This window comes from Limnothrix sp. FACHB-1083, assembly GCF_014696485.1.
Lineage (GTDB): Bacteria > Cyanobacteriota > Cyanobacteriia > CACIAM-69d > CACIAM-69d > CACIAM-69d.
The window spans coordinates 1-57,671 of the sequence record NZ_JACJQD010000015.1 but is presented as its reverse complement, the minus strand read 5'-3'; the positions used below and the strand labels follow the sequence as shown (position 1 = coordinate 57,671).

The 57,671-nt window shown below is 55.1% G+C and carries 52 protein-coding genes and 1 tRNA gene (1 of these 53 running past the window's edge); 32 read left to right on the top strand and 21 right to left on the bottom strand.

The annotated features are described in order from the left end of the window. Positions 1-622, bottom strand: the 5' end (the start) of a protein-coding gene (locus tag H6F46_RS16680) for a ribonuclease R family protein (RefSeq protein ID WP_190355854.1). Its footprint begins 1,790 nt before the window's first position; 622 of the gene's 2,412 nt are visible here — the first part of the coding sequence; it begins with the start codon at positions 620-622; its stop codon lies beyond the left edge, outside the window. A gap of 491 nt (positions 623-1,113) precedes the next feature. On the opposite strand from H6F46_RS16680, the gene H6F46_RS19720 reads away from it, so the two are divergent. From H6F46_RS19720 to H6F46_RS16635, 8 genes are all read left to right on the top strand, one after another. After that, complete coding sequence (locus tag H6F46_RS19720; RefSeq protein WP_190355855.1) at positions 1,114-1,938, top strand: hypothetical protein; 825 nt, start codon at positions 1,114-1,116, stop codon at positions 1,936-1,938. A gap of 102 nt (positions 1,939-2,040) precedes the next feature. Beyond that, the gene (locus H6F46_RS16670) at positions 2,041-3,717 is read left to right on the top strand and encodes a glycosyltransferase family 39 protein (RefSeq protein ID WP_190355856.1); all 1,677 of its coding nucleotides are present in this window, start codon (positions 2,041-2,043) and stop codon (positions 3,715-3,717) included. A gap of 332 nt (positions 3,718-4,049) precedes the next feature. Next, on the top strand, positions 4,050-5,543 hold the full coding sequence (locus H6F46_RS16665; RefSeq protein ID WP_190355857.1) for a glycosyltransferase family 39 protein: 1,494 nt from the start codon (positions 4,050-4,052) through the stop codon (positions 5,541-5,543). A 200-nt stretch (positions 5,544-5,743) separates the two neighbouring features. Next, positions 5,744-6,208, top strand: coding sequence for a cupin domain-containing protein (locus H6F46_RS16655; protein WP_190355858.1), 465 nt, complete (start codon positions 5,744-5,746; stop codon positions 6,206-6,208). Positions 6,209-6,351: 143 nt separating this feature from the next. Beyond that, entirely contained in the window at positions 6,352-7,203 is an 852-nt protein-coding gene (gene ccmA, locus H6F46_RS16650; protein WP_190355889.1) for a heme ABC exporter ATP-binding protein CcmA, read from the top strand. Positions 7,204-7,219: 16 nt separating this feature from the next. Then, positions 7,220-8,083, top strand: coding sequence for a carbohydrate ABC transporter permease (locus H6F46_RS16645; RefSeq protein ID WP_190355859.1), 864 nt, complete (start codon positions 7,220-7,222; stop codon positions 8,081-8,083). Between the two features lie 223 nt (positions 8,084-8,306). Next, positions 8,307-9,209 (top strand): Tab2/Atab2 family RNA-binding protein, encoded by a 903-nt coding sequence (locus H6F46_RS16640; RefSeq protein ID WP_099531654.1) that lies wholly within the window; start codon positions 8,307-8,309, stop codon positions 9,207-9,209. Between the two features lie 699 nt (positions 9,210-9,908). Then, entirely contained in the window at positions 9,909-10,679 is a 771-nt protein-coding gene (locus tag H6F46_RS16635) for a response regulator transcription factor (protein WP_242028009.1), read from the top strand. Between the two features lie 308 nt (positions 10,680-10,987). Here H6F46_RS16635 and H6F46_RS16630 read toward each other — a convergent pair whose 3' ends face one another. Beyond that, positions 10,988-11,440 carry a hypothetical protein gene (locus H6F46_RS16630; protein ID WP_099531653.1) on the bottom strand — a complete coding sequence of 151 codons (453 nt, stop codon included), beginning with the start codon at positions 11,438-11,440 and terminating at the stop codon, positions 10,988-10,990. 559 nt (positions 11,441-11,999) lie between these two features. On the opposite strand from H6F46_RS16630, the gene cobS reads away from it, so the two are divergent. After that, a complete protein-coding gene (gene cobS / locus H6F46_RS16625) occupies positions 12,000-12,899 on the top strand; it encodes an adenosylcobinamide-GDP ribazoletransferase (RefSeq protein ID WP_190355860.1) in 900 nt (299 codons plus the stop codon). A 91-nt stretch (positions 12,900-12,990) separates the two neighbouring features. On the opposite strand, the gene H6F46_RS16620 is transcribed toward cobS, so the two are convergent. After that, a complete protein-coding gene (locus H6F46_RS16620; protein WP_190355861.1) occupies positions 12,991-13,410 on the bottom strand; it encodes a DUF4359 domain-containing protein in 420 nt (139 codons plus the stop codon). Between the two features lie 181 nt (positions 13,411-13,591). Here H6F46_RS16620 and H6F46_RS16615 point away from each other — a divergent pair. Beyond that, a tRNA-His gene (locus tag H6F46_RS16615) sits at positions 13,592-13,664 on the top strand. A 184-nt stretch (positions 13,665-13,848) separates the two neighbouring features. Here the strand turns inward: H6F46_RS16615 and H6F46_RS16610 are convergent. Both H6F46_RS16610 and H6F46_RS16600 read right to left on the bottom strand, forming a co-directional pair. After that, positions 13,849-14,985: an N-acetylmuramoyl-L-alanine amidase gene (locus tag H6F46_RS16610; protein ID WP_190405022.1), complete on the bottom strand. Its 1,137-nt coding sequence runs from the start codon at positions 14,983-14,985 to the stop codon at positions 13,849-13,851. Positions 14,986-15,530: 545 nt separating this feature from the next. Beyond that, the gene (locus H6F46_RS16600) at positions 15,531-15,674 is read right to left on the bottom strand and encodes a chlorophyll a/b-binding protein (protein WP_099531648.1); all 144 of its coding nucleotides are present in this window, start codon (positions 15,672-15,674) and stop codon (positions 15,531-15,533) included. A gap of 325 nt (positions 15,675-15,999) precedes the next feature. Between H6F46_RS16600 and H6F46_RS16595 the strand changes: the two genes are divergently transcribed. Further along, positions 16,000-16,821 (top strand): HEAT repeat domain-containing protein, encoded by an 822-nt coding sequence (locus H6F46_RS16595; RefSeq protein ID WP_190355864.1) that lies wholly within the window; start codon positions 16,000-16,002, stop codon positions 16,819-16,821. 58 nt (positions 16,822-16,879) lie between these two features. Here the strand turns inward: H6F46_RS16595 and H6F46_RS16590 are convergent, their stop codons facing one another. The 3 genes from H6F46_RS16590 to H6F46_RS16580 form a co-directional block, all read right to left on the bottom strand. Beyond that, on the bottom strand, positions 16,880-17,797 hold the full coding sequence (locus H6F46_RS16590) for a sulfite exporter TauE/SafE family protein (RefSeq protein WP_190355891.1): 918 nt from the start codon (positions 17,795-17,797) through the stop codon (positions 16,880-16,882). Positions 17,798-18,044: 247 nt separating this feature from the next. After that, positions 18,045-18,620 (bottom strand): rhodanese-like domain-containing protein, encoded by a 576-nt coding sequence (locus H6F46_RS16585; RefSeq protein ID WP_234406454.1) that lies wholly within the window; start codon positions 18,618-18,620, stop codon positions 18,045-18,047. Between the two features lie 144 nt (positions 18,621-18,764). Further along, positions 18,765-19,460 (bottom strand): MBL fold metallo-hydrolase, encoded by a 696-nt coding sequence (locus H6F46_RS16580; protein WP_190355865.1) that lies wholly within the window; start codon positions 19,458-19,460, stop codon positions 18,765-18,767. A gap of 454 nt (positions 19,461-19,914) precedes the next feature. On the opposite strand from H6F46_RS16580, the gene H6F46_RS16575 reads away from it, so the two are divergent. Both H6F46_RS16575 and H6F46_RS16570 read left to right on the top strand, forming a co-directional pair. Further along, positions 19,915-20,259, top strand: coding sequence for a metalloregulator ArsR/SmtB family transcription factor (locus H6F46_RS16575; protein WP_099531646.1), 345 nt, complete (start codon positions 19,915-19,917; stop codon positions 20,257-20,259). A 152-nt stretch (positions 20,260-20,411) separates the two neighbouring features. Next, complete coding sequence (locus tag H6F46_RS16570) at positions 20,412-21,104, top strand: HAD-IA family hydrolase (RefSeq protein WP_190355866.1); 693 nt, start codon at positions 20,412-20,414, stop codon at positions 21,102-21,104. 44 nt (positions 21,105-21,148) lie between these two features. On the opposite strand, the gene H6F46_RS16565 is transcribed toward H6F46_RS16570, so the two are convergent. After that, positions 21,149-21,730: a pyridoxamine 5'-phosphate oxidase family protein gene (locus tag H6F46_RS16565; protein WP_190355867.1), complete on the bottom strand. Its 582-nt coding sequence runs from the start codon at positions 21,728-21,730 to the stop codon at positions 21,149-21,151. A gap of 152 nt (positions 21,731-21,882) precedes the next feature. Here H6F46_RS16565 and H6F46_RS16560 point away from each other — a divergent pair, with 152 nt between their 5' ends. Continuing rightward, entirely contained in the window at positions 21,883-23,451 is a 1,569-nt protein-coding gene (locus H6F46_RS16560) for a DASH family cryptochrome (protein WP_190355868.1), read from the top strand. A 299-nt stretch (positions 23,452-23,750) separates the two neighbouring features. After that, a complete protein-coding gene (locus H6F46_RS16555) occupies positions 23,751-25,517 on the top strand; it encodes an alpha/beta hydrolase (RefSeq protein WP_190355869.1) in 1,767 nt (588 codons plus the stop codon). A 94-nt stretch (positions 25,518-25,611) separates the two neighbouring features. Here the strand turns inward: H6F46_RS16555 and psbN are convergent, their stop codons facing one another. Continuing rightward, entirely contained in the window at positions 25,612-25,752 is a 141-nt protein-coding gene (gene psbN, locus H6F46_RS16550; protein WP_099531641.1) for a photosystem II reaction center protein PsbN, read from the bottom strand. Positions 25,753-26,084: 332 nt separating this feature from the next. On the opposite strand from psbN, the gene psbH reads away from it, so the two are divergent. The 5 genes from psbH to sbcD all read left to right on the top strand — a co-directional run bounded on the left by psbH (position 26,085) and on the right by sbcD (position 30,158). Further along, positions 26,085-26,288: a photosystem II reaction center phosphoprotein PsbH gene (psbH, locus tag H6F46_RS16545; protein WP_099531676.1), complete on the top strand. Its 204-nt coding sequence runs from the start codon at positions 26,085-26,087 to the stop codon at positions 26,286-26,288. A 616-nt stretch (positions 26,289-26,904) separates the two neighbouring features. Then, positions 26,905-27,237 (top strand): TatA/E family twin arginine-targeting protein translocase, encoded by a 333-nt coding sequence (locus H6F46_RS16540; RefSeq protein ID WP_099531640.1) that lies wholly within the window; start codon positions 26,905-26,907, stop codon positions 27,235-27,237. A gap of 157 nt (positions 27,238-27,394) precedes the next feature. Further along, a complete protein-coding gene (gene pth, locus H6F46_RS16535; protein WP_099531639.1) occupies positions 27,395-28,096 on the top strand; it encodes an aminoacyl-tRNA hydrolase in 702 nt (233 codons plus the stop codon). 106 nt (positions 28,097-28,202) lie between these two features. Next, positions 28,203-28,472 carry a DUF3146 family protein gene (locus H6F46_RS16530; RefSeq protein WP_099531638.1) on the top strand — a complete coding sequence of 90 codons (270 nt, stop codon included), beginning with the start codon at positions 28,203-28,205 and terminating at the stop codon, positions 28,470-28,472. 228 nt (positions 28,473-28,700) lie between these two features. Next, positions 28,701-30,158 (top strand): exonuclease subunit SbcD, encoded by a 1,458-nt coding sequence (gene sbcD, locus H6F46_RS16525; protein WP_190355870.1) that lies wholly within the window; start codon positions 28,701-28,703, stop codon positions 30,156-30,158. Here the strand turns inward: sbcD and H6F46_RS16520 are convergent. Then, positions 30,155-30,652, bottom strand: a complete 498-nt coding sequence (locus H6F46_RS16520) for an HNH endonuclease (RefSeq protein WP_099531636.1) — start codon at positions 30,650-30,652, stop codon at positions 30,155-30,157. The two genes, sbcD and H6F46_RS16520, sit on opposite strands and share 4 nt — an antisense overlap. Before the next feature lie 118 nt (positions 30,653-30,770). Between H6F46_RS16520 and H6F46_RS16515 the strand changes: the two genes are divergently transcribed. From H6F46_RS16515 to H6F46_RS16495, 5 genes are all read left to right on the top strand, one after another. Further along, positions 30,771-31,466, top strand: a complete 696-nt coding sequence (locus tag H6F46_RS16515; protein WP_199291628.1) for a hypothetical protein — start codon at positions 30,771-30,773, stop codon at positions 31,464-31,466. A gap of 193 nt (positions 31,467-31,659) precedes the next feature. Next, complete coding sequence (gene psb29 / locus H6F46_RS16510; RefSeq protein WP_190355871.1) at positions 31,660-32,406, top strand: photosystem II biogenesis protein Psp29; 747 nt, start codon at positions 31,660-31,662, stop codon at positions 32,404-32,406. A 187-nt stretch (positions 32,407-32,593) separates the two neighbouring features. Next, a complete protein-coding gene (locus H6F46_RS16505) occupies positions 32,594-32,782 on the top strand; it encodes a hypothetical protein (protein ID WP_099531633.1) in 189 nt (62 codons plus the stop codon). Between the two features lie 121 nt (positions 32,783-32,903). Then, positions 32,904-33,728, top strand: a complete 825-nt coding sequence (locus H6F46_RS16500; protein WP_190355872.1) for a DUF3800 domain-containing protein — start codon at positions 32,904-32,906, stop codon at positions 33,726-33,728. 170 nt (positions 33,729-33,898) lie between these two features. After that, positions 33,899-34,777 carry a bifunctional 2-polyprenyl-6-hydroxyphenol methylase/3-demethylubiquinol 3-O-methyltransferase UbiG gene (locus tag H6F46_RS16495; protein ID WP_190355873.1) on the top strand — a complete coding sequence of 293 codons (879 nt, stop codon included), beginning with the start codon at positions 33,899-33,901 and terminating at the stop codon, positions 34,775-34,777. 57 nt (positions 34,778-34,834) lie between these two features. Here the strand turns inward: H6F46_RS16495 and H6F46_RS16490 are convergent, their stop codons facing one another. The 4 genes from H6F46_RS16490 to H6F46_RS16475 all read right to left on the bottom strand — a co-directional run bounded on the left by H6F46_RS16490 (position 34,835) and on the right by H6F46_RS16475 (position 39,357). Then, complete coding sequence (locus H6F46_RS16490; protein WP_190355874.1) at positions 34,835-35,473, bottom strand: response regulator transcription factor; 639 nt, start codon at positions 35,471-35,473, stop codon at positions 34,835-34,837. A 6-nt stretch (positions 35,474-35,479) separates the two neighbouring features. Next, positions 35,480-36,700 carry a sensor histidine kinase gene (locus H6F46_RS16485; RefSeq protein ID WP_190355875.1) on the bottom strand — a complete coding sequence of 407 codons (1,221 nt, stop codon included), beginning with the start codon at positions 36,698-36,700 and terminating at the stop codon, positions 35,480-35,482. A gap of 105 nt (positions 36,701-36,805) precedes the next feature. Then, positions 36,806-38,011 carry an ABC transporter permease gene (locus H6F46_RS16480; protein WP_190355876.1) on the bottom strand — a complete coding sequence of 402 codons (1,206 nt, stop codon included), beginning with the start codon at positions 38,009-38,011 and terminating at the stop codon, positions 36,806-36,808. Continuing rightward, entirely contained in the window at positions 38,011-39,357 is a 1,347-nt protein-coding gene (locus tag H6F46_RS16475; protein ID WP_190355877.1) for an efflux RND transporter periplasmic adaptor subunit, read from the bottom strand. Before H6F46_RS16475 ends, H6F46_RS16480 begins: the two co-directional genes overlap by 1 nt. 218 nt (positions 39,358-39,575) lie before the next feature. Between H6F46_RS16475 and fabD the strand changes: the two genes are divergently transcribed. From fabD to adhE, 5 genes are all read left to right on the top strand, one after another. Further along, positions 39,576-40,454, top strand: a complete 879-nt coding sequence (gene fabD / locus H6F46_RS16470) for an ACP S-malonyltransferase (protein WP_190355878.1) — start codon at positions 39,576-39,578, stop codon at positions 40,452-40,454. A 186-nt stretch (positions 40,455-40,640) separates the two neighbouring features. After that, positions 40,641-40,934: a type II toxin-antitoxin system RelE/ParE family toxin gene (locus H6F46_RS16465; RefSeq protein WP_190355879.1), complete on the top strand. Its 294-nt coding sequence runs from the start codon at positions 40,641-40,643 to the stop codon at positions 40,932-40,934. After that, positions 40,931-41,212 (top strand): hypothetical protein, encoded by a 282-nt coding sequence (locus H6F46_RS16460; RefSeq protein WP_190355880.1) that lies wholly within the window; start codon positions 40,931-40,933, stop codon positions 41,210-41,212. Before H6F46_RS16465 ends, H6F46_RS16460 begins: the two co-directional genes overlap by 4 nt. Positions 41,213-41,222: 10 nt before the next feature. After that, on the top strand, positions 41,223-41,570 hold the full coding sequence (locus H6F46_RS16455) for a hypothetical protein (RefSeq protein WP_190355881.1): 348 nt from the start codon (positions 41,223-41,225) through the stop codon (positions 41,568-41,570). A 180-nt stretch (positions 41,571-41,750) separates the two neighbouring features. After that, complete coding sequence (adhE, locus tag H6F46_RS16450; protein WP_190355882.1) at positions 41,751-44,384, top strand: bifunctional acetaldehyde-CoA/alcohol dehydrogenase; 2,634 nt, start codon at positions 41,751-41,753, stop codon at positions 44,382-44,384. A 184-nt stretch (positions 44,385-44,568) separates the two neighbouring features. On the opposite strand, the gene H6F46_RS16445 is transcribed toward adhE, so the two are convergent. The 3 genes from H6F46_RS16445 to H6F46_RS16435 all read right to left on the bottom strand — a co-directional run bounded on the left by H6F46_RS16445 (position 44,569) and on the right by H6F46_RS16435 (position 48,348). Then, positions 44,569-45,696: a hypothetical protein gene (locus H6F46_RS16445; RefSeq protein ID WP_190355883.1), complete on the bottom strand. Its 1,128-nt coding sequence runs from the start codon at positions 45,694-45,696 to the stop codon at positions 44,569-44,571. 168 nt (positions 45,697-45,864) lie between these two features. Then, complete coding sequence (locus tag H6F46_RS16440; RefSeq protein ID WP_206753595.1) at positions 45,865-47,736, bottom strand: sensor histidine kinase; 1,872 nt, start codon at positions 47,734-47,736, stop codon at positions 45,865-45,867. 447 nt (positions 47,737-48,183) lie between these two features. Next, positions 48,184-48,348, bottom strand: a complete 165-nt coding sequence (locus tag H6F46_RS16435) for a hypothetical protein (protein WP_190355885.1) — start codon at positions 48,346-48,348, stop codon at positions 48,184-48,186. Between the two features lie 89 nt (positions 48,349-48,437). Between H6F46_RS16435 and cysE the strand changes: the two genes are divergently transcribed. Beyond that, positions 48,438-49,289: a serine O-acetyltransferase gene (cysE, locus tag H6F46_RS16430; protein ID WP_190355886.1), complete on the top strand. Its 852-nt coding sequence runs from the start codon at positions 48,438-48,440 to the stop codon at positions 49,287-49,289. Between the two features lie 220 nt (positions 49,290-49,509). Here the strand turns inward: cysE and H6F46_RS16425 are convergent, their stop codons facing one another. Both H6F46_RS16425 and H6F46_RS16420 read right to left on the bottom strand, forming a co-directional pair. Beyond that, positions 49,510-54,102, bottom strand: coding sequence for a PAS domain S-box protein (locus H6F46_RS16425; protein WP_190355887.1), 4,593 nt, complete (start codon positions 54,100-54,102; stop codon positions 49,510-49,512). A gap of 719 nt (positions 54,103-54,821) precedes the next feature. After that, positions 54,822-56,081: a glycosyltransferase family 4 protein gene (locus tag H6F46_RS16420; RefSeq protein ID WP_190355893.1), complete on the bottom strand. Its 1,260-nt coding sequence runs from the start codon at positions 56,079-56,081 to the stop codon at positions 54,822-54,824. A gap of 34 nt (positions 56,082-56,115) precedes the next feature. Here H6F46_RS16420 and galE point away from each other — a divergent pair, with 34 nt between their 5' ends. Further along, positions 56,116-57,126, top strand: coding sequence for a UDP-glucose 4-epimerase GalE (gene galE, locus H6F46_RS16415; RefSeq protein WP_190355888.1), 1,011 nt, complete (start codon positions 56,116-56,118; stop codon positions 57,124-57,126). A gap of 136 nt (positions 57,127-57,262) precedes the next feature. Here galE and H6F46_RS16410 read toward each other — a convergent pair whose 3' ends face one another. Continuing rightward, positions 57,263-57,535: a DUF29 domain-containing protein gene (locus H6F46_RS16410; protein WP_199291626.1), complete on the bottom strand. Its 273-nt coding sequence runs from the start codon at positions 57,533-57,535 to the stop codon at positions 57,263-57,265. Positions 57,536-57,671 lie beyond the last annotated feature (136 nt).

Here is a 57,671-nt window from a genome sequence, read left to right as displayed (position 1 = left end):
CCGCATCGGCCCCCAACACCTTGATCACGCGGCCCAAGGGCGGCAACTGCCCGATCGGGTAACGGACAATTTCCACGCTCACCAGGTAGTTGACGATCGCGTCCAAGTCCACCCCGCTGGTGTCCAGTTCCACCCGGAACAGCAATCGATCGTCCAAAGGAGCTGCCCGAAAAATCCCGTCCTCGCCCTTTTCCACCCGGGCCAACAGGGACGAATTGGCCCGATCGAGCACCAGCTCCACATGGCCCTCGGGACTGCGCCGCCGACTGCGACCGCCGCCCTCTTTGATCACCTTCACCAAAACCCGATCGCCATTCCAGGCATGATTCAGGTGACATTCCCGCACATAGACATCTTCCGCGTCGTCGTCATCCTGAATGGCAAAGCAAAACCCCTTACTGGAGCAACGCAGCTTGGCCTCAAACATGCCCTCCTGTTCCAACCGGCGATAGCGACCGCGCTCCTTATTCAAAATCCCCAACTTTTCCAGTGCGTCCAGGGCAATCTGAAGCTGGCGATTGCCGCGTCCTTCGCGAGTGCCCAACTTTTGTTCAAGAACCTTTGGCGTGAGCGACTTTTCTGAGGTAAAGCTCGCGAGTAGGGAAGCGATCGAAAATTCCATGAAGCGCGTCAACCTCCGGGCACAGAGAATGGGATGGGGCGAATGAGGCGCGAGCGACAGCCATCACAGTGCTGCGAACAGCATTGTTGAATGCCATGAACATTAACCGTACTGACGACGATCCCTATGCCTCTGGAGCGTTGCTGGTCGGGGCCCGTCGCATCGATCGGGCGGGAAATCCACAAGCGTCACTCGAGCTAGGGCCGGAAGGGTTCCGCATTGGGTGCTGCAAGATCTTGAACCGGCAAGATCGAAGTTGCAGCGTTGTGGCATTGGGAGGGGGTGGTCGATGGGAACCCTCGTCCAAAGACACTCCAAACACCAAATCAATGCAGGAACACACTGGAGGGAGCGGCTGCGCTCGGGCCCATCTACGCTAGAGCGTGGCGTGCACCTTGTCAATCATTGACACGCGGGTTACCCTAGCCGCACGATCGCCGCCATCCCCCCGTTTGCTCAGCCCGCCCACCTAACCGAGATCGGTTTGTGCCATGTTTGCCGAATTCCGTGCCCGTTATCCCAACGGCAGCCTCACATCCGAAATCATTGAAGTGAATCAGGGAAAGTTTATTGTGCGGGCGGCCGTCACCCTGGAAGGCACGGTGTTGGCCACGGGGTTTGGCGCTTCGGAGCAACTGGAGGAAGCCGAAGATCGGGCCCGGTTGCGGGCCTTGGAAGCGGTAGGTTTGTTTTTGGAACCGGCCGATCGGGGGCAGGCCCAACTGATCAGCAGCACCCCCACTTATCAGCTTCCGGCCGCTCTGTCGGTGGTAACCCCGATTGCAGCCCCCATCTCGACCCCGATTCCGGCTCCCCTGGCCGCGCCGATGGTTGATGTGGTTAGTGACCGATTTGATGATCGATCGCCCGATCGATTTGATGGTCGATCGGGCATGGATCCAACCCTGGATCCAACCCTGGAATCCACATCGCCCGGCTACGAGGATCTCTACGAGGTTGAGCATGGGGCGAGCGACCCCTTGCCGACCATGGAACCAGAATGGCCCCCAGAGCCGGAACCAGAGCCAGCCCCGGCTCCTGCCCCCAAGCGATCGCGCCGTGCCGCCAGCCCGCCTGCGCCCACCCCTATCCCTGTGCCCACGCCGGCCCCTGCGCCCGCGCCCGCACCCACGGACTTATCCGACGCGATCGCCCAAACAGACGTGTTGATGAAGCGTTTGGGCTGGAACAAGCAACAGGGCGTGGAATATTTACAAATGGCCTTTGGTAAGCGCACCCGGGCCCAACTGACCGATCGGGAACTGTTGCAGTTCTTGCAGCACCTGCAAACCCTAGCCGACGACCCGGACTTTTAGCGCCCGACTGGCAAGGCTTGGGGCCCAAAGGCCATGAGCTATAACCAGAAAACTGGCGAGACATCGACAACGCCACGACCCAGAAACCACGACCCAGAAACCATGACCGATCGAGCAATGCGAGCACCACGTTGGTTGGTTTGGGGATCGATTGGGCTAATCACCATTGGCTGCCTGCTGCGATTTTCCGGTTTAGGCCAGTTCCTGCCTTGGTATGACGAACTGGCGACATTGCAGCACATCGCCGTCCAATCGGAATTGGATCTCACCCAACTGTGGCAGGGGCGCGAACAGGTTTTGGCCGACCTATGGCACAGCCTATCGACAAAACCCCAAAAGACCACCTGGGATATGGTCACATCCCTCGCCAATCACGATGCCCATCACCCGCCCCTGTATTACCTGTTTGTGCGCGTCTGGGCCGACTGGTTTGGCAACACGATCGTCAGCCTCCGCACCGCCACGGCGATCATGGGGGTGATCCTGCTGGCCAGTGTTTTTTGGCTCCTGCGGCAACTGAGCCAGCGTCCCAGCCTGCCTTGGGTGGGCACGGTGTTGGTGGCCCTGTCTCCCTTGCAAATTCTCTATGCCCAGGAGGCGAGGGAATATGTGATCTGGCTGATTTTTTTTGTGCTGTCCAGCGGATTTTTAGCCCGATCGCTGCGTCATTCCACTTGGCCCCACTGGTTGCTGTATGGAATTACCCTCACCCTGAATTGGTATAGCCATTTGCTGGGGGGATTCGTGCTGCTGGGCCATGGCCTTTGGGTTGGGGTTTGGCTGTGGCGATCGGGCGATCGGAACTGGCGACGGGCAATCCCTTGGGCGATCGCCGCCGTTGGCACCCTGCTGGCCATTTCTCCTTGGATTTGGGTGCTTTATCGAGTCCAAACCCAATCAGCCGCCTCCCTGGCCTGGCTCAGTCAGGCGGGCCCCCCAGGAATTCACCGTTGGGCAGCCCTGCGGGCCTTTGCCGCCACCCTGTGGGATAACCAACCGAATCTTTGGGCTTCCTTCCCGACGACGACCGATGTTCCCTGCCTGCTGGTGACCCTGTGGATGATTGTGGCCTTGGTGGGATGTTGGCGATCGGGAGAACCCTTGCTCAAGGGGTTTGTTCTCAGTGCAGTGGCCCCGTTCCTCTTGCTGGTCTGGCTGCCTGCGATTGTGATGGATCGAACGATGGCTTCCATCATTCGCTACCAGTTTCCCTTGCTCTTGGGAATGCAAGTGGTGTTGGCCAACTGGATTGTCACGACCTGCGAGCAAATTACCCCAAAGCCTGTCCAAGAATGGCCCCAGCCCCTATCGTTCTATTTATTCCGCTGGCGCTGGATGCCCCACTGTTTTGCGGCGCTGTTGGCGATTTTGCTACTGGTTGCTAACCTGAACGCCGCCAGAGCACGCTCCTGGCAATTGTCCTGGTGGAGCAAGGGGGGAACCGTTTCTGTCGAAATTGCCAAAGCCCTGAAAGAAATTGATCGCCCCCTGTTGGTGATGACCGATATCCCTGGGTATTCCCTTTCTGCTTTGGCCTTGAGCCACGCCAGCGATCGCTTGAAATCTCGCGGTGTTACCGTTTGGCTGGCTCCCAGTTTCCAAGGCTTGAACTGGCCCGATCGCCCCAACACCTTTTTGTTTAGTCCATCCCCCGATCTCCGCCAGGCGATCGAGCAGCGGGGTCAGCGGTTGACTCCCTTCGGAACTAGTTGGTGGAATTTGTGGCGATTGCAATCCGCCCCGCCCGATCGCCCCGCGCCCGATCGCCCCTCAACTTAGCCACTAGCCACCGCCGATCGCTTTTCTAGAGCGAACAACGCAGATTTCTTGTGTAGATCTTTCGCACTGAACTGATACGAATTGGTTCCATGCGTCATGGGCTATAACCAGGAAAATGGCGAAAAATTGACAAAAACATGGCTGATCCAAACGCACGAGCACCACGTTGGCTAGTTTGGGGGTCGATCGGACTAATCACCATTGGTTGCTTGCTGCGATTTTCTCATCTAGGACAGTTCCTCCCTTGGTACGACGAATTTTCGACCCTGCGGCATATTGCGAACCAGACGGATCCTGAACTCCTTCAACAATGGGGAGGCCGCGAGCAGGTCATGGCCGATCTCTGGCGCAGTCTTGCTGCAAAACCGGGCAAAACGGCTTGGGATACGGTTCAGTCTTTGGCTGCTGCCAATGCCCATCACCCACCCCTCTATTACTTGCTAGCCCGAGGTTGGGCCCACTGGTTTGGGAACAACATTGTCAGCCTCCGCACGGTGACGGCTCTGATCGGAGTTGCGTTGTTGCCCAGTGTGTTTTGGTTCTTACGCCAATTGAGCGATCGCCCCAGTTTGCCTTGGATTGGCACGGTGTTGGTGGCCCTGTCACCGCTACAAATTCTCTATGCCCAAGAGGCGCGAGAATATGCCATTTGGCTGGTTTTTGTGGTGCTTTCCAGTGGATTTTTAGCCCGATCGCTGCGTAATTCTGCGCAAAAGTCCACTGGAGTTCACTGGTTGCTGTATGGCATCACCCTCACCCTCAATTGGTACAGCCACTTGCTTGGGGGGTTGGTGTTGCTGGGCCATGGCCTTTGGGTTGGGGTTTGGTGGTGGCGATCGGGCGATCGGCATTGGCGACGGGTTATCCCTTGGGCGATCGCGGCGAGTGGAACCCTTTTGGCCATGTCCCCTTGGCTATGGACACTGTTTCAAGTGCGAGAGGGGGCTGTGATATCTCTGGACTGGTTGAATCAAACCTACCAACCCGGGATGCAGCGTTGGTCTGCCATGCGTGTGTTTGCGGCCACCCTGTGGGATAACCAGCCGAATATTTGGATCCCAGTTTCCAGGGTTGTGGATTCAATTCGACTAGGGGTCTTGGTGTTGTCTGTGGGGGCGCTGGTGCATTGTGGGCGATCGAGCGAACCAATGGTGAAGCGATTTGTCTTTAGCACCATTGCCCCGTTTTTCCTGTTGCTTTGGTTGCCAGCCATCGTGATGGATCGCGCCATGGCCACCATCATTCGCTATCAATTGCCGCTGATCATTGGTGTGCAAGTGGCCTTAGCCGATTGGATTGCCACGCTTTGCGATCGGATTCCCCCCGAGCCTGATCAGGCATTGCCCCAACCTCTGTGGTTCTATCTCCGCCGTTGGCGTTGGATGCCTCAACTTGTTGCGAGTAGCTTGGCGATTTTGTTGGTCGTGGCTAATTTGAATGCGGCAAAAGCCCGCTCCTGGCAATTATCCTGGTGGAACAAGGGTGGGCCGGGTTGGGTGGAAGTTGCCAAGGCCTTGAAAGAGGTCGATCGCCCGTTAATCGTGATGACAGCGGTTCCTGGCTATTCTTCCTCGGCCCTGTCTTTGAGTTATGCCAGCGATCGCCTGAAGGCTCGTAACATCACCTTTTGGTTAGCTCCCAGCATTCAAAACTTGAACTGGCCCGATCGCCCCAATACCTTTGTGCTCGTTCCCGGCAAGAAACTGCCTAAAGCGATCGAGAAGCGGGGTCAGCGGTTGGTTCCCTTTGGGGCCAGTTGGTGGAATCTGTGGCGTTTGGAATCCTCCACCCCCGATCGCCCCGCGCCCGATCGTCCCTCAACTTAGCCACTAGCCACTGTCGATCGCGCTGAATTTGCTGGACTGGTCTCGCTCAACCCGTTCACACTCAACCCGTTCACACTCAACCCGTTCACACTCAACCCGTTCACACTCAACCCGTTCAAACCGGCCGAGCCGGCTTCGGAACCATGGATCAATCAGGGATGCCCGTTACTGCCTCGATCGAGTCGTCACCATCGGCCCCTATGCCCGATCAACGCGATTCGGTGGCTCAGCCCACGCAACCGGAACCGGTCGATCAAGCCATTGACGGTGAAATTGTGACCGTTCGCCCCGACGCGGAAACCCTCACGCGCCAGCGATTGCCCTACTTTGTGGGCATTTCAGAAGCCACCGCAGGATCTCGAGGCATTTCCCTGAACCTGGTGATTATTCCGCCCGGGGGGGCAGCCGAACCCCACTTCCATCGGGACTATGAAACAGCGATTTATCTGCTCCAAGGACGGGTTGAAACTCGCTATGGCAAAGGGCTGAAACAATCGATCATCCACGAGGCGGGCGACTTTATTTTCATTCCCGCTGGCGTTCCCCACCAGCCCCACAACCTCAGCACCAGCGAACCGGCCCAGGCGTTGGTGGCCCGCAATGATCCCAACGAACAGGAAAACGTGGTGCTCTATGACCCGGCGGCGGATCAGGATACGGATTAATGGGCGTTAGTTGGCGCGTTAATTGGCGTTAATGGGAGCCGCCGCCTGTGGAATTTGGAAACCGTTGTTTAACCCAAACAGGTACAGTAGAAGCCAGTGTTACAAAGCTGTTACAGGCTGGGCAATTCACAGGCAAGAAAACAATGGGCGCGGCGGTTTCCCTGCAAAACGTACAAAAAATCTATGGCGATCGCCCCGTGGTGAACGATCTCAGCTTTGAGATTCAAGCGGGAGAAATGTTTGGGCTGCTGGGCCCCAACGGCGCGGGCAAGTCCACCACCATTCGGATGATCACCACCCTCACTCGCCCCACGGCTGGACAAATTCAGGTGGCTGGGTTTGATGTGGCTCGCCAAATGCAACAGGTGCGGCAACAAATTGGCGTGGTGTTGCAACAAACCAGCGTGGATGGCGATTTAACCGTTTGGGAAAATTTGGAATTCCACGGCCGGCTGCACCACATTCCCGCTAAAGAGCGCCAAGGGCGGATCGATCGCTGGTTGGACTATGTGGAACTGGGCGATCGCCGCGATAGTCTCGTGAAAACCCTGTCGGGCGGGATGAAGCGTCGGTTGCAAATTGCCCGCGCCCTGTTGCATGAGCCGGAAATTTTATTTTTGGATGAGCCAACGGTGGGGTTAGATCCGCAAACGCGCCGCCGACTGTGGGAAATTATTCGCGACCTCAATCGCGGTGGCATGACGATGCTGCTGACGACGCACTACATGGACGAAGTGGAGTATCTGTGCGATCGCATCGGCATCATGGACGCGGGCCAACTGATTGAGCTAGGAACGCTGCAAGATTTGCGCACCAAACATGGGGAAGGATTGGTCATGAAACAAACGGCCGATCGCTGGGATTACAAATTCTTCCCCACCCTTTTGGAAGCGAATCAATATCTAGATTCCCAGGCGGTAAAAACCGGGTTGATGGTGCGTCCATCGAACCTAGAGGATATCTTTGTGGAGCTGACAGGCCGCCAACTGGATTAACTGGGGGCAACCGCGCATGGAAATTGATCAAACCACTCACCAGACTTTCGGTTCCAAAGCATCTCCCTGGAAAACCCTGGCTCAATATGTGCTTTTGGGGGCGATCGCCCTGGTGATGTTGTTGCCCTTGCTCTGGCTGATGGGCACATCTTTGAAGTCGCCCACGGAAGATATTTTTTCCTTTCCGCCTCGGCTGATTCCCGCCGCGCCGACCTTGGAAAATTTTGTCAAAGCCTGGACGAGCGCCCCCTTTGCGCAATATTTGCTCAACAGCACCCTGGTGGCAGGGTTAACCGTGGCGTTGAACTTATTGATCTGTTCCTTGGCGGCCTATCCCTTGGCGCGGTTGTCGTTTAAGGGACGGGAATGGATTTTTAGCGCGATCGTGGCCACCATTGCCATTCCCTTCCAAATTGTGATGATTCCGCTCTATATTTTGGCGGTGAATTTAGGGCTACGAAATAGTTTTATTGGCTTAATTTTCCCGGCGATCGCCTCGGCCTTTGGCATTTTCTTGATGCGCCAGGCCTTCATGGGCGTGCCGAAGGATTTGGAAGAAGCGGCCCGAATTGATGGCTGTTCTGAGTTGGGAATTTGGTGGCATGTGATGTTGCCATCGGTGCGGCCGGCGCTGATTACCCTGGCAATTTTTGTGTTTATTGGGGCTTGGAGCGATTTTCTCTGGCCGCTGCTGATTTTGGATGACCCGAATTACTACACATTGCCGCTGGGGGTGGCGCGGTTGTCGGGCACGTTTTCCCTAGATTGGCGCTTGATTGCGGCGGGTTCGGTCATTTCGATCGCCCCAATTTTGGCTTTCTTTTTGGTGATGCAAAACTACATTGTGCCCAGCGAAACGGGCAGTGGCGTGAAGGGTTAGTCAACGGTTAGGGCTGTTGTCCTGGGTTCAGCCCATGCCGCAAGGGATGATTTCACCGGTTTTTGAGCGATCGCCCGTTTCAACGGAACGGTACAGTTGAGACGGTTTGGAATTTTGGTGTCCTGGGGTTTGGCATGGGGCCGATCGCCCGATCGCCCAGCTTCTGCCCGGGTCGCTGACCAACCGCAAGCCTCAACTTAGCCGTCCGGCAAATTTTTTAGCAATGGCCGTTATCTGGGAACTGGATTTTTACTCGCGTCCGATTTTAGATGCAGACCAAAAAAAGGTTTGGGAAATCTTGATTTGTGAGAGTCCCACTGACTCGCGGGCCGATTGGCAATCCCTGTTTCGCTACAGCAAATATTGCTCCAACAGCGAGGTCAATTCCGTGACCCTGATGCAGGCGATCGAAGAGGCGATCGTCAAAGCAGGCCAGGCCCCCAGCCGGATTCGTTTTTTCCGGCAGGCCATGAAGAACATGATCGTCAAAGCCTGCCAGGATGCGGAGTTGCCCTGTGCCCTCAGCCACCGCACCCACGCCATCAAGGATTGGATTGCCGATCGGCTCGAAACGGTCTATCCCCAAGAACCGGGCTACCAAGCCACTGCCCAAACGGCAGGCGTGTTTATGCCGCCACCGGCCGCCCAGCCCTTGCCCGATGCGCTGTTGGGGCAAAAGTGGGCCTTTGTTTCCCTGGAAGCGTCGGCCTTTGGCGAGCTGCATGAATGGGCGATCGACTTTGGTGAGGCGTTTCCCTTGTCCATGGTCAACCTAGCGCCCGATACGCCAATTCCCGGGTTGCTGATTTTTTCGCCTCGGGCCATGGCCATCTCCGCTTGGATGTCGGGTTTGGAAATGGGTTTTGTGCGGATTGAACAACAGGTGAAGCCTTCCAGCCTGTCGAGCGATCGAGAGGAATTTCCCGATCGGGTGATTTTGGAAACCGGCATTGGTGATGCTTGGGTGCTCTCAACCTTGCCCAATGCGGCCCAAAAAGCCGAGGGACAAACCTTTGAAGCCCAAAAGCAAGGGGCCCAAGGAGTGCATTTTCTGGCGGTGCAAACGAACCCCGATGAGGAGCGCTTTGCGGGCTTTTGGCTCATGCGCGATCGCCGCGACAGCTAAACCTCAAATGCTCAACCCCAAACGCTAAACCCCAAACGCTCAACTTCAAACTAAATCTCAAGCTCAACCTCAACAACGCAAGAATCCAAGGCAACTGGGAATCCGCCCAGCGCGATCGCCCCGCAGCCTTCCATCAAAACACGCTCAAAAAACACGCTCAAACCCCCCAAAAACTATCCGCTCCTACCCGAAACAACGGATAGGAGCGGTCTAGCGGGTTATCAACTTGAAACTCAACTGCCGGGTATTGCGAAAGCTTTAACCGCCCCGTCGAGTGACGTGACCCTTTTTGAAGAGGGAGGGCTTACCTAGGCAACCAGCCCGGTACACAGCCAGTATCCTCCAACTTGAAAACCCTGAGACATACTACTGCTACTACCCATGGGCATCACCTCCTGCTTTATTCAAAGGGCCTCAATCACCTTGAGCCAACTGCTAAAACTTGGACATTGCCCGAAGGCTGAATGCCCGCTGTTTCACGTTAAATGGCGGACTAGGCCTGATTGCCATTCAAGCTAGCACGTTTTTCAGGAAGGCAGCAACCTGGCAGAGCCGATTAACCTAGCAAGCGTTGGCCACTGGCCTTCTTCAGGCAGTGATTTTCAACTGGCAAGTATTAATCGAGCATTAACTGGCAAGTATTAATCGGCAAGTATTAATCGGCAAGTATCAACTGGCAAGCATTAACTGGCAACAACCATGGAACGCATCACCCCCATGCCCCCAACCAGCGATCCGAAGGCGGAAATTGCCACAATTTTGCTGGTGGACGATGAGCAAGCGTTGGCCGATCCGCTCAGTCGGCTTTTGACCCGCGAGGGCTACAGCGTTGATGTGGCCAGTGATGGGCAAGCGGGCTATCAACTGGCCAGCCAAAACACCTACGATTTGCTGATTTTGGATTGGATGTTGCCAGAAATCAGCGGGGTGGAAATTTGCCAACGCCTGCGCCAAATGGGTCAGGGTGTGCCGGTGTTGTTTTTGACGGCGAAGGACACGATCGACGATCGGGTGGCGGGGTTGGATGCCGGAGCCGATGACTACCTGGTGAAACCCTTTGAGTTGCGGGAGTTGCTGGCGCGGGTGCGGGCCCTGTTGCGACGGCCCCGAAGCACCCCGGACGAGGCCCCAGAAACCCCCACGGGAACCGATCGCCCCGGCCGATTGCAGTGGCAGGATCTCGGCCTCGATTGCGATAACCAGTTGGCCTATCGGGGAGATCGGCTCATTGAACTCTCTGACAAGGAAACCTGTCTATTGGAATACCTGATGCGCCATCCGGGGCAAGTGCTGACCCATGACCAGATCTATGGCCATTTGTGGCCCACGGGCGATCGCCCCAGCAGCAATGCCCTGGCGGCCCAAATTCGCCTGCTGCGACGCAAGATCGAAGCCGTGGGCGAACCCCCAGTGATTCACAGTGTCTATGGCAAGGGCTATCGATTCGGCCTCACGACCGGCGACCCCTAAAACCCAACCAGCCCATTTTGCGGCCAGCTCGTTACCAGTCCATTTTGTGGGCAGGCTACCAAGCCCGGGACAAAAGCCCCCCTCGTCCCGGGGATTGGTGCTCTGATTCAACAATTGAGCGGCTCAACTCGGAGACGTTGGTCGTGAAGCGATTGACGCTCCGAGGCCATGGCTCGCACACTAACTCAATCGGTCAGTGGGTTGGAGGCTCATCAATTATGAAGACATGATGAAGACGTAGTTCGAAAAAAATCGACAATCGGTGCAAAAGCGTTTACTGAAAGGCTGATCTTCTTGATGGATCAACCTTACAGATAAAAACGCTCTTCATCGTCATCAACCGCTTCAAAGTTTCGCAGCAAGACTCGATCGAAGACAGCATCAAGGGCCGCATCGTCAAAGTCCGTTGATCGCTGCTCTTGCAACGGATTCGATAGGGGATAGAGCTGTAGTTGTCTACGGTCTTGAACTAAATAGAAATAGGGTTCCAAATCCGTTGTTTGGCCAATTTCTAAATAGTCAAAGCTACAAACATTCAGGTAGAGCGTTCGGTTCGCAACCAACGTTGCCTGATGCTCATCGGCAAAGACATCAAGGACGAGACCTTCTCCGGTGCTCGTGGTTGTGCCGTCCTGGATATGCGTGTAGCGCACCCGATTCAGCCCAGCGAGCAGTTTTTGCATATCCTGCTTGTTGGCAATGATGCCACGATCGACAATGCAGGGAGCCGGTAATTGCGTTGTAGATGGACGTTTGTTCATGACAACCCAAGCTGAGGCGCACGCCTAAAGATATCTTGCTCGATCTTATCGGAAGGTCTTCACTTGTGCGCTGAGAAAATTACTGAAGTTGTTGGCTTGAGATTAACTCAGATCGAGAGCGATCGCCAACTGGCAAAAAATCAGGATGATTGAACCGATCGATGGGCCGATCTCAGCATTGCTCTCCCGCGAGAAGCAGCAGCAAAATTGATGCCCAAGAATGATGCCCCCCCAAAGAAATATGTGACCCGCACTGATCGAAAGCCCATCGAAAGCGATTGGAACCGATCGAACCCAATCTCAAACCAAATCGGAATGATGATTCATCCATTTCGACAGTTTCAATCAAAATGGAACCGTAGTTCTACGGAGAGAGAAAGGGGCAAAAACACTCAGTAATTTCCAGGGTAACAACTACCAACGGGCCCTTACCACTTACCGAGCGCGTAACCTGATGGACGAACCGGGGAAATGGCCCCACTCCCCAGCCTGACTGTCGATGGCTCAAAGTTGGCTCCCAGAGCCGCAGCGGAGTTGAAATGAATGGAGATTGCTCCCTATGACGGAACCCCGACGATCGGCTAAATCGGCAGCTAATTCTTCGTCTAACCCTGCGTCTAACCCTGTGCCCAAGTCTTCTTCTAAGCCATCACCGCCCCGATCGCCCCGTGACCCCTGGTGGCAGCCCTGGCGATCGGCAGGCTTGCACCTGCTGGCGGGGTTGGCGTTTTATACGGTGTTGCCTGTTCCCTGGCAAGGATCCTTGGACTTTCGGGGCATTGCTCGCCTTGCGCCGTTGATTGGGGCGTTTTTGGGGCTGTTGGTGGGGTTGGGAGATGGTGTGTTGGGCTGGGTTGGAGTACCAATTCTGACGCGCAGTGCGATCGCGGTGTTGGGGTGGCTGGCTTTGACGGGAGGGTTGCACCTCGATGGGGCGATCGACACGGCCGATGGGCTGGCGGTGCAAGATCCCCAACGCCGTTTAACCGTGATGGCCGACAGCACCACCGGAGCCTTTGGGGCCATGGCTGCGGCCGCAATTCTGTTGTTAAAAACGGTGGCCCTGGCGGATTTGGCGCAAGCCCGCTGGCTGGTGATTGCGGCGGTGGCGGCCTGGGCCCGCTGGGGGCAGGTGGTGGCCATTTTGTCTTATCCCTACCTACGACCCAGGGGGAAGGGGCGAATGCACAAGGATGCGATTCGATCGCCCTGGAATTTGTTGCCCGGTTGGGTGCTGGCCCTCAGTTTCAGTGCGCTGTATGGGGTGTTGTTTCCGGGCAGTTGGTTGCCAGCGGTGGGGTTGGCCTTGGGAGGCGGGGCGATCGCCCTGCTGACGGGTGCTTGGTTTAACCGGCAATTGGGCGGCCAAACGGGCGACACCTACGGGGCGATCGTGGAATGGACTGAAGCGCTGCTGCTGTGTTTGATGGCCACACTGCAACAGCCCCCCAATGGTTGATACCCAATGGGTGATAGATATCCAGCGACTGATGCCCAATGGCTAATGGTTCAAAGGTTCAATGGGTTCAAAGTTTGAATGATCGATGCGATCAAGGTTTGCGGGTTTCGGTGCGATAGGGCAAAATGCGCGTCCCGATCGCCAAGCTTTCAGCCTCGTAGCTGGGGAGCTTGTCGCCAAAGGGGGCAGGAACTAACTCCTGAAGGCTCAGCTCGGTGCGGTACAGACTGAAGAGCCAAAAATTCTGGCGATCAGTATTTTGCAAAACCACCTGGCGAATGGCGGGCCGCAGTTGGCCCACGGTTCCTTGGCAAGCCGTCTGCAAAAAGCCGGGAGCCTCCTGGCAAGTGCCCTCCTGCACCTCTCGACTGATGTAGTCCGCAGCAAAATCCGCATAGCGATCGGGGTTGGGATTGGTGACGGCCAGACCCGCCCCGATCGCCACAATCACACCGCTAACCACCACAATCGCTTTCACATCCGCCACCTTGAAGAACAATTCGACGGCCACCGATCTTGAATTCCGCTTTTGAATTCGATCCGTCAATCTGGATGATCTTGGCCCTTGGCTTCCATCCTATCGAGCGGCCGTTGTCGGTGCGATCGCCCCCGCCAAAATCAGGCTCCCAAGAAATTTGTCTATAGCGGGTATGCTTTTCAGCACAAAGTTGTTATAATAACCCACTACAGTGGCGAGCGTAGCCAAGGGGTTAAGGCAGCGGATTGTGGTTCCGCCATTCGTGGGTTCAAGTCCCATCGTTCGCCCTCTTCAAAACTCAATATTCAATGTCCCAAATTCTCAAATTCTCGGGAAACCGGATTCTGAGGGTTTGGAAACATTGAAGACAAAGGGGTACATTCCACTCTGTACCCCTTTTTGATTGCCTTTGAATCAGTTGTTGTTGAGCGGTTTGTTTCCCTAAGCTCGTCTGCCCAAGGTTGAGGCTGGCTACTGGGTTGGGCTATTCGGCTCAAAGTCAGAATCCAGGAACAAGCGCGGCGTGAGATCCAGCAGGGGCGGCGGTTCCGGCGTGGGCTTGGGCGGTTCGCTGGCGGTTCCGGTTAGCTCGCGTGCCAGTCGGGTTGCTTCCGCGATCGCTGTTTGGGGCCCGATCGGGGAAATGGGCATGTTGGAATCCTGTTTCCAGGTAGTTTCCATTTCAAAGGTTAGGCGCTGCCCCGCGATCGTCCGCTGTTGAAGTTGGGTGGCCAGTTGCCTCACGCCGCCTGCTTGTTCGATCTCGCTGGCCAATCGGGGCGAAATTTCAGCCGCACTGTTCAGCAAAATCAAGAAATTGGGCGCAACCTGGGCATTCGGCATCAAAAACAGATAGGTTGGCTCGCTCAGGGCCCGGCTGCGCCCTCCTTCCGAAAAGTTTTGGATCCCATGGCCAACGATTCGCGCCACGTCCAAATCGGGATAGGCATTCAGCAAGGCCCCAATTAAGCGCCCACCGGCCACAATTTGCTCACGGCTGGGGCGTTCGCTGTCTGGGTCGTAGTGAAACTCAATCCCGATCGATCGCATATTGATCCAATTCACCGGGCGGTTGGTTTGCGGATCGGGATAAGCTGCTTGCTTCAGGATGTGAAAGGCCGTTTTGCTGGGTGGCACAGTCATTAAAATGTCGCCGCGCATCCCCACAATAAAATGGGCGCTGACTTCGGCCGGGTCGTTTTGCCATGATCGCGCCACTTGGGCGATCGAGAGCCGTCGCCCACTCAGGGCCGTGTGGTGAATCACGATCGTATCCACCGGGCGATCGGTCGGGCGATCTTCATAGTCCCGTCGCGACAGGGATCCCGTGGCTAAATAATTAGAAATTGCAAACCCGGGCAACCCAATTTGCTGAGTTGGATCAGCGGTCTTGGCGTATTTCAGGGCTGCTTCGGCCCGGCCATCGGGCGGCAAAACTCCATCGGAAGTAGATGCACCCACCGCAATCAAGAGTGCCGCCGCTAACACCAGCAAACAGTAACGCAGTACCTTGCGCGGATTCGACAGCATAATCACGGGATCTCTAGCGATCGCTGATGTGGAAACAGAATTGGGGTTGGTGGCGGAGCGATCGAGCAAGCTGCCCAAAATCAGCCAAAAGGGTCAAATTTCAAGCAGCAGCCTGGAAGTTTGGCGCAATCTTAGCATCTTGCTTTTGCGAGGGACTGTGGCCAGGCGATCGAAACTGATATCGAGAGCCACTACCGCAGTGAATACCAAAAACTCATACTGCAAAAATAAACCCAGGATACAAACCCAAGATATTGAAGGAAATTTAAGGCCGAAGGGGGCAAGTCGCCCGTAGGGTGGGCACTGCCCACCAAACTGTTGCTTCATGGCATCTGCAATATGGCGTGCCAATGATTCTAGGTAAAGGCTGTATTGAAGGAAATTTAAGGCCGGAGGGGTTCAAGATCGGCAACTCAGGGCTGAAATGGCAAAAACCGCAGCGGCTTGTGGAAACCGTGCGGTTTTTGATTACTGAATCAAACCCAATCAAGGGTTTACGGATGCTTGCCGTTGACTATCGATGATGATCGCCCGAGCGGCTAGATCATGACATCGATGATGCGTCGGCGGTTTTGAACCAAGAATCTTGCCGAGGGAACCAGGCTGAGACTCGATCGAGCCAACTACAGCAGGCCCAGTTGCGACAGGATGCCTTGGCCGGTGATGAATTCCGTAGCGATACCGATCACGAAGCCCAGCATTGCCAGACGACCGTTCCAGGTTTCGGCGAAGGCAGTGAAGCCGTATTTAGCCTTTTGCTCAGTCATGGTTGAAGACCTCCAAAAAGGGGTTTCGAGCGAATAGATAGAAGTCGAGTTGGGCGAGCGTCCTGGTGTCAAGTTGCTCTATAGAAAATTTAACGCAATTTTTTGTTTACTGCAACGTTTCGTTACGAATCCATGAGTAAAAACTCTTACTGCTGCCCCTGCTGCCCCGCTGGCCTGCCGTAATTTCCCCCCAAATCGCCCTGGACTCATGGAGCCTCAACGTTTGCTCAATCCTTTGTGGGACAATGGTTCGCGGGAATTCATTCTCAAAGATTTGCCCGGAAAGTAGTCCCTTGGGGGCTGGATTTCGCTGCTGTTGAGTTGGGTGGGGATTGTGGCTGTGGATGGGGAAATTTCGGCAAAGTCGTTGACCTTGGAAGAGGCGATCGCCAATTTGCGTAGTGAAGATGCCAGCTTGCGCTATTACGCGGCTTGGTGGGTGGGGCGGTTTCGGGTTTCGCAGCCGGATGTGATTGAGGCGCTGATTGAAGCCTTGGATTACGAGGGCGATCGCACGGAAGCGGGAGGCTTGCCGCTTCAGCGCAACGCGGCGCGGGCTTTGGGGAAATTGGCCGATCGCTCGGCGGTTCCGGCCCTGATTCGATCGCTCACTTCGCCCGATTATTACGTGCGGGAGGCGGCGGCCCAATCCCTTGGGCAGTTAGCGGACGATCGCGCTGTTCCCGGTTTGTTGGCCCTGTTGGATGGCGGCGTGGCGGCGGCGGTGGTTGCGCCGGGCCAGCCCCACTTGGTGCAGCCCTACGATGCGGTGCTGGAAGCCTTGGGGAATTTGCAGGCTCAGGGGGCGATCGACGTGATTCGCCCCTTCACGGAACATTCCGTGCCCAAAGTGCAATACGCGGCCGTGCGGGCCCTGTATCAGCTCACGGGGGATGACCAATGGGGCGAGCGACTGGTGACCGCCCTGCGGGGGCCCGATTTACAGTTGCGGCGGGCCCTAATGGGGGATGTGGGGGCGATCGGCTATTTGGCTGGGGCGGAGGCGATCGCCCAAACGGAGGCAGAAAATAGCTTGAAACTGATTGCGCTTAAAGGGTTGGCAGAACATCCCAACGCCACCCCCGACGGCCAAACCCTGACGGATGAAGGCCGCCGCATTTTGGTTTTGATGGATGGGTTGTTGTAGGGCCAGTCAATAGCACTGGACAGGGCGATCGCGCCCCCATGCCGATGAATGGGCGGTTTCATGACCGGAGGCGAGCCGATCGGGCGAACGTCTGTCGGCTGGCCGGTTGGGGGTGATGGGAACGATTCAGTTGCGACAGGGGGCGGGTTAGTGGTTGCTGGGTTTGGGGACTTGGCCCCAGTAAGGTTCGGTAATTTTGCAAGAACACCAGCGAGGCGATCGCCAGCAGAAAATAACCAAACCAGCGCTGTAAGCGATCGGCGGGCACCCATTTTGATAGATAGGCTCCGGGCAACGTTCCCAGGGCCGCCGCCCCCGTGAACGAAACGGTCAGGGGCCAATCGATCGCCACATGGCCCGCGTAGCCTGCCAAACCCGCGATCGAGTTAGCCGCAATAATCACCAGGGACGTGCCGATCGCCTGTTTCATCGGGACATTGCCCAACAGCACCAACGCTGGCACGATCGCAAAACCGCCCCCCACACCCACCAGCCCGGTTAGCATTCCCACGCCGATGCCCTCCGTTAGCAGCCACAGCCAGCAATAGCGACAAACGGGCTGGGGATAGGCTGCCAGGGCCGACTCTGGCGATCGATCCGTCGGGGCTGGTGTGCTGCTGCGACGAATCGTGGCGATCGCTGCCAACAGCATCATGCCCACAAACAACATCATTTGAATGGGTGGCGTAACCCAAGGTTGGGTAGCCAACTTAGCGCCCCCAAAGGCCCCGATCGCCGTGGACAGCCCAAAAATTGCCGCCACCCGCCAGCGCACCCGCCCCGCCCGCCAATGGGGAATGACTCCCAACAGGCTCACGGTTCCCACAATGGCCAACGTCATGGCGATCGCGGGTTTCACCGGCACGCCCATCACCGAGGTCAAAATTGGCAGGGCCAACACCGAGCCGCCCCCGCCCAACAGCCCTAGGGCAATGCCAATCACCACCGCTAAGCCATGGCCGATCGCCCAGATCAAACTATCCATAAACCGTTGATTAACCCTTAAGAAGTGACCCTTAATTGGTTGATTGCGATCCCAATCAATCGCGATTAATCGATCGACTGAGAATCTTGGAAAGCCACTACAAAGCCGGCCAATTGCATGGGCGATCGGAGTTGATCCATTTCGCTTGGCAATTGACAGATTCTGAAGCTTGTTTCTGAAGCTTGTTTCTGAAGCTTGTTTTTGAGGTCTGTTGTCGTGCAGTTTCGCTGCTTGTTGCCTAGGCAGAACGCTGGTTATAGGGCAACTTCGCCAGCAGCATGGCCAAAGCGCAGGTGTTGGTGATGCCCGCGAACATCAGCCCAGCGCCCACGAACCCGCTCAACAGCAAGAACCAGGGGGAAACCAACGCGCCCAGCACCGTGCCCGTGAACACCAAGGAACCGGCCACGATTTGCACCTGTCGCATCAAGCTGATCGGGGCCCGGCGATCGACCAAAACTTCCAAACCCGCCGCCTTCCAAGCCTGAAGACCACCGATCAGGTCGATCGCTGGCGTGCGGCCCGCTTGCACCAATTGATGGGCCACTTCGGTCGATCGATTTCCCGTTTGGCAATAGAGCACCACCCAGCGATCGGGCTGAGAAACCGGCACTGCCTGCAAATCCAACTTGCTCATGGGCATCGACAGCGCCCCGGGAATGCGTTCCCCGGCAAATTCTCCCGGCTCGCGCACATCCACCACGATCGCCCGATTGGTGGCCAACCAAGCCTGAAGCTCAGTGACGGAAACCCGCTGGCGCACCGGCCCCACAGGCATCGGCTCAGTTGTCCGGACAAAATCATCGACCGTCATCGGTTGAGGTTGGGTTGCGGGCGGTTGAGTAGACGGGGAATTGACTTCAGGTTGAACAGGGGCCATTGATCTAAATCCTGGGAAGATTTTGGAAACAGGGAGAAAAAGGAGGAAAACTCAGGGCCTCCAAGGTGAACAGCGCGTTCAGTCCGTCACCAGTTGCCCACATTGTTGATTGGCGGGCACGGCTTCCGCCATCTTTTGGGGATTCGGCAGCCCCAAATTTTGCATCAGGGTCACGAAGGTTGCGCGATCGTGCCCCACAAACCGAGGATTGCAGCGTTTTTCTTCCCCGATCGTGGAAACCGAACAGCCGCGATAGTCATGGCCCGGGTAAACCAAGGTTTCATCCGGTAGCGCGAACAGCACTTCGGTCACCACCTGATAGAGCTGTTCGGCATTGCCGCTTTGGAAGTCCGTGCGACCACAGCCGCGAATGAGCAGGGAATCGCCTGTGAGCAAATGGGTTTGATTCACCAAATAGGCTAGGTGGCTGTCCGTGTGGCCCAGGGTGGCGATCGCTTGAATGGGCACTGAGCCAACCCAAAACACTTCGCCATCGTCCAACTCGCGATCGGCGCAGGCGACCTTGGCCCCCATGGGGACAATTCCTTGGCAATTGGTCAAATCGCGTAACCGACCGGCCCCGGTCACATGATCCGCGTGGACATGGGTTTCTAGGCAAGCCACCAGGGTCAAGCCCAGTTCCTGAATCAGTTTGTAGTCTCGATCGACCTGTTCCAAAACCGAGTCCACCAAGACCGCTTGGCGACTGTCCCGATCGGCGATCAGGTAACTGTAGGTGCTCGTTTCCCGATCGAACAATTGCCGAAACAACATAGGGCAGTTCCTAAGTTAAGGGTGTTGGGCAAACTAGGAGGCAAATTGCAGGAGCAAGCGGCGGCAGATAATCCAAGATGACCCAAGATCAGTGCTTGGTTTCTCTATGCTTGCTGGATTAATATAACTATATACTCATATTTTGAATTTGCCACCCGATCGCCCCCATTTTTTCCCCAGCTCCGTTAGTCTGGGGGGCCAGTCGTCACCCAGCTTCACTGGAATCGGGTTACCACCAGAATGCTCGATCGCCTTGATTTTGCCCAATACTTTCCTTCAGGGACAATTGAGCCATCCAATGGGGTAGAGTTGCCTTCTCAAGGGGATCAGCATCATTACATCCTGCGGAGATCTCTCCTGCCCTGTCCGCTGCTGCCCTCGGCCAAGCCCTGATTCTGCATCCATGGCACCCCTCTGCAACTCTCCTTTTCCCTTCGCTTGGACATCGAGTTCTATGGCTAATACCCTTGACCATGAGTTAGACGCACTGGCATTCGTCGCGGACTATCTCAAGGTTTTGTCGGAACGCAATCGATTGCGAGTGCTGTGCTGCTTGCGGGAGGGGCCCCGAAATGTGGCGGAAATTGTGGAAGCAACGGGCCTGACCCAGGCTAATACTTCCAAGCATCTAAAAGTTTTGTCTCAGGCGGGCATGGTTGCTCGACAATCCCAAGGCACCAGCGCCTATTACCGAATTGTGGATCCGCTGATTTTTGATCTTTGTGAATTAATTTGGCGGCGACTGAGCGATCGCTTGGAACAGCAACAACAGGTGATCGCCAGTTTTCGGGTGCAGTAATCGGCCGATCGAATTGCTATGCCAACTCGCCATTAACTCGCCATTAGCTCACCATGGATTCTTCAAGAAAGTGGGTTGCAATCACCGGGGATTGTGCAATTTTTGCTACCGTTCAGACAGTCCCTCGAAATCGCGCCCCTCGAAATTTCGCCATGGTAGCTCGCCCTCGCATCACCCACGTTATCTACGATCTCGACGGTTTGTTGCTGGATACGGAATCAATTAATGAAGCGGTGAACCGGGCGATCGCCGATCGCTACGGTTGTGCTTACGATCCAGCGGTGCGAGGACGCATCGCCGGGCGCGATGCCCACACGTCATCGGCGATTTTGGTGGAATGGTTGGGGTTGCCCATCAGTCCCGAGGAAATGTTGCAACAGCGGCGATCGCTGGTGGCCCAGTGGCAACCGGTGGCTAAACCGATGCCGGGCGCGGTGGAGTTGACCCATCACCTGCACCGATCGGGCGTTCCCCAGGCGATCGCCACCAGCTCCAGCCGTGGCCCCTTTGGTTGGAAGGCCGCACCTCATCGGGATTGGTTTCGCCTGTTTCACTGCACGGTGCTGAGTGATGATCCGGGGGTGCGCCAGGCCAAGCCCGCGCCGGATCTGTTTCGGGAAGCGGCTCGACAATTGGGGGCCGACCCGCGCCACTGTTTGGTGTTTGAGGATGCGCCAGCGGGCATTGAGGCGGCCCGGGCGGCGGGGATGTCGGTGATTGCGATTCCGGATCCGGCCTTGGAGCGATCGAGTGTGGCCCAGGCCGATGCCATTTTGCCCTCCTTGCAGGCCTTTGAGCCGGCCGATTGGGGATTGCCCGCTCGGGTTCCGGCGGCGGTTTGCTAGCGGTTTGCTCAAGGGGCGGGGCGAGCGATCGGGCGCGTTGCGGTTCAACTGTTTGCTTCGTTTGCTGGATCACTGGTTACTTGATCACTGAGCAGGTAGGTGGGGAGCCGATCGATGCTGGTTTGGTTCTTTGCTTGCCAATAGGCTTGCAGACCGTCGGGGCCTTTGCGCTCCGCCCATTCCACCAACTGAGTGCGATCGCCCTGATAGTCAAACAACGGAACCCCAAACCCACAGGAGGTTTGCACCGACTCCACCGACAGCAACATGATTTGGCGTGTGCCGGGCAGGGCCTCGAATCGATCGAGCCAGGATTGCCAATCGGGATCCCGTGGCCGAATCACGCGCCCCTGGCCATACAGCCGCAAAATCAACGGTGCGCCTACAAAGCTGCAAAACATGAGGGTTAACCGGCCGTTTTCCGTCACGTGGGCTGCGGTTTCGTTGCCGCTGCCCGTCACGTCCAAATAACCCACCAAATTGGGTTCAAAACAGCGAAAAGTATCCATCCCCTTGGGCGACACATTCACTCGACCCTCTTGGGGAGCGGATGCCGTGAAAAACAGCTTCTGTTGTTCAATAAAAGCGGCCAGTTCCGGTGTGATTTGCTCGTAAAATTTTGCCATTTTGTTATCTCTAAACTCCTCTAGGGTTTTCTGAATTTTTCTGAAGTTCTCTGAAATTCTCTAGAATTTAAGCATTTGAAATTTACAGGCTGGCGTGAATTCTCCAGCACCTTCCCCCATCCCTCGATTTTAGGTTATCCCTAGGTGATTCAATGGCTGCTGCTCCTCCATCTGCTAGCTGCGCGATCGTTTGGTTTCGTACTGATTTGCGTCTCCATGATCATGAACCGCTCTTGGCTGCTGCCGAAAATCACAAGACATTGATTCCGGTTTATTGTTTTGATCCGCGACAGTTTGCGGAAACTGCCTTTGGTTTTCCCAAAACCGGCCCCTTCCGCGCTCAATTTTTGCTGGAATCCGTTGCGGATCTACGAGCTGCCTTGAGAGCCAAGGGCAGTGATTTAATTGTGCGATCGGGGCTGCCAGAAGTGGTGTTACCGGCCTTGGCAGCGGAATATGGAGCACAGGCTATTTATTATCACGAAGAGGTGGGAACTGAAGAACAAGCGGTTGAATTGGCCCTCGAAGCAGCCTTGAAAGCTCCAGAAGCGCCCAGGCCGGTTCAGGAAAACATTCAAAGCAAGGTTTATTGGGGCCACACGCTCTATCACCCGGATAATTTGCCCTTTGAAATTGGTCAAATTCCAGAGCTGTTTACGGAATTTCGGAAAACCGTTGAAGCGCGATCGACCATTGATCCTCCCTTGCCCCCGCCCGATCGCCTGCCACCAGTGCCGCCGGGCCTGAACCCCGGTGAGCTGCCCCGTTTGGCCGATTGGGGGTTGGTGGAACCGGAACCCAGCCCCTTGGCGCTGATTTCGTTTACGGGTGGTGAACAGGCCGGTTTCCAGCGACTTCAGGAATACATTTGGGATGGCGATCATTTGCGGGTTTATAAGCAAACGCGCAACGGCATGTTGCGGCCCAATGATGCATCGAAATTTTCGCCCTGGTTGGCGCTGGGCTGTCTTTCACCTCGAAAAATTTGGGACGAAGTGCAAGCCTATGAACAGAAAGTGATTCGTAATGAATCCACCTATTGGCTCATTTTTGAATTGCTTTGGCGTGACTATTTCCGCTGGATTGTGGCCAAACATCGCCATCGAGTTTTTCGGGTAACGGGTTTGCAAGGAATTACCATTCCTTGGCGACGGGATGCGGCGGCCTTTGCCGCTTGGTGTGATGGGCAAACGGGCTATCCCTTGGTGGATGCCAACATGCGAGAACTCCGCGCCACAGGGTTTATGTCGAATCGGGGTCGTCAAAATGTGGCGAGCTTTTTAACCAAGAATTTGGGAATTGATTGGCGAATGGGGGCCGAGTGGTTTGAATCTTGGTTGATTGATTATGATGTGTGCAGCAATTGGGGGAATTGGAACTACACGGCCGGGGTGGGAAATGATGCAAGAGGGTTTCGCTTTTTCAATATTTTGAAGCAAGCCAAGGATTACGATCCGCAAGGAGAATACGTGAAACATTGGCTCCCGGAATTGCGTCAATTGCCCGCCGGTAAAGTGCATCATCCCTGGACTTTATTGCCCGTGGAACAGGAGCGATTTGGTGTACAAATTGGCCGTGATTATCCAGGGGCGATCGTGGATTTGTTTGAGTCGGCGGCGGAGAATGAAGCCCTTTATAACCGAGCGATCGGGAAGGGTGTTGCGGGTCGATCGAAGCCGGCCCATCGGGGTTCCCGGCGCGATCGCCCCCGACGACCTTAGGAGGCTGTTTCAAAGACCCAAATTGCGAGCTTGCAGGTCTCATCGATCGAGGCAAACAAGATGCTCAAGCCCCTTGCCCCATGATGGTTAATGCTTGGATTTGTTGATGCTTGGCCCTGCTCAAAAGACACGTTTCAGACATGCGCTGAGACAGCAAGGGGGTCATGGATGTTCTGGAGCAGTAACGTGGGGCCAGGGACTTGGGAGAGATATGGCGGCGCAAGTAATTCTGGGCAAGTAATTCTGGGCGAGTAATTCTGGGCGAGTAATTCTGGGCAAGATTTGGAGGTGAGAGGGTGATGGCGCGATCGATGACAACGGTAGTAACCCAAGTAACCCAGCCAGGTCGGGTCAGTCCTGCCGGTTACGGACTGCGACGGCGGTTGGGGCGATCGCTGGTGGCCTTGGGAGCTAGTTTGCTGGCCGGTGGCTTCACGCCCGCCTTGGCCCAGGCCGCCGAGCGGATTGAGCTGACCTTTGGGGCCTTGGGCCTGTCGATCGAAATGAAGTCCCTGGAAGACTTTGTGGCGACCGGCGAAATTTCCGATGAGCTGGAGTTCTACACCCGGTTTCTGACTCCCGATCAATTGGCTCAGGTGCGATCGGCCCTGACCGATCGCCTGGATATCAATCTGTTGGCCGTGTCGCAATTTTTCAATGCGCCCCAAGGGGAAACCATTCTGCGGCGCTTGGCCCAAGTAATCCGCACCGGGCGCAATTTACAAAGCGTGCCGGCCCTGCGTGCTGCGATCGTCCGTTCCGCTGCCGACCCGGAAGGGCTAACCCCCCTAAATTTGCTGCGCTACTATCCCACTCCCAGTATGCGAGTGGACTTGGCCCAAGCCCTGAGCCTGTGGCGACAAATTGAGGAAAACACCATTCACCAAGACCAAGCCACCACCGCCGTGGAAACGGCCTTTGCGGCCCAAGCTGGCTCTCCCATTACGCCGCCCCCCTTTGAGTTGCGACAACCGGGCCCCTATGCGACCGCCAAAACCAACCGCGTGATTCAGCCGCGCGATCGTCGTCCCTTTGCGGCCGATCTTTACTGGCCCTTGGCCGCGACGGGCGATCGCCCCGTGGTGGTCATTTCCCATGGTCTCGGATCCGATCGGCGCACCTATGGTTACCTGGGCGAACACTTGGCCTCCCATGGTTTTATTGCCATCCTGCTGGAGCACCCCGGCAGCGACAGCCGCTACATCCAAGCCCTCATTAACGGTGAGGCCAGCGAAGCCGCCGACCCCAGGGAGTTCATTTCGCGGCCAGCCGATGTACGCGACATTCTCAATGAACTGGAAACCAATCCCCAAGCCCCTGGGGGATTCACCGGGGCCATTGACCTCGATCGCACGGCCGTGGTGGGGCAGTCCTTTGGCGGATACACCGCCCTGGCCAGTGCCGGGGCCCCGCTGAATTTCAAACGGCTGAAAACCGACTGCGCCTCCGACGACTTGTTTTGGAATACGTCGCTGCTGTTGCAATGTCGGGCTTTGGTGGTGCGCCCCACGCCCGACACGGACTATCTATCCCTGCAAGATGCCAGGGTGAAGGCCGTGGTGGCCATTAGCCCAATTACTTCCAGCCTGTTTGGGCGCGAAGGGATTGCCCAACTGCAAGTGCCCACGGCGATTTTGTCGGCTAGTAACGACCCGATCGCCCTGCCCTTGTCGGAACAGTTGCGCCCCTTTGCCCAAATGTCGATCGCGGATAAGTATCTTTTGGTGCTGCGAGGCGGCACGCATTTTTCAACGCTGGGGGCCACGGGCGATGAAACCGTGCAGCTCCCGGCTAGCTTGGTGGGGCCCCGGCCGGACTTGGCTCGCGATTACACGAAAGCCTTCATCACGGCTTTTTTGAAGCGATATTTGGGGAACGATCACACCATGGCGAACCATCTCACCCCCCAATGGGCCAATTCCGTTTCTCAGCCAGAGTTGCCGCTGTATTTGCTGAGTCAACTGTCGATCGAGCAGTTGCCGCGCCCTGTGGCCCACAAGCTAACCAAAAATTCTCGATGGATTGCCAATCGCCACCGGCCCGATCAACCCATCCAGTCCCGCTGAAGAAATGGGGGCCATGGCGAGTGATTTGGGGCGATCGTCAGGGAAATGGGACGAGCAAGCTCAATCCTCTAGCTCAATCCTCTGGCCTCTGGGCCTAATCTTCGTGATCTTCAAAGGGATCCGACAAATTCTCAGACGGCGGGCCAAAAGCCACATAAATCGAGTACCCCGTGATGGCAACCAAAATTGTGCCGAGGGCAATTCCCAATGTTAAAGCAGAGTTGTCTTCCAGCATGGTTTAAGGGTCTCGATGGCCGGGCCGCTAGCCCATTTCTCGCAAATTGTAACAATTAGTTAAGTAAAATCGCAAACTTCTCAGGGAGTCCACCCGATCGCCCACTGCCCGCTAGCCCTAGTTCCCGGGCCACCGCTAGCCCATCCCCACGGAACTCCCCAAACAGCAGGCACAGCCGTTTGATAGAATACCCAATCAAATAGCATTGGCGGCGTGCTGCATTCGTGCGGCAATTGCTGCACTATTTAATAAAAAGCAACATCAACGGCAACGCCCAGTTGCTTCAACGGCTGCAAGACTCCATTGTTGCGAAACACTACGGTAGGGATAAGATGGCTCAACGGACTCGCCTGGGCGACATTTTGCGCCCGTTAAATGCGGAATACGGTAAGGTGGCTCCCGGCTGGGGGACGACCCCGCTGATGGCTGTTTTCATGGGGTTGTTTTTTGTGTTCCTGCTGATCATCTTGCAGGTGTACAACACCTCGATCCTGATTGAAGGCGTTAATGTCGATTGGAAGTCGCTGGGTCAATAGATTTGGGTGAATTGATTGGGGTGATGAGTCTGCATCAACAGATTTCAGATTTCCACCCCAAGAATGGCCCGCCCGATCGACTGGTTTGAGGGACTAACGGCTAGAGAATTGCTGAGTTCTGAGCGTTGGATTCTACAAATCTTTGAGAGTTAAGTCATCAACTGGTCGATCGCCCAGTCCCACAGCCCCGGTGTATCCGGGCTTTTTTATGGGCAACATTTCCCAGTCCATGGGCCCTGATCTGGGCTTGCTCTTGGAAGGATGTCTGAGCAGTAACTCGGGATACTGGCAAAGCGCGGATCGTCGTGGGGGCAAGGGGCTTAAGCCCCTTGTCTCTGTTGCTCGACGGGACGACTGACAGGGTAGTCGTTTTGGCTTTTCAGACATCCCCTGAGTCAGACTGACCTTGAGCCTGCGCGACGGGGCCTTGGGATGGAATAATCTGAACGTGCAAATTACGGTTCGATTATTTTCGATTATTGGTGTTGACTAGTTGCTAGCCAGTTACGGGTTAGCGTTTGTTGGCTCACTGCCGTTCGAGCATTTCTGTTTCAGTGTTGTTGCTTGATCGTTTGCTTGCGATCGCCCCGGTCATTTCCATTGCAAGGATCGCCCCATGAACATTTTTGGCATTGGCCCAGCAGAGTTGTTTTTGATTGGCGTTGTCGCTTTGTTGGTCTTTGGCCCGAAAAAGTTGCCGGAAATTGGCCGCAGCCTGGGCAAGACTCTGAAATCCTTCCAGGAAGCTTCGCGGGAATTTGAATCGGAACTGAAGCGAGAAATGGATCGGGCCGAATCCCCCGCTTCCACCAGCATGACCGCCACGATCGAGCCGCCTGTGCAACCCGCCCTGACCAGTTCGGAGCCGGCCACCCCTGTCACCCCCGCCGAAGCGGAACCGGCCCCAGCCGCCAAAACCAATGCGGTGGATTCGGTCGATCCGGTTTAAGTGCTTCCGGTTCGCTTGCTTCTGGCCGGAGTGTTTCCGCCTGGATTGTTTCCGGTTGGGGTGTTTCTGGTTGCACTGCTTCCGGTTGGACTATTTCCGGTTGGCGTTCTGTTGATTAACCCTTGAAGTCGTCTGCGCTTAAGTCGATTCCAAAGCCATGCCCAAAGGCCAATCCGCATCGTCATCAGAACCCCTAATTCCGAAGCTGATTGTGGGGCTGGGCAACCCAGAACCCAAGTACGATCGCACCCGCCACAACATTGGCTTTGAAGTTCTTGATGAGCTGGCGAAGGTGTGGGGCATTCCCCTGAGCGAAAATCGCCGGTTCAATGCCCTTGCGGGAGAGGGGCGATCGCCCTTTGGCAAGATTTATTTGCTGAAACCCCTGACCTATATGAACCGATCGGGCCAGGCCATCCGCGCCGCGATCGATTGGTATAAGCTGCCACCGGAATCAGTCCTCACGATCTACGACGATATGGATCTGCCCTTGGGACGGTTGCGGCTGCGGGAAACCGGCTCGGCCGGCGGTCACAATGGCATGAAATCCACGATCGCCCATTTGGGAACTCAGGATTTTCCGCGTTTGCGGTTGGGCATTGGGCGGCCCCGGGTGGTCAGCGGCGAAACGGTGTCCCATGTGTTGGGCAAGTTTGCGCCCGATGAACAACCCACGGTGCAAGCCCTGTTGCGGTTGAGCGTGGAGACGATCGAGCGATCGCTCCGAGATGGCGTGGCCAAAGCCGCCAGCTTGTATAACAATCGCGATGTGGCTCCACCCAAGCCCAAACCGGCCCCCGCGCCCGCAACACCGGAAACGCCCGATCGAACTCCGCAGGATCCGCAACCGGTTTCCTAGCCGAGTGTCCAGCGGTCTAGCCTCATCCTGTGGGTTCTGTTGACCCTGTTGATCCTGCCCGCCTGTCCACGGTTCATCTACTAATTCCGCACTGTCGGCCTGTGCCGTGAGTCGTCGAGAAAATCCGTTGCCCCAAACGATCGCCCTTGTGCGCATTACCCGCCAGTCCTGGAATGAGGGCAAACTAGAAGGCGAAGTCAGCGCCGGGGAATTCACCTGGGAATTTGTTTGGCACTTTCGCCAAGGCGGGTTGCGGGTTCAGCCGTCCATGGGGCGGGCCCTGATTCGGGAACCACTGGCCCGATTTCTGGAAACCCACGACTACCAACTAGAAGCGGGCGGTGATTATTCCTTCCCCATCCGGGCCCGGCTCTAGTAGTTCGGCAAGCTTATTTTGATAGGTCAAGTTAAATGACTGTTGCCGTCACCAACTCGTTAGGCAGCAAGGGGCTTAAGCCCCTTGTTACTACGACTGGCTTCGTGACTGTGACCCAATGAATGAAGCCTGTCACGCCACTAGGCACTGCCTCAGGATTTTCAGGATTTTCGGAAGTTTGCCCGCAGAATTCCTTTCCGCGATTGTTCAACAACGGAGCAACGAACCATGGTCAAAATTCTGCACCTGTCGGACATTCACATGGGCAGCGGGTTCAGCCATGGGCGCATTGATCCGCAAACGGGTTTAAACACTCGGCTGCTGGACTTTACGGCGGCCCTGGAGCGTTGCATCGATCGGGCAATTTCGGAACCGGTGGATCTGGTGTTGTTTGGGGGCGATGCCTTTCCCGATGCTACGCCGCTGCCCATGGTGCAAGAAGCCTTTGCACAACAGTTTCGGCGGCTGGCTGATGCGCAAATTCCGACGGTGCTGTTGGTGGGAAACCATGACCAACATGCCCAAGGCCGCGGAGGAGCCAGCCTTTGCATTTACCGCACGCTGGGGGTTCCGGGCTTTGTGGTGGGAGACACGCTGGCGCTGCATCGACTGGAAACCAGCCAGGGGCCAGTGCAGGTGCTGACCTTGCCTTGGTTAACCCGATCGACCCTGCTCACCAAGCGGCAAACGGAGGGCCTGTCGTTGGCGGAAGTGGGGGCGCTGCTGCTCGATCGGCTCCAAGCGGCCCTGGAAGGGGAAATTCGGAAGCTCGATCCTGACCAACCCACCATTTTGTTGGCCCACCTGATGAGCGATCGGGCGCAATTGGGAGCCGAGCGGATGTTGGGCGTGGGCAAAGGCTTCTCGATTCCCCTCAGCACCATCACGCGCCCCGAGTTTGACTATGTGGCCTTGGGCCATGTCCACAAACACCAAAACCTCAACCCCAACAATCAGCCTCCGGTGGTCTATCCCGGCAGCATTGAGCGGGTGGACTTCAGCGAGGAAAACGAAGAAAAGGGCTATGTATTGGTAACGATCGAGCCAGGAGAGCGGGGACAACGCCAAACACAATGGGAATTTTGTCCCCTACCGGCCCGACCGTTTCGGACATTGCGGGTGGATTTGGCTGACTGCGCCAATCCGTTGGCGGAACTGCTCGGGGCGATCGACCCGGCGGCCATTGAAGGGGCCGTCGTTCGGTTGGTCTATCGTGTGCGGGCAGAACAGCTTCACCAAATCGAGCTGGCGGCCGTGCGCGATCGACTAGCCGCCGCCCACACCTACAGCCTGCAAGCGGAGTTGATTAGCCAACTGGCACGCCCTCGCCTGCCCAACTTGGATGCCACCACCCTGGATCCGCTGTTAGCCCTAGAGGCCTATTTGGGAGAGCGATCGGACTTAAAAAACCTGGCCGACGACATGATCGAGGCCGCCCGAGATCTCTTGGGCTATGCCAGTCCGGCCATTGTGGTGAATCTGCCGGAGCCAGCCACGGCCCAGACTGCCAATCCAGATTGCCCAGATCCAGAATCCAGCCCAGGCCAAAACCCAGCAGCGACATCCACCGCCGAGCTGGCCACCGATGCTGACGATGGCGAGCCGACCTCACCCAGCACCAATGGCCCCGATCGAGCCGTTCAGTCTCCAGCCATTGACCGATCGGGTCAACTCAGACTGCTTTAGAGGCCAATCACGTACTTGCGCCATTCCTGGTGTACGCCGCTCTTCACATGCTTCGTCACTTCAAAGTAGAGACTGCTGTGGGGACGGCGGGGCGGCTGGCGCAAAGGCATGTTGGCTTCCTTGGGGGTGCGATTGCCCTTGCGGATGTTGCAGCGCACGCAGGCCGTGACCATATTTTCCCAATGCTCACCGCCCCCGCGCGATCGGGGAACAACGTGATCCAGCGTCAAATCATCGCCCGTGTAGCCACAGTATTGACAGGAGTGGCTATCTCGGTGCAATATGTTTTTCCGCGTTAAGGGAATCTCTTTGTAGGGAACCTTGATGTAGTGGCGCAAACGGATCACGGTGGGCAACGGAATGTTGCGGTAAACCACTCGGCCATTATGCTCGACTTGCTCCGCCTTGCCTTTTAGCAATAAAACGACTGCCCGCCGCCAACTGGTAATATTGAGCGGCTCATAAGAAGCGTTGAGCACAAGTACTTTGCCCATCGGACAAAACCGCAATTAATTGCAAATTATTAAGAATTGCAAACAAAGCTTGCGAAGCGTCGGAGCCAATTGGGACTGATAGTAGCACAACTGACTTGGGGTGTGGTTTGCTGATCCCATGGATTACCCATCGTTCTGTGGCGGCGGATTCCGGACAAAAACCGCTGATCGCGTAACGGCGGCCCGCAAACCAAGATGGCCGATCGCCACCACTGAGCGATTGCCTTGGGGACGAGGTTTGCTCTCGGGATTTCTGAGTTTGAGCTTCAGTTTGGTCTTAAGTTTGGTCTTGAGTTTGCTTTTGGGCGGTTGCGGAATGCTGCCCTGGGACAGGCCACCAACGGCCGTGGTGCAACGGGCGGTGGCGTTGCAGTTGCTGCAAACCCAGACCGATCTATTGCAAGAGTTGGGCGATTCCCCGCTGGCCGCCGGTCGCCACCTTGATCCACAAATGTTGGCCGATCGCCCGGTGATCACCCTAGATGACTTGGCGGCGGAACCAGGATTACGAGTCGATCGACTGCGCATCCAAACCCAACAGGCCGTGACCATCAACGACAAACCCGGTTGGCAACTGAGCGGCACTTACGATTGGAGCCAAACGGGGAGTCAAGATTTGAGCCATGCTTGGGAAAACCAGGGCGATCGATCCCCCGCCTCCCGACAACCGCAACCCAAGGAGCAAAAGCACCGATCGCAGCCCTTTTCGGTTTACTTGCAACGCCAAGCCCGCGGCCAAACCTGGCGACTGGCGCGGCCTGACCTGACCCAATCCACACCCGATCGGGTGGCTTGGCTCACCTACCGTCTTTAAGGGCCGTCTCTAGGGGCCATCTCTAGGGATGTTGGGCGAATTCAAGATCAGTTCAGGATCAATCCAAGATCAATCCAAAAGCAATTCAGCGTTACGACAACAGGCCATCGGGGATCGCGAAAGGGTTGCCCGTTGGCAAAGGCCCGGCCCGGCCTGAAAATAGACAAGCCGATCGCCATAGAACGCGCCTCCCGTGAACGAAATCCGCACCGTTTCAGAAACCAAACGCACCTTCTATTCGCTCCACCAACGGCCGATCAACGCGATCTACCGACGAGTGGTTGAGGAATTGATGGTGGAAATGCACCTGCTCTCCGTCAGCGTCGATTTCCGCTTCGAGTCCATCTATGCCCTCGGGGTGGTGACGGCGTTCGATCGCTTCATGGCAGGCTACCAGCCCGATCGGGACTTGGGTTCCATCTTCAACGCGCTCTGTCAGTCCGTGAGCGGCAACGTGGACGACTATCGCCACCGGGCCGATCGCCTGTTGGAAGCGGCAAAAGTTGCCAGTGCCGACGACCTGGCCGCCGCGCTCAACCGGGCCGAGGGCAGTGGCGGGGCCTTGCGCGAAGCCGCCGACGTGCTCGCCAATGGTCAACCCTTCAAATACAGCCGCCTGTTTGGGATTGGGCTATATACCCTGCTGGAGTCCACCACCTCTGACCTGGCTGGCAATGCCGAGCAGATCAAAGCGTGGATCGATCGCCTAGGGACAACCCTCAACCTCCCGATCGAGAAGCTGCAAAAGGATCTGGAACTCTATCGCGGCAACCTGGAGAAAATCGCCCAGGCTCGGATCACCTACGAAGACATGCTGGAGGCCGAACGCCGCAAGCGCGAACAACGGGCCCTGGAAAAAGCCGCCGCCGCCGAAGCCAAAGCGGCCAGCGAAGCCGCCAGTGAGTCGAATGCTGCTTCTTCGCCTGCCGACCCCAGCTAAGTTCCTCAGCATTGCCAAACTTCCCGCTCATCCAATGGAGGGGTCTAGACCACGCATGGTTTCTGGGCCCCTTCCGGGTTTTCAAGGGCCAGCCTGATGGCATCGGTTGCGAGTGACGGTTGGCAATCCAGGCGATCGGTTCAGATCGGTAAGATAAGCGATAGGTATTTTCGGCCCTGACTCCCCAATGACCCCGGACGATCGCGCCGCCGAAGAATGCAACGGTCACATTCAAATCGCCGCCCAATTCAAAGGCAAAATCACCGACAAACGCAGACAAACGATTCGCGAAAACCTCGATCGCCTCGAATGGTTCGGCCTCGCCATCCAACAGGAAAATACCTGGCACTACGCCGCCCCCAGCCCGATCGCCTAGAACGACCGTGATCGATCAATATATTGAGATATAGCTTCTTGGTAACATCAGACATGGCTAGTCATTGAGCTTTTCATCATCCAAGCTCTTTGAAGTGAGTCAATCTTCAAGCGTTTTTTTCATGACTATCGATTCGGAAACACACCACTACTTTGTTGATGAAGCAGGCGATTTAACGTTCTTTAATAAAAAAGGGCGAGTGATCATTGGTCAGCCAGGGGCTTCTCGGTTTTTCATGGTAGGCATTGCCCAGATTGCTGACCCTGAAGTTGTTGCTAGGGAGTTGGAGAGCTTGCGGTTGGCATTAATGAATAATCCGCGCTACAAAGACATTCCCTCCATGCAACCACAAGCCCAAAAAACAGTAGTCACCTTTCACGCAAAAGATGACTATGCAGAAATTCGAGAGCAAGTTTTTGAATTAATGCAGTCCTTCGATGTCAAAATCTATGTTGCAATTCGTAGCAAGATTGAAATTGCCCAACGAGCGCAAGATAATTTCAAGAATCTGAATAAAAAATTGCAACAAAATTCGATTTACGATGACTTGATTAAGCGCCTATTTAAAGATCGACTGCACAAAGCGAACTTCATTAACATCACCATTGCGCGACGCGGCAAAGAAGCCCGCGAAGAAGCGCTAGGGCAAGCAATTAACCAAGCTCGCAAAAACTTTGAATCCAGGTGGAATATTAGCGCTAACGGGTTAATTTCAATCGAGTCAACATACCCGTCTCAGAGTCCAGGCTTGCAAATTATTGATTACTATTTGTGGGCGCTGCAACGCTTCTATGAGCGCGAAGAAGATCGATTTTTTAAACCGCTTGCCCCTAAATATCGGCTGATTATGGATCTAGACGATAAACGCCATAAACCTTACGGAGAGTGGTACAGCGATGGAAATCCGTTAACGGCTGAAAAAATGAGAGAGGCTAGGTCTAGGTAAAACCTAAACACACGGCATGGAGCCGACGTTCGCCTCTCGCTCTCTATTTTACCGCGCTGATCTGGGATGTGACGACGGAAAACCGTTGCAACTGCGCAAGTTGGCACATGCGCACCAAACCCCTAGCCGCGATGCCGATATTCTGAGGGCGATGTTGCTATGTCTTGTCCATGACCGTGAGTAGCCCCGACGCGATCGCCGCCCTCGAAGCCGCCAGAGCCAAAGTCATTGCGGAATTTGGTGACTGGACGAACCACAACATGCGCCTAGCCGACGGTTGCTATACGATCGCCCCGACCCCGACCCCCTCGGAACCAAAGCTGCGCCGCATGACCCAAATTGTCATGGACTGGTGCGGCGGTTCTGTGGAAGGGTTGCGGATTCTGGATTTGGCTTGTTTGGAGGGGATGTATGGCCTGGAGTTGGCCATGCAGGGCGCACAGGTGGTGGGCATTGAAGGGCGCGAGGCTAACTTGGCCAAGGCGCGCTTTGTGAAAGAAAGCCTGGGCCTGAGCAACATCGACTTTTACTGCGACGACGTGCGCAACCTGTCTGTGGAGCGCTACGGCCAGTTTGATGTGGTGCTGTGCTTGGGGATTTATTACCACCTGGACGCGCCGGACGTGTTTCGGTTCATGGAGCAAATCGGCTCCGTTTGCACCAAGCTGGCGATCGTGGATACGCACGTCAGCCGCACCGCCGAAACCCAACATACCTATGCGGGGCTGGAACTGTCGGGTTGCCGCTATGTGGAGCATGCGCCGGAAGCTTCCACGGACGATCGCCTGAAAATTCTTTGGGCTTCTTTGGACAACGACTACAGCTTTTGGTTAACGCGCCCGTCCCTGTTTAACCTGATGCAGCACTGTGGCTTCACGTCGATTTATGAGTGTCACTCGCCGCTGGTCGAAAAATTCGAGCAATTGCGGCGATCGGGGACGGGCGATCGAGCCACCTTCGTCGCCTTTAAGGGTCGCCCCGTGGCCCTCAAGTCCTCTGACCTCAGCAACGACAGCCGCCCCCTGCCCTGGCCGGAAATCCCCCGCTAAAGGCCAAAGAGCAGTGGATCGTGGCCCGCTCAGTCGGCGGGTTAAGGGGCTAGGCATTTAGCGCCGGTAGTGCTGTTGGGCCCAGAGGGCCGCTTGGGTGCGATCGGCTACTTGTAGCTCACTCAAAATGCGACTGATGTGGTTTTTGACAGTGCCGTGGGCTAGATACAAAATCTGGGCGATTTCCTGATTGGTTTTGCCCTCGCCCAGCAGCCTGAGCACCGCCAATTCGCGATCGCTAAAACGCTGGGTTAGATCAGTCGGGGCGATCGGTGGATGGGTGGCTAAATGCGCGAAAACTTTAGGGGCGATTGTGGGGCCCAGTTGACTATAGCCACGGTGGACGCTGCGAATTGCATCGGCCACTTGTTTGGAGGGGGCGTTTTTGAGGATGTAGCCCAAGGCCCCTGCCTGGAGTGATTGCCAAATATAATCCTCGCGATCGAACGTGGTCAGCACCAAAATTCGGATCCAAGGAAAGCGCTGATGAATTTCCTGCGTTGCCCGAATTCCATTACAAATGGGCATTTCAATATCCATCAAAATAATGTCGGGTTGCTGTTGCTCGGCTAGGGCGATCGCCGTCTGGCCATTGTCCGCTTGACCCACAATTTCTAAATCCGTTTCTAGGGCTAGCAATGTGGCTAATCCCTGCCGAAAGAGATCTTGATCATCAACCAATAGCAGCCGAATCATAGCGGCTCAATCCTCAGGGGTTAATCCCCATGATCGGGGAATCGTGATGCGGAGGGTGGTGCCTGTTCCCGGTGTGCTGGCGATCGCAAACTGCCCACCCAGAAGCTGCACTCGTTCCCGCATACCGCGCAATCCATAGCCAGTTGTGGCCGCACCCGGATCAAAGCCTTGGCCATTGTCCATAATTTCCAAATTAAGCGTGGATGCTGTGTAGTGACTCAGCAGATCCACCCTCGAAGCCCGCGCATGTTTTTGCACGTTGGTTAAGGCTTCTTGAATGATGCAATAAACCTGATGGCTAGTTTGGATATCGATCGCCGGTAGGTTCAGTCTTGAGGTAATCACCAGGGATTGGGTGTTGTGAATTTGATTGATTAACCGCTGCAAAGCCACATCGAGCTGAAAAGAGGGATCACGGGTGGTTTGAACCGCTTGGTGTACCGCCTCTAGGCATTGACTGGCAAGGGTTTGTGCATGGTTGAGGGCGGTAGCTGCCTGATCGCGATCGCGTCCTTGCATCACTTGAACCAATTCGAGTTGCAGGCGCAGGGTGGTCAGCGAATGGCCCAAGGAGTCGTGAATTTCGCGGGCAATGCGCGATCGCTCCAAATCCGCCGCTAAGGTTTCCATTGCTTGGGCTAGGGCTTCCGATCGTTGGCGGCTGCGACGCTCAGCCATGATCAAAAAGCCAATCACCATCACCAACGCACTGATGCTGATATATTCCACCGAACTCGACAAAATAATTGCCTGTGGCTTATAAATCTCCTCCCACTGTTGCGATCGGGTGGTTTCAATGAATAACTTTTCAATGATAGGAATCGTCCACCAGATACAGAGCAAGTAACTAATTCCTGATCCTGCCACGAGATAGACAATGGTTTTTCGATTAAACAAAAAACAACTTTTGATTAAGATCAAATATAAAAGCAAATGCAAATCGACTAGTAACAATTGCGCCACTAGAACCAGCGAGATTTCTAATCCAATATAGACGTATCGCACCCAGTGAGATTGCTTGATTGGAAAAAACCAACTCAGCAACCAAAAGATGGTAGCAAACACCAAAACCTTGCTGAATAAATCGGGCAAGGTCGGCAATTTATAAAAATACCAATCAATGCCATAGGCCAAGCTATACATTAAGAGCAAGACCCATTCCGCATAGCGCATCATGGGCCGTAACTTAAAGAAAGAGGAACCAAAGTAGCTGCGTAGAGCTTTCATCCTGAAATACAGTGAGTAATTCCCACTGGAGAATAATTCAAAGGGCTTCAAAGGGATTGAAAGCCATTGAAAAATGGTGCGATCGCATCATTTACCGGCATTTCCCTAGGACGTTTTCAAGGCTGTAATCGGGTCGAGCTGGGCTGCTTGACGAGCTGGAACCACGCCAAAAACCAGACCAATGCTTCCAGAAATGACCGTGACCACCACCATGGCCTGTACAGGGACGGTGGGCTTGAAAGGAGTCAAAGTGCCGATCAGGGCCATGCCGCCTGCGCCCAGGGAAATGCCCACGACACCACCGGCCACGGCCAAGATCGTGGCTTCAATTAAAAACTGCTGCAAGATCGCCTGGGGGGGAGCGCCGATCGCCTTGCGGAGACCAATTTCCTGGGTGCGCTCGGCGACGGAAACCAACATGATGTTCATGATGCCAATGCCGCCCACCAGCAAGGAAATCCCCGCAATTAAGGTGAGCATTGTCCCCAACGCGCTGGTAATTTGCCCTAACAAATCCTGAATGGATTTATTCGCCACCACTGAGAAATCCTGTTTGCCATGCAAGCGTGTCAACAGATTCGTGACTTGAAAAGCAGCCGATCGAATTTGGGCTTGGTCGCGGGCGGTGATCTCAATTTCATCGATCAGCAGTCCTTGGGGAACTCGTCGCCCCACGACTTGATGGGCCATAGTTGTGATTGGAATGAAGGCATTGGCATCGGGATTCACACCGAGAAATGCGCCTTTTCTTTGGATGATGCCAATGATCTGAAAGCTCTGATAGTTAATTCGGATTTCTTGGCCGATCGGGTTGGTGCGATCGAACAGTTTCCGGGCCAGCTCCCCACCCAACACCGCCACCTTGCGATCCTGACGTTGGGCAGCCTCATCCCAAAAAATCCCCTGGGCCATGCGAATATTCCGCACCTTCAGAAAGTCGGGCGTGACTCCCTGTACCGTTGCCGTCACGGTGCGACTGCGATGGCCGATCGCCAAGGAACTCGAAATCGTCGGTGACACCCATTGGACAGCCGGTGCTTGGGCGGCAATCAAGTCAGCTTCGGACAGCAGCAAGCGCGGCACTTCGCCGGTCAGTTCCTTGCTTTGTTGCTCACTCAAAAAAACGTACAGGGAGTTCGCACCCAAGGATTCCACCTGGGTTGCGGTGAAATGTTGGGCCCCCTGACCTAGCCCCACGGTGGCCACCACCGAAGCATTGCCAATCACGATGCCCAGCATGGTCAGCAGGCTCCGCATCCGATGGCTGACCAAGGTGCCGATCGCCATGTTGAGCGTATCTAGAGGGTTCATTAGAAGCCGCTTCCTTCGGGATTATCAACACCCGGAATCACTTGGTTGATCGGGGGACTCAGCAAAATTCGATCGCCCGCTTGCAGGCCCGATCTCACCTGGGCTTGGCTGCCACTTTCTGCACCGATTTCCACGGTTTGAAAGCGTGCTTCCTGGTTCGGCACAAGTCGCCATACGCCCTTGCGGCCGTCCTTTTGGGTGACAAGGGCCGCGAGCGGCACCACCAGCGCATTCCGAATTGGCTGGCCCAAAAACCCTAACTTGACGTTCATGCCGGCTTTTAAGATGTCCAGGCCCGTTTGCAGGGAAACTTTGATGCGAAAGGTGGTGACGTTGTTTTCTGGCACAGCTCGGGGGGCAATGCGCTTGACCCGCCCCTGAAACGTGCGATCGGGATAGCTGTCGCTGCGAATTTCGACGGCTTGGCCCTGGCGAATTTGACCGATGGTGGTTTCGGGAATTTTGGCTTCGACTTCTAAACCACTGAAGAGTTCGGCAATGGCGGCGGAGGTGGCCCCGTCACTGCTGGATGCGGTGGTGGTGGGTGCCACAAAATCCCCCACATCGGCAAATCGGCGAGTGATGACTCCTTCAAAGGGCGATCGAATCAGCGTGTTTTGTAGCTGGATTCGCACGACTTGCAGTTGCGATCGCGCTTCTGCGACTTGGGCCCGGGCTTGGGCAACTTCCTCGGCGCGAAACCCCTGGCGCTGTTTATGGAATTCCTGTTCGGCGGTGGCCAAGCTGGCTTTAGCTTGCTCGACGGTGGCGCTGGCGTTGCGGGCTTCGGTCAAGGTCTCATCCAAAGCGTCTTGACTCAGTACGCCTTCGCTGGCCAAAAGCTGGCGGCGCTGGAGTTTTTGGGTGGCTAATTGCCACTTTCCTTCGGCCTCTTGCAACTGGGCTTGCTGCCGTTGCACCTCGGCTTGGGCCTTGGTGATGTCTTCAGGGCGGTTCCCCGCGAGTTTCAGTTGCAATTCCGCCTGCGATCGCGCCAGGCCCGCTTGAGATTGTTTGACCTGCGCTTGCAGTTGTTCGCCGTCCATTTGGGCCACCACTTGCCCAGGCTGCACTCGATCGCCCTCGCGCACAAACAAGGCCGCCACCTTGCCGGCCTCCTTGGGGGCCAAGTTGACCTTACGCAGGGGCTGCACCACCCCATTGGCCTGCACTTGCACCACCAAATCTTGCCGCCGAACCAGGGTTGTGTCCTGGGCAAGATCCACCTTGGGGGCAGGCGCTGGGTGAGGGATCACCAGGGCGATCGTGCCCAACAGGCCCAGGGCCCCGAGGCCCCCGGCCCACAGCCGCCATTGCTGAAACTTGAACCGAATCGCAGGTTGCATCGACGTTGCCCAAACCGGGATCAAATGCCACCTCATCACTCTAAAAAGATCGCCCCCATCGCGACGACTGCCGCCGGTCATCAGTGCCCATGACTAGAGTCACGATTTCCCAGCGGCCGCCATCAGGGGCGGATTGCCGGAAATTCCCCGCTAGCGCAACGGGCCGGCCGCTTGGTATAAGCACCTTGTCTATACCGATGCGAAGCACAACAAACACAATGGCAAAAACCCTCTGGATGTTCCCGGGCCAAGGCTCCCAAGCCGTTGGCATGACTGCCGACTTGCTCGACTCGCCGGCCGCCCAAGCGAAGTTGGCGATCGCGGATGAAATTTTGGGTTGGTCGGTGGCGGAGGTTTGCAACGGTGACGAGGCGCAACTCTCCCAAACCCAATACACCCAGCCTTGCCTCTACGCGATCGAGGCGATCTTGGTTGATGCGCTGAAAGCCGCCGATCAATCGCCTGATTTGGTGGCGGGTCACAGCCTGGGGGAATACGTGGCCCTCTACGCGGCCGGGGCTTTCAGCTTTGAAGCGGGTCTGAAGTTGGTGAAGCGGCGGGCGGAGTTGATGCAAGCGGCTTCCGGCGGCAAGATGGCGGCCATGATTGGCTTCAACCGCCCGGCCCTAACCGAGGCGATCGCCGCTACCGGGGGTGTGGTGCTGGCCAACGACAACAGCGATGCCCAAGTGGTAATTTCCGGAACGCCCGAGGCGGTGGATGCGATCCTGGGCAGCGTCAAAGCCAAGCGGGCTGTGCCCTTGGCCGTGTCCGGTGCGTTCCACTCGCCCTACATGGCGGAAGCATCGGCGGAATTTAACGAAATTTTGGCGGCCACGGATTTTGCGGACACGGCGATCGGGGTGCTCTCCAACACTGACCCCACCCCGGAAACCAGCGGCGCAGCTTTGAAAGAACGGCTCTCGAAGCAGATGACCGGTTCGGTGCGCTGGCGGGAAACGATGGTGATGTTGAACCAGGTGGCCTGCACGGAGGCGATCGAAGTGGGGCCAGGCAAGGTGCTGACCGGTTTGCTGAAGCGTGCCTGCCCCAACACCGCCCTGGTCAACATTGCCGCCCTCGCCGACATCGCTTAAATCTGCTTGCTGGTGACGTGATGGAGTGATCGCTGGTTGTCTAGTGATGCTTGGCAATTGGCTCTCACTCCGATCGCTAGGGGCAGCCATCTACACGGTAAAACCCTTAAAATCGCTCAACTACTCAACCCAGAATTTCTCGATGAATAGGGATGGGTGATTTTCAGATTGCACTTTTAAATTCCTATGTACACTATAGAAATATCCCGAAGCGCTCTAGATGACTTACGTGTTTTTAAAAAACATGAACAGAAAGAGGTTCTTGATGAAATATTTCAGCAGTTGACTTATGAGCCGACCGTTGAAACACGTAATCGAAAGCCTTTAAGAACTAATGATTTATCTGATTGGGAACTCAGAATCGGTAATTTTCGGGTCTTTTATTCAGTTGAAGAAATTGTTCGAGTTGTAGCTATCGAAGCTGTGGGCAGGAAATTCAATAATCAACTCTTTATCCGTAATCAGCCTTACGACCTATGAAAGTAATTCATTTAACCCATGTTATTCAGTTTCTTCTGAATCTCTTTGCCCAAGCTCAAGATGATGTTCTGCTTTTGAAGCTGCCCGATGGTCGCGAATTTGTGTTGACCTCCGTTGAGCGATTGCAAAATTCGGCCGAGGATTTGACCACGGAGGTTCAGCAAATTACGCAAAATCCAGAACTGATGGCCCTGTTGCAAGAGCGCAAGACGGATCGATCGCGCTTGAGTTTGGCGGATGCTTACGATCGCCTGGGTCTAGAACAGCCCGAGTCATAAGCTGAGATTCATGAATGATTTTCTAAGGCGGCGCGATCGGTATATGCGTGATAGTTTGGCGGTGCGTTTAGGTGGCATTGCGGCAAATTTGGCGCGGGTCAAATCCTTTGGCAAAAATCCTGATAACGGGCAGCTCATTTCCAGTTTGCTGCGGGAAAGTGGTTGGTTCATTGAATGGGCAGCCCCCGAGACCGATTTACCGGTGGCGATCGAGCTGGTGGCAATTCAGCGGCAGATTGTTCAGTGGTTGGCGGAGTGGTCGGTGCTGTGGCCAAATGCCGATCGCCGTCAGGTGGTGTTGGAGCGATCGAGCCTGTGGAGTGAATGGATTTTGGAGCGATCGGGCCTGTTGGACTAGGGGAATGGTCACCGAGCTAAACGATGGTTTTGAGCGATCGGCGGCCGAGCGTTCTGTGAGACTTCGTAAAGGTTCGTTGCAATTCGGGTGAGCAAAACCTAAAAACTTGTCAACAAATCTAACCAAAACAAGGGGATCAACCTAGCGTAAAAACAGAACGCCATTCCTGCGAGGTGCGTTATGACCGTTACCAACGATCGCGAACTCGAAGCCCTAATTGCGCGGGTCAAAGCCGCACAGCGCACCTATGCCACCTTCAGCCAAGAGCAGGTGGATTTGATCTTCAAAAAAGCAGCCTTGGCGGCCAACGCGGCCCGCATCCCCCTGGCCAAGCTGGCGGTAACCGAAACGAGAATGGGGACGATCGAGGACAAAGTGATCAAAAATCACTTCGCCTCGGAATTCATCTACAACAAATACAAAGCCGAGAAAACCTGCGGGGTGATCGAAGAGGACAAGGCCTTTGGGATTCAGCGCATTGCCGAACCCGTGGGGATTTTGGCGGGAATTGTGCCCACCACGAACCCCACTTCGACGGCAATTTTTAAGGCCTTGATTGCCCTGAAAACCCGCAACGCGATTATCTTTTCGCCTCACCCCCGGGCCAAGGACTGCACGATCGAGGCAGCGCGGGTGATTTTGCAAGCGGCCGTGGAAGCCGGGGCCCCGCCGGACATCATTGGCTGGATTGATCAGCCCACCGTGCCCCTGTCGCAGCAGTTGATGCAGCACCCGGATGTGAACCTGATTTTGGCCACGGGCGGGCCGGGCATGGTGCGGGCGGCCTACTCGTCCGGCCACCCGTCCTTGGGTGTGGGCGCGGGGAACACGCCGGCCCTGATTGACGAAACGGCGCACCTGAAAATGGCCGTGTCGTCGATTATTCTCAGCAAAACCTTTGACAACGGCATGATCTGCGCCAGCGAGCAATCGGTGGTGGTGGTGGATGCGGTCTACGAGCAGGTGAAGCAGGAGTTTCGCGATCGGGGAGCCTATTTCCTGGATCCCGAAGAGAAAGTCCGGATGGGCGCGCAAATCCTGATTGATGGGCGGCTGAACCCGAACATCGTCGGCCAATCGGTGGAACAGATCGCGGCGATGGCGGAGATTCAACTGCCACCGGGCACGCGCCTGATTGTGGGCGAGGCGAGCGTGGTGGGGCCAGAGGAGCCGTTCTCCTATGAGAAGCTGTCGCCGGTGCTGGCCATGTATCGGGCGGCGGACTTTGCCCAGGCGGTGGAGCTGAGTGAGTCCTTGGTGATGTTTGCCGGGCGGGGCCACACGGCGGTGCTCTACACGTCGCCGGACAACCGCGATCGGATCAAACGGTTTGAGGATCAGGTGCAAACGGCGCGGGTGCTGATTAACACGCCCTCGTCTCAAGGGGCGATCGGGGATATCTATAACTTCCGGCTGGATCCGTCCCTCACCCTCGGTTGCGGCACTTGGGGCGGCAACTCGATCAGTGAGAACGTGGAACCGCGCCACCTGCTGAATATCAAAACCGTGGCGGAACGGCGGGAAAATATGCTCTGGTTCCGGATTCCGCCGAAAATCTACTTCAAATATGGCTCGCTGCCGGTGGCGCTGCGGGAGCTGGCCGGGCGCGATCGGGCGTTCATCATCACCGACAAACCCCTTTACAACCTGGGGATCACGGCGGGTCTGGAAAGCGTCCTGGATGATGTTGGACTGAAGTACGACACCTTTTACGATGTGGAGCCGGATCCTTGTCTGGGAACGGTGAACCGGATTTTGGAACAGATGCGATCGTTCAATCCGGACACGATCATCGCGATCGGGGGTGGCTCACCGATGGACGCGGCCAAGATTGCCTGGTTGCTGTACGAGCATCCCGAAATTGAGTTTGAGGGGCTGTCGATGCGGTTCATGGACATCCGCAAGCGGGTGTATGAGCTGCCGCCTTTGGGCCAGAAGGCAATCCTAGTGGCGATTCCCACCACCTCGGGTACGGGGTCGGAGGTTACGCCCTTCGCGGTGGTGACGGACGAGCGCACGGGGATCAAGTACCCCCTGGCGGACTACGCCCTCACGCCGACTATGGCCATTTGCGATCCGCAATTGGTGCTGGATATGCCCAAGTCCCTGACGGCTTTTGGGGGCGTTGATGCCTTGACCCACGCCCTGGAGTCCTACGTGTCCGTGTTGGCTTCGGAGTTCACGAACGGCGAGGCCCTGGAGGCGATTCGGCTGATTTTCAAATATCTGCCCTCGGCCTATGAGCATGGGGCGGCGGATCCGAAGGCGCGGGAAAAGATGCACTACGCGGCGACGATGGCGGGGATGGCCTTTGCCAATGGCTTTTTGGGCATTTGCCACTCGATCGCCCACCAAATTGGCGGCGCGTTCCACATTCCCCACGGTCTAGCCAATGCGCTGTTGATTTCCCACGTGATTCGCTACAACGCGACGGATGCGCCCTTTAAGCAGGCGGCGTTCCCGCAATACAAGTATCCGAATGCGAAGTGGCGCTATGCCCGGATTGCGGACTATTTGAATTTGGGGGGGACGACGGAGGACGAGAAGATCGATCGGCTGATTGGGGCGATCGAGGCACTGAAGCAGCAGGTGGGAATTCCCGGATCGATTCGGGAAGCCACGTCAATTAGCGAGGCGGAGTTTTTGGCGAAGTTGGACGATGTGGCCGATCGCGCCTTTGACGATCAATGCACGGTGTCGAATCCCCGTTACCCGATGATCAGCGAGCTGAAAACGCTGTTGTTGCGGGCCTATCACGGAGATTCGCCGCTGTTGTCGGCTCCGGAAGCGCCGGAACCGGTGACGACTCCCTAGGGCCTGGTTAAGCCGTCGCTCGCGAGTGGTTCGATCGGGGCTTGATCGTCCCGATCGGCTGCTCTAGAGTGCGCTAAAGAATTACTAGAAGATGAGTCCTAAGACTTCCGTGAAAATTATGCACTCAAGGATAAGAAGCTCTATGACTCTGTATCAGAAGGTTTCCCAGAAAGCATATGTATCTCTATCTAGCCGATGGCTCCAGGGCGTAGCACACTGGCGCATCTCCACCCTCTCGGTAATATGCTGAACTCTCACCACAGGTCTCTCCACTGGCTTTGATGTCATATGGGCAGAGACATTCACCTACACGGCTTGATCTGGTCTTAGTCAGATAAAGCTCCTTTGAATCCTTAAAAGTAGAGAACTGAAAGGTTGGTGGCAAAGTGCATTTCTCAGGAGCAACCGAGCAAGTTTTCTGTTTTTCTTGTTCTTGAAGGATTAATTGTCTGAGTTCAGACTCGTCTTTTACATATGAAGTAAGCCTGGTTTGTGCCATCTCAGTGAATATTGAATTTGAACCAATAATCTGATTTAAGTCAAATATCATCTTGGAAATTTGTGCTAATGCAGATTCCAACTCAGAAATTTTCAGAAATCTTGATTTTGTTGAAGCAACTAATAAATCAGACGACCTAGTAACGTTGTCATAGTAAGTTTTGTTAATTTTTTCACGCTCCAAAAAAGTACCAAGTTCGATCAGATTTTTATTGCCTTGATTTAATAAGCCTTGGGCTTTTGAATAGATTTTACTTTGAGTGGTAATCTTTTGTAATTTATCAATAGCATCTTGTGTCTTCTTGATAGATTTTTCAATTTCTTCTACAGATTCAAATGTTTTTTCTTGAGAAACTTGCAAGATCATTGACCGTGCGTTATTGAAATAATCAGAATTTAATTTTTCACTTTCAAGAAGTTCTAACTTCTTTCTGACTGTCTCATCAATATTGCTCTGACCTAGCGAAAGCTCGACAAGAAATATATTGAGTTCATTTAATCTTGTTTGGGCAGCTTCCATCATTGTAAGCAAGGCAGGAAATTTCTCGTACTCCTGCTTTTTAAACATTTGATCGATTTGCTGTGCAACTTCGGTAGCTCTTTGACCAGCCTCTCGGTGCTCCCCGAGAATTATTGCACCTCGTACACACAAGAAAATGATTAATGGAGCAAGCCAGTAAAATAAAATGATATCAATATCTTTTTTTTGCTTCTTCCAAAAGAGAAACACATTTTTATGTTGGAACCCATACATTGCCCCCATTAGCATCCATACTATAAAAATAATGATGGCGATAACTAAAGGAGCGCTCATTGTTATAGTGATCTCCTACTTTGAATAAAAATTAGGAAGTGACAATGCCAATATTATACTCTCTTCTAACTGATGACAATTGATCTTTTCAATCAGAATCAACAGATGGAATAGAAGGGTTGTTGGTTCAAGTGAAGCTCCAAGTGTATTTACTGTGAATAAACTCCGCTAGGTTATGTTGGATGTCGCATCATCTACGAAACTAGAGTCATCCTCGGCTGAGGAAGTAATTGCATTGGGAACTGGTTGGGCTGGATCGGCGATCGCGAGTCGAACCGGTAACTTCAGCGTAAACGTCGTTCCCCAATTGCCCGATTCACAATCGATCGTGCCGCCGTGCTTTTCCACAATCACCTGCTGGGCGATCGCCAGACCCATGCCCGAGCCTTTGCCCACGGGTTTGGTTGTGTAAAACAACTCAAAAATCCGCGATTGTTCACTGACGGGAATGCCCAAGCCGCTGTCGGTGACCGCCAAGCTGACCGAATCCGGGTCAAGGGTGCGGGTGGTGAGCTTCAGGGTCAAGAGCCGATCGGGCTGTTGGCGGAAGGCCTCATCCAGCGCATCGATCGCGTTCGTCAAAATGTGCATTAACACCTGATTGAGCTGACCCGCATAGCACTCGATCGGGGGCAAAGATCCGTAGTCCAACTGCACCACAATGGCCGGGCGGTGAGCTTGGGCACAGAGGCGCGACCCCAAAATGGTGAGCACGCTGTCCAGGCTTTGGGGCAAGTCGATCGCCTTCACCTCCGCCTCATCCAAACGGGCAAACAACCGCAACGACAGAACGATCGCCCGGATGCGTTCCGCGCCCGATCGCATGGAAGCCATCAGTTGCGGCAAATCTTCCCGCACAAACTCCAAATCCAACTGTTCCACGAGCGATCGAATCTCTGGACTGTGGGGGCCATGGCCCGCCTCATACAGCGTCAGCAACTCCAGCAGATGGCTCACCCCCTCCGTGACATGGATCAGGTTGCCGTAGATAAAACTGGTGGGGTTATTGATTTCGTGGGCTACCCCGGCCACCACCTGCCCCAGGAGCGACATTTTTTCCGTTTGGATCAGTTGCGCTTGGGTGCGGCGCAAATCCATCAGGGTTCTGTAGAGGGTGCGGGCTTGGGAGCTGGCAAAATCCGCCGCGTCCGCCAACTCTTGATTGCGTTCGGCCACCCGCTCAATCAATGTATCAAGAGCCTGGGCTAAGGATCCCACTTCGTCTTGGCTGGTGATGCCCACCCGTTGGCTGAAGTCGCCGGTTTCCGCCACCCCTTGGGCCACCGTGGCCGCCCGCACCAGGGGATTGACGATCGCCCGCGTGACTCGCATCGCAATCACCCCTGCCACCGCCGCCGACAGCAACAGGCTCAGGATCACAACGCCTTTTTCCAGACCTTGGGCCTCTTCGAGCAAAACTTCCGCCTGTTCCGCTTGCCCATGGGCCATAATCACCAGCCGGGACAGGGCGCGATCGGCCCCGGCCAGCGCTTTCCACTCCAAGTCCTCCGCTGCTTCTTTGGCTGCCTTCTGGGCGGCCGATTGATTGGCCTCGTCCGCCTGCTGCATCAGCATTTGCTGATTGGCATATTCCTGAAGATCCGCCACGCTTTGATTGGCCAAGTGCAACAGGCGATCGGGGCGATCGGCCAGCCATTGGGGATTTTGCTTGAGATAGGCGGTTAGCTCGTTGGCTAAGTCGCGGGCTGTTTGGATGGCCGCGATCGCGTCCTGCTGGAACAGTTGCCGTTGTGCGACGGGAATTTCATCATCCCCCGCTTCATCAATGGCGAGGCGAGCCGCCTGCAAGTTGCTGCGTAAATCGCTGAGTAATTGAACTTGTGTGGTTGCGTCGTGCAATTGGGCCACCCCGCGCCCTTGGAAATGATCCGCCAGGGCGATGCCGGCCAAGGAGCCAACGGCCCCCGTGGCGATCGCCAAGATATAGCCCAACGCAATCTTTTGGCTGAAGTGCCAATTGCTGATGCGTTGTTGCCAATGGCCGAGCCAGCGCGATCGCCCCTTGATCTGGATCTTCATCGTGGAGTGGGACATCGCTGCCGTCGAGTGAGGAGAGGGCAGTGGAAAATTCATTGATTACGAATTTTAGGGCAGCTCCAACCGCAACAGCCCTACGCCGTGGGCTGATTATGCTTGGTTGTAACCTCAATGGATTGATGCAAACCCTGAAAGATGGATAAATTTAACGATTCATGGGGGATGAAACGTGAATTCACTATCTTTTTTGTGTAGTTTTGGAAGGCTAAGACCGTCGTCAAAGTCGATCCCAATCTATCAGGTGCTTCCTTGAAATGGCGTTAAGAAATGCAATCAAGAATCAACAATATAATCCATCAGTTGATTGCCTAATTGGGTGCGATCGGCAACGTGATCAGTATCCAAATGTCCGTATTTGAAGGCCTTAAAAGTCGCAAAGTTTACCAAACCCTGACCCTAAAAACCGCAATTCTGGTGACGCTGAATGGGTCATGGCTGCCGCAACTGAAATGTTTCGTCCCGATCGCCCAGTTCGCCAACCGATTCCCGGGGAGTGTGGCGCTGGGTGGAGTCTGGGGCCTGAGCCAAAACCTGAGCCAAAACCTGAGCCAAAATATATTCCCCAATGCTTCGGTTGGGGTTCGGTGGCCCCACCCCCCCGCGTCTCGGTCGGTAGGCAGTAGGATTAAAAGTGATTTTGTAATCGATGCAACACAACCTTGAAGCTTTCAGGCCGCCCAACCGTGCTAAACGCTCTCATTGCTGACTTTCGCATCATCTTCGATCGTGACCCCGCCGCCCGCAATTGGCTAGAGGTGCTTTTTTGCTATCCGGGGTTGCAAGCGTTGATCCTCCATCGGCTGGCCCATGGGCTGCAACAGCGCCAATTACCCTTTGTGCCTCGGCTGATTTCCCACATTGGACGATTGTTGACCGGGATTGAAATTCACCCGGGCGCAACGATCGGGCAAGGTGTGTTTATCGATCACGGCATGGGCGTTGTGATTGGTGAAACGGCGATTGTGGGCGACTATTGCTTGATTTACCAGGGCGTGACCCTGGGGGGCACGGGCAAGGAAAGCGGCAAGCGCCACCCCACCTTGGGTGACAACGTGGTGGTGGGAGCTGGGGCTAAGGTGCTCGGCAATCTGAATATTGGCGAAAATGTGCGCATTGGGGCTGGTTCCGTGGTTTTGCGGGATGTGCCTGCCGATTGCACGGTGGTGGGTGTGCCTGGTCGTGTGGTCTATCGATCGGGTGTGCGGGTAGATCCACTGGAGCATGGCAAGCTGCCGGACTCGGAAGCCCAGGCGATTCGGGCCCTGCTCGATCGCATCGAAGCCCTGGAGCGGCGGATTGAGGAAATGGAAGCGGAACGGGCCCAAGTGCCGGTGGCCGTGGGTGCGCCGGAGCGCCCTTGCGAAGACTTGACCCTTTGCGATTGGGAACGGATTGCCAAGGTGGCCGCGGAGGTGACGGCGGCCCAACGCCAACTGGGCCAGCTCAATCTTGTGAGTGGTGATGACCCGGCGGGAAAGCGTTGCCGGTTGAGCGATCGGGCCCTGGAAGAGTTCTTTGATGGGGCTGGGATTTAGGGCGAATGATCGGTCTGATCACTTGGGCTGGTTATTGGACTGGTCATCGGGCTGATCATTCGTCTGAATCGTCAGCCTAAATCATTGGGCTAGATCACCAGAAATCTTGCTGTTGTTGGGTTTCGTACCTCAACCCAACCTACAAGACTGGGCTGGTTACTGGGCTGATGTCGAGCGCGTCGGGGCCGGATGCCGTCCGGCTGGCGGTCTTGCGCCTTGCCTAGGGGATCTGGTGGGGCGGCGGGGCCAGCAGGGGAAGTTCGATCGTGAAGCAACTGCCCACTCCCACTTCGCTGACCACATCCACACAGCCCTGGTGCAGTTCCACAATTTGCTTCACCAGCGCCAAACCCAATCCTGTGCCGTCATATTGGCGATTCAAGGCCCCGTCCACTTGGATGAAGGGCTGAAAGAGCTTGGGTAAATTTTCGGCGGCAATGCCAATTCCGGTGTCGGCTACGGCAATGCGCACGAAGGTTGTGGGTTGGTTGGCGGGCGCGGTGGGGGCTGGGGGCTGCTGCACCAGGCCCTGGAGATGCATTTTGGACAAAGCGCGCGATCGCACGAATTCCGAGGCGGCGGTTAGCGATTCGCTGGTCACGGCGATCGAAAGGGTAATTTTGCCCCCTTCCGGCGTGAACTTCACCGCATTGCTCAGCAAATTAATCAACACCTGGCGCAGTCGTCGTTCATCGACCCACAGATTGGGCAAGTTTTCCGGGCTGTTGAGGTTCAGTTCAATCCGTTTTTTTGTGGCCTGCTGTTGAATAAAAACCAGGCTCGATCGACACATGGGCACCAAGTCCGCGATTGACCAATCCAACTCCATTTGGCCGGACTCAATCTTGGCCATATCCAAAATGTCGTTAATGAGTTCCAGCAGGTGTGTGCCGCTTTGGTCGATCGTCCTGAGCGCATAGTCCTGTTGGGGCGTAATTGGCCCAAAAATTTCCTCTTGCAGGCTTTCGGTCATCCCCAAAATGGCATTCAGCGGCGTGCGCAATTCGTGGCTCATATTGGCCATGAACTCATCTTTCAAGCGCGTTGCTCGCAACAGTTGTTGATTCGTTCGCTGCAACTGTAATTCCGCCGCTTGGCGATCGGTAATGTCTTGATAGATGCCCAAAACCCCAATCACCGTTCCTGACGAATCCCGGAGCGGAACCTTGTTGGTTTCAGTCTGGATCATCGAGCCATCCAGTTGTTTTTGGGACTCAATGAGATGTAGCTTGGCCATGCCAGACTCAATCACTTCCCGATCGTCCGCTCGGTATAGCTCGGCTTCGCTGACTCCCCAGGGCAAATCGTAATCCGTCTTGCCCACGATCGCCTCCGGTGAAGGCAGCCCCGCCGCCGCCGCAAAGTTTTGGTTGCACCCCAGGTAAACCGAATTGCGATCTTTCCAAAACACAAAGAGCGGAAATGTGTTCAAAACCGTTTGCAAAAATTGCTGCGATTCCTGAAGTGCTTTGCGGGTTTGTTTGCCCTCAGTCACATTCCGAAACATGCTGCGAATGGCGATCGGTTTCCCCTCTTGAAAATCGCAGTTAGCATTTCCTTCCAACAAAATTTCCTGGCCATCTTTGCTGAGAAAGCGAGTTTCAATGTCTAAAGAAGCTTCCCCGGCGCAAAGGCGATCTAAATATTGGCGGTAGTCCTCTAAGTCCGCAGGATGGACAACCTGAAAGATTGACAAATCATTTAAATCTTCATCGCCATAGCCCAAGGTTTCTTTCCAAACCCGGTTGACCAATAAAATTTGCCCTTGGGGATCAATTCGTTGAATTAAATCCGTTGCATTGTCAAACAAATCCCTCAGTTGCGCTTCTTGAGCTTGCAGTTCCAAGGTGCGCTGCAATACCCTCGCTTCCAAGTCTTGGTTCAGTTGCTCCAAGGCATCGTTGGCCTGTTTGCGCTGAAGTTCGGCCCCTGCCCGGGAGGCCAACACCCGCAAAAGGGCCATGGCTTGTTGGTGTTTTTCTTCAGAAAAGGGTTGTTGATCTAGGATGCAAAGACTGCCGATCGCCTGTCCTTGATCATCCTGTAAAGCAACGCCCAACAGCCCATTTACTGCCCCAGGAAAGAGGGAACGGGAAATGGAAAAACAGGACTGTCCGCCGGTTTCACAATAGAGTTCACCATGCTCCAAAATGTAGGAACAGGGTGTGTTTTCTAAGTTCAAATTGGAATTGTCGCCCAGTTGACCATCAACCCAAACACCAAGGGTTTGTAATCGATCGCCCCGTAATTCCGTGGCTACCACATAATCCACATTCAGGGCTTCCGCAATATGCCGCACCAAGTTGGGGAAAAACTGTGCTCCGGTTACCGTGGCCGTGCCTTCAATCACTTGATGCAAAGCTTTTTCGGCCTGTTCTCGGGCCATTTCTGCCAAATATTGATCGGTAACATCCTGCACCGTGCCTTGGGAATAAAGGGGCGTGCCATCCTCGTCATAGGTTGTTTCGCATTGCTCATGGACATATTTAATCCGCCCATCTGCCAACAGCAACCGATGGGTGACGGAATAGGGTTCATGATTGACTAAGTGGCGCTCATAGGCTCGATCGACCATTTCCCGATCGTCGGGATGAATGGCGGCCATCAAGGCTTCATAGGATGCATCAAATTGCTGTGCATCCACTTCAAAAATCTCAAAAACTTGCTCAGACCAATAGAGCTTGTTGCTTCGTAAATCTATTTGCCAGTTGCCGAGCTTGGCAATCCGCTGGGACTCTTGCAGGCGATCGCTCAGTTGGCGCAGGTTCTGTTCCGCAGCCTTGCGATCGCTGATATCCGTGACGAATCCCTCTAAAAACAGAAATTTTCCTTCATCGGAATAAACACCGCTACCCCGCTCCCAAACCCACTTTTCTTGAGCAAACTTGGTGAGAATGCGATATTCGCACTCATAGGGTTCTTGCTTTTGAATGGCGGCTTGGACAATTTCCCAAACGCGATCGGCATCTTCGGGGTGAATTTCTTGACCGCAACTGGTGGTGCGATCGACTAAATATTCATGAGTTTCATAGCCCGTGATGGCCGTTACCCCATCGCTAACAAAAAGCGCGGAGTATTCAGGATTATTAGCCACTCGATAAACATAGCCGGGCAAATTGGCCACCAGGGTCGAAAGACTTTTTTCCTGTTCCGCCAGGGCCAGTTCCACCTGTTTGCGAGCCGTAATATCAACCCCTACGCCCAAGACTCCATATTCACCCTTGGCGGGCAGAAAAATCGGTGACTTGTGCCATTGCAGCCATTGAATGTCTGGATTTGTTCCAAATGGATCATCAACTTGGCCGTTGCAGGAATCTGCCCCAGAGGAACCACCAGCCCCCGATAAATTGATTTCCAAGGCAGTTCCTAGGGTGTTGGTTCCTAAGTCAGATTCTGGGGAAGCATCGAGGAGGGCATCATCCTGCTCCACTGAGGCGATCGAGTCTGGCTGAACATCTGACTGAGCAATTTTGCGGCGAATCACCATTTCCTCAGGCAAGAAGAGTTCCTGGCGATTTTCAATGACGAAGCGATTTTCGCTCAAAAACCGAGCATTGGCTTCCGAGGGCCCTAGTAGTTCTTCGTCAGTTTTATTCAGCAGTTCATCAACGGTGGTTCCGTAATAGTCCGCCATGGCTTGATTGGCGAGCACATACCGACCCTCCCAATCTTTGACGAAAATTAAATTGGGATTGTTGTCAATAACAGATCGTAAAAAGACCTGTTGACGATTAATAAAATCGCGACTGAGGCGCAGCGAAATTTTTGATTTAATACGTTCTTGGTTTTCGCGATGTAACTCCCCGATCGCCTCCTGAAGCTGATTGGTTCGAGATTGAATAATGCTGTTTAAGCTGCTTTGAACATTGTGAATTGAAGACTGTACTTCCTTCAGAAAATGCACATTTTTCAGCACGCCCACCCGAATGGCTTGGCAACCATCATCAATAAAGGTTTCCGAGAGCAACATGCTGAGGGCTGGCCGATCGGGCTGCTGGATGGCTAATTCCACATCCCGGCGGTGATAGGGTTGCTGTAGATCGGAGGCGATCGGGGCCTGTTGTTGCACCCAACGGGTCAAAGCGGGCTGGCCCAGGGTAGTGATGGGTTGCCCTTGCAGGTTTTGCTGCTCGATCGCGCAAATTGCTTTTAGCGCGTCATTGGTAAACAGTAATTGCCCACCGGCATCGGCCACATACACACCATCGGGTAAACTTTGAACCGTATGACTCAGCCACTGTAATTGGCGCTGTTGCTGATAGGTTTGCCAGCTTTTTTGTAAGGTAATTGGCAATAGCTTGAGATAGGCTCCAGCGGCATCTTTCACCACATAATCGGCCGCGCCCTGTTGCACCAGTGCCAAGGCCACATCTGCGGCATCCGCTGGAACCATCACCAGCCAGAGAACCGCCTGGGCTTCCATGAGCTGCAAGAGTTCCCGAAAGCTGGGTGCGGCTTGGTCGAGGAGGTCGGGTTGATCCTGCGCGATCGGGGTTACGGGGCGATCGCTGGGCTGGTGGCTGCGATCGGAAAAGTCTTCAGGCTTTTTGGCGGGACAGCTTTCAGTCCCTGCCGACGGTTCCAAGACCGCCTCGATCGGGGGAATCGCACAGCCATTGAGCAACACCATCTCGACCGGTTGCCGACGCAAATGGGCGATCGCCGCCTGCATGGAAGCCACCACATGCCCTTCACCCAGCCAGGGCCAGTGCTGAAAACAGCGAGCAAATTTTAACTGATCCGTTTCATCAGGTTCCAAGACCAATAATTGGCCCAAAAAGGGTGATGCATTAGCCGCAGCAACGTTGGTCATTGGATGTAAAGAACGCGGGGATCCATTCCCTTAAACACTGAATCACCATCGGCCGAGCGTTGACCCAGAACCCGGAACGCCAATTTGCAAGATACCTAAAAGGGTTTGAACATCAGGTTTGGATAATGACTGAGAACCATGGCTTGACCATCACAAAATGATCAAAATTTGCTCCATGAGCGTTTGGCTGATCTCTCAGCATTGACTGATCTGGCTAGCGGGGCGGTCTGTTGATCGAGGATGCTGAATTTTTCAGTCAACAGAATTTTCTCACGTCTTGAACAAATCGGATCTATGTTTTAGATCTGATTTGAGCTTGGTTAAAATCCGTTTAGGTTCAACCCAAACTCCTGTTCAAATCTTGATCTCAGCCCTAGCCTTAATGCTTGAAGCCTTTTAGAAACCTTCCTTTGTGAACCGCAATTGTTCCGAGAATCCTGCTCTGTTTTTAAAAATTAACCGTGATGATTGAGCAATCGTTGAAAATTCTTGAGCTGGTGGGGTTGATAATTCTATTTAAGCATTCCCTGCGATTCTCCTAAAGTATTCCAAGGGGCAAAAGCGATCAAATTCAATCAAGAAGGATTTGGGTATAAACTATCACCAGAGTATGAATTAAATCATTGACTACTGATCATTATTAATACCTAATTCCATCATTGATTGCTGACAATGTTGCTGGCCGTTGAAGCCGGCCGCCGAAGTTGACCCTATCGCCCTTATAGGGAAAAAGAGGTGAAAGTTGGCTGTTGTGGGGAGCTTTGCAAAACAGCTTCGTAATGTTGGGCGGCTTGATCCCAGCTAAAGTCGCGCTCCACGTAGGCGCGGGCCGCTTGGGAGAGTTGGGCCCGCAACTCCGTAGATTCCCACAACCGACCGATGGCGGCAATGTATTCAGCGGGTTGGTTGGCCCGTAAGGCTAAGGGCGGTTGGTCGATCGTCAAGCCCTCGAGTCCCCGATCGCTCCCCACCACGGGTACGCCGGCCGCCATGGCCTCGAGGGTTTTGTTTTTGATGCCCAGCCCGGTGCGCAGGGGCACAACGCAAACGGAGGCCCGATGTAGCTCGGCGGCCATGGAATCCACAGGGCCGGTGACCACTACGCCAGGTCGATCGCCCAGGGCCAACACCTCAGCGCTGGGCCGGGCCCCCACAATCCGAAAGGTGGCGGCGGGATAGGTCGATCGCAGCGGTGGCAGAACGGCATTCACAAAAAACTTCACCGCATCGATGTTGTGGGTGGCATCCATTGCGCCCACAAACACCAATTCATAACCCCCGGGATCCCGATCACGCAGCGGAAACAGGGCCAAGTCCACCCCGTTGGGAATGACGAAACCGGGCACTTGGGGCGCAAATTGGGCCATGTAGTCCCGATCGTCGGGGGTGGTGGTGACGATCGCGCTGAATTTGTTGGCGTAGCGGCGCTCGTAGCGGGCGAGCAAGGGCAAATACAGCCAATCGCGTGTGGGGTGTGGAGATGCACCCAAATCCAGATGCCCCTTGGCCCAACCGTAAACGGAGCTGTGAACATCCACAATCGATCGCAGCTTGGGGTAGCGCCGCTGCCAATCGGGCCGCACATAGATTTCATTCACACTGTGCTCGCAGGTGACCACATCAAAGCGATCGGCCGCAATTTGTTGATCAATCCAAGCCTGCATCGGCCGCGAAAAGCGATGCAACACATTGGGCGGCGTGCCCCTCAGCCAAGATTGCCCAAACCGCTTCACCTTGCGGGCCAACTGGCGCGGACTGCGGCTGGCGGCCGGATCCGGTGGCAGCGGAAACACCATCACCTCCTGAACAGTTGCCCGGAGCGCGGCCAGATGGTCATCGGTGACACTAGGATGGCGCTGGGTGGCAATGGTGACCGCATGGCGCTGGGCCAAGCGGGCCAGCAGGTTGTAAGTCCGAATTTCCGTGCCGCCTTTGCTGGGCGGATAAGGAAAGGTAGAAGAAATGGCTAAAATTCTCATGGCGATCGCCCCGTAATTCCCGTCGCTGCCCCCCATGACCGACGCTTGCTCAAAACCCACCATTCTCGTGACCGGCGGCGCTGGCTACATCGGCTCCCATACCGTTCTAGCGCTTCAACAGGCTGGCTATCCGGTGGTTGTGCTGGATAATTTGGGCTACGGCCACCGCGAGATTGTGGAATCGGTGCTAAAGGCTGAGTTGATTGTGGGTGATATTGGCGATCGGGCCTTACTCGATCGACTCTTTGCCCAGCGCCAGATTGGAGCCGTGCTGCACTTCGCCGCCTACATTGCCGTGGGCGAGTCCGTTGCCAATCCCGCCAAATACTATCGCAACAACGTGGTGGGAACCCTGACCCTGTTGGAAGCCATGGTGGCGGCCCAAGTGCCCCATTTCGTGTTTTCCTCCACGGCGGCCACCTATGGCGTACCCCAAACTCCCAAAATTGCCGAAGATCATCCCCAACTGCCGATTAATCCCTATGGGGAGTCTAAATTAACCGTCGAGCGAATGCTGCGGGATTTTGACCTGGCCTATGGATTGCGATCGGTCATCTTCCGTTACTTCAACGCCGCCGGAGCCGACCCCTCCGGCAACCTGGGCGAAGATCACCAGCCGGAAACCCATCTGATTCCACTGATTTTGTTGGCGGCCCTGGGCCAGCGAGACAACATCGCCATTTTTGGCACGGACTACCCCACCCCCGACGGCACTTGCATTCGGGATTATGTCCATGTGAACGACTTGGCCCACGCCCATGTGTTGGGGTTGGAATATTTGCTGAACGGCGGCGAATCCACGGCATTTAATTTGGGCAATGGCAACGGATTTTCCGTGAAGGAAACGATCGCCGCTGCTCGCCAGGTGACCCAACGCCCGATCGTTGTGGTGGAGCGCGATCGCCGGGCCGGTGATCCGCCCGTGTTGGTCAGCAGCAGCGATCGGGCCCAGGCGGTTTTGGGCTGGCAACCGGAGTACCCAGATTTAGAGGCGATCGTGTCCCATGCTTGGCACTGGCATCAACGCCGCCACGGCACTGAATAACGCCAGCCAGCTTCTATCCAGCAGTTTTTAGTCAGTGACCCAATGAAAGCCGCCCAATTTTTCTCCGTTGCAATCAGATGAAATCAGAGGATAAAAATAGGTCAATGCGGATTAGGCTTGATTTTTTGAAAGAGTCTCATTGGGGTAAAAAGTTTTCGTTTAATACCTCAAAAAGTTGGTAGGGACAAGCTTCTGGAAACTGTTCGATCGGTAATTCTGTTTCATCACTGGCTTGCCGACGTGCTCTGGGATAGGCCCAATCTAGGGCCTCAGGTAGGAAATTTTTGAGGCTAGGGGAATCGTCTAATAGGGACTGAATTCGGGTTCGGTGTTCCGTGATACTTCCTGCCCAGCTTCCCGATCGCATCTCAGGCTGAAATTGCCACTTTAAAAGATGCACAAGAATCACCACCAAATTCAGAAGTGTTGAATGACAGATTCAGGTTATAAAAAAGGGGTAAGAAGATGTAATTCTTACCCCAAACAATCAAAAAGTAATACACCAATGTTACGCTCATTCTCTCAAATCGTCAAACCTATTCTCA

Coding starts and splice junctions, on each gene's coding strand:
- H6F46_RS19720 (WP_190355855.1), top strand. CDS start 1,114: ATGTTTGCCGAATTCCGTGCCCGTTATCCCAACGGCAGCCTCACATCC.
- H6F46_RS16670 (WP_190355856.1), top strand. CDS start 2,041: ATGACCGATCGAGCAATGCGAGCACCACGTTGGTTGGTTTGGGGATCG.
- H6F46_RS16665 (WP_190355857.1), top strand. CDS start 4,050: ATGGCCGATCTCTGGCGCAGTCTTGCTGCAAAACCGGGCAAAACGGCT.
- H6F46_RS16655 (WP_190355858.1), top strand. CDS start 5,744: ATGCCCGATCAACGCGATTCGGTGGCTCAGCCCACGCAACCGGAACCG.
- ccmA (WP_190355889.1), top strand. CDS start 6,352: ATGGGCGCGGCGGTTTCCCTGCAAAACGTACAAAAAATCTATGGCGAT.
- H6F46_RS16645 (WP_190355859.1), top strand. CDS start 7,220: ATGGAAATTGATCAAACCACTCACCAGACTTTCGGTTCCAAAGCATCT.
- H6F46_RS16640 (WP_099531654.1), top strand. CDS start 8,307: ATGGCCGTTATCTGGGAACTGGATTTTTACTCGCGTCCGATTTTAGAT.
- H6F46_RS16635 (WP_242028009.1), top strand. CDS start 9,909: ATGGAACGCATCACCCCCATGCCCCCAACCAGCGATCCGAAGGCGGAA.
- H6F46_RS16630 (WP_099531653.1), bottom strand. CDS start 11,440: ATGAACAAACGTCCATCTACAACGCAATTACCGGCTCCCTGCATTGTC.
- cobS (WP_190355860.1), top strand. CDS start 12,000: ATGACGGAACCCCGACGATCGGCTAAATCGGCAGCTAATTCTTCGTCT.
- H6F46_RS16600 (WP_099531648.1), bottom strand. CDS start 15,674: ATGACTGAGCAAAAGGCTAAATACGGCTTCACTGCCTTCGCCGAAACC.
- H6F46_RS16585 (WP_234406454.1), bottom strand. CDS start 18,620: ATGACGGTCGATGATTTTGTCCGGACAACTGAGCCGATGCCTGTGGGG.
- H6F46_RS16580 (WP_190355865.1), bottom strand. CDS start 19,460: ATGTTGTTTCGGCAATTGTTCGATCGGGAAACGAGCACCTACAGTTAC.
- H6F46_RS16575 (WP_099531646.1), top strand. CDS start 19,915: ATGGCTAATACCCTTGACCATGAGTTAGACGCACTGGCATTCGTCGCG.
- H6F46_RS16570 (WP_190355866.1), top strand. CDS start 20,412: ATGGTAGCTCGCCCTCGCATCACCCACGTTATCTACGATCTCGACGGT.
- H6F46_RS16565 (WP_190355867.1), bottom strand. CDS start 21,730: ATGGCAAAATTTTACGAGCAAATCACACCGGAACTGGCCGCTTTTATT.
- H6F46_RS16560 (WP_190355868.1), top strand. CDS start 21,883: ATGGCTGCTGCTCCTCCATCTGCTAGCTGCGCGATCGTTTGGTTTCGT.
- H6F46_RS16555 (WP_190355869.1), top strand. CDS start 23,751: ATGGCGCGATCGATGACAACGGTAGTAACCCAAGTAACCCAGCCAGGT.
- psbN (WP_099531641.1), bottom strand. CDS start 25,752: ATGCTGGAAGACAACTCTGCTTTAACATTGGGAATTGCCCTCGGCACA.
- psbH (WP_099531676.1), top strand. CDS start 26,085: ATGGCTCAACGGACTCGCCTGGGCGACATTTTGCGCCCGTTAAATGCG.
- H6F46_RS16540 (WP_099531640.1), top strand. CDS start 26,905: ATGAACATTTTTGGCATTGGCCCAGCAGAGTTGTTTTTGATTGGCGTT.
- pth (WP_099531639.1), top strand. CDS start 27,395: ATGCCCAAAGGCCAATCCGCATCGTCATCAGAACCCCTAATTCCGAAG.
- sbcD (WP_190355870.1), top strand. CDS start 28,701: ATGGTCAAAATTCTGCACCTGTCGGACATTCACATGGGCAGCGGGTTC.
- H6F46_RS16520 (WP_099531636.1), bottom strand. CDS start 30,652: ATGGGCAAAGTACTTGTGCTCAACGCTTCTTATGAGCCGCTCAATATT.
- H6F46_RS16515 (WP_199291628.1), top strand. CDS start 30,771: ATGGATTACCCATCGTTCTGTGGCGGCGGATTCCGGACAAAAACCGCT.
- H6F46_RS16505 (WP_099531633.1), top strand. CDS start 32,594: ATGACCCCGGACGATCGCGCCGCCGAAGAATGCAACGGTCACATTCAA.
- H6F46_RS16500 (WP_190355872.1), top strand. CDS start 32,904: ATGACTATCGATTCGGAAACACACCACTACTTTGTTGATGAAGCAGGC.
- H6F46_RS16495 (WP_190355873.1), top strand. CDS start 33,899: ATGACCGTGAGTAGCCCCGACGCGATCGCCGCCCTCGAAGCCGCCAGA.
- H6F46_RS16490 (WP_190355874.1), bottom strand. CDS start 35,473: ATGATTCGGCTGCTATTGGTTGATGATCAAGATCTCTTTCGGCAGGGA.
- H6F46_RS16485 (WP_190355875.1), bottom strand. CDS start 36,700: ATGAAAGCTCTACGCAGCTACTTTGGTTCCTCTTTCTTTAAGTTACGG.
- H6F46_RS16480 (WP_190355876.1), bottom strand. CDS start 38,011: ATGAACCCTCTAGATACGCTCAACATGGCGATCGGCACCTTGGTCAGC.
- H6F46_RS16475 (WP_190355877.1), bottom strand. CDS start 39,357: ATGCAACCTGCGATTCGGTTCAAGTTTCAGCAATGGCGGCTGTGGGCC.
- fabD (WP_190355878.1), top strand. CDS start 39,576: ATGGCAAAAACCCTCTGGATGTTCCCGGGCCAAGGCTCCCAAGCCGTT.
- H6F46_RS16465 (WP_190355879.1), top strand. CDS start 40,641: ATGTACACTATAGAAATATCCCGAAGCGCTCTAGATGACTTACGTGTT.
- H6F46_RS16460 (WP_190355880.1), top strand. CDS start 40,931: ATGAAAGTAATTCATTTAACCCATGTTATTCAGTTTCTTCTGAATCTC.
- H6F46_RS16455 (WP_190355881.1), top strand. CDS start 41,223: ATGAATGATTTTCTAAGGCGGCGCGATCGGTATATGCGTGATAGTTTG.
- adhE (WP_190355882.1), top strand. CDS start 41,751: ATGACCGTTACCAACGATCGCGAACTCGAAGCCCTAATTGCGCGGGTC.
- H6F46_RS16445 (WP_190355883.1), bottom strand. CDS start 45,696: ATGAGCGCTCCTTTAGTTATCGCCATCATTATTTTTATAGTATGGATG.
- H6F46_RS16440 (WP_206753595.1), bottom strand. CDS start 47,736: ATGAAGATCCAGATCAAGGGGCGATCGCGCTGGCTCGGCCATTGGCAA.
- H6F46_RS16425 (WP_190355887.1), bottom strand. CDS start 54,102: ATGACCAACGTTGCTGCGGCTAATGCATCACCCTTTTTGGGCCAATTA.
- H6F46_RS16420 (WP_190355893.1), bottom strand. CDS start 56,081: ATGAGAATTTTAGCCATTTCTTCTACCTTTCCTTATCCGCCCAGCAAA.
- galE (WP_190355888.1), top strand. CDS start 56,116: ATGACCGACGCTTGCTCAAAACCCACCATTCTCGTGACCGGCGGCGCT.